Origin of the sequence: Propionicimonas paludicola, assembly GCF_002563675.1 — a bacterium.
Taxonomy (GTDB): Bacteria; Actinomycetota; Actinomycetes; order Propionibacteriales; family Propionibacteriaceae; genus Propionicimonas; species Propionicimonas paludicola.
Genome location: NZ_PDJC01000001.1, coordinates 230,687 through 286,355, shown reverse-complemented (window position 1 = coordinate 286,355; position 55,669 = coordinate 230,687). Strand labels below are relative to the sequence as shown.

The 55,669-nt window shown below is 68.5% G+C and carries 54 protein-coding genes (2 of these 54 cut by a window edge); 22 read left to right on the top strand and 32 right to left on the bottom strand.

The window, feature by feature from the left end; all coding sequences use genetic code 11:
* A protein-coding gene (gene purL / locus ATK74_RS01285; protein ID WP_098459347.1) for a phosphoribosylformylglycinamidine synthase crosses the window boundary here: on the top strand, positions 1 to 2,804 show its 3' portion. The gene continues 1,087 nt to the left of window position 1, outside the view; the window shows 2,804 of its 3,891 coding nt (coding positions 1,088–3,891); its start codon lies off the left edge, out of view; the stop codon is at positions 2,802 to 2,804.
* A 205-nt stretch (positions 2,805 to 3,009) separates the two neighbouring features.
* A complete protein-coding gene (locus tag ATK74_RS01280) occupies positions 3,010 to 3,411 on the top strand; it encodes a hypothetical protein (RefSeq protein ID WP_098459346.1) in 402 nt (133 codons plus the stop codon).
* Between the two features lie 55 nt (positions 3,412 to 3,466).
* On the opposite strand, the gene ATK74_RS01275 is transcribed toward ATK74_RS01280, so the two are convergent.
* From ATK74_RS01275 to ATK74_RS01265, 3 genes are all read right to left on the bottom strand, one after another.
* Positions 3,467 to 3,928 carry a hypothetical protein gene (locus tag ATK74_RS01275; RefSeq protein ID WP_098459345.1) on the bottom strand — a complete coding sequence of 154 codons (462 nt, stop codon included), beginning with the start codon at positions 3,926 to 3,928 and terminating at the stop codon, positions 3,467 to 3,469.
* 33 nt (positions 3,929 to 3,961) lie between these two features.
* Positions 3,962 to 4,405 (bottom strand): GNAT family N-acetyltransferase, encoded by a 444-nt coding sequence (locus ATK74_RS01270; protein WP_098459344.1) that lies wholly within the window; start codon positions 4,403 to 4,405, stop codon positions 3,962 to 3,964.
* 75 nt (positions 4,406 to 4,480) lie between these two features.
* Positions 4,481 to 5,011 carry a dihydrofolate reductase family protein gene (locus ATK74_RS01265; protein ID WP_098459343.1) on the bottom strand — a complete coding sequence of 177 codons (531 nt, stop codon included), beginning with the start codon at positions 5,009 to 5,011 and terminating at the stop codon, positions 4,481 to 4,483.
* A gap of 133 nt (positions 5,012 to 5,144) precedes the next feature.
* On the opposite strand from ATK74_RS01265, the gene ATK74_RS01260 reads away from it, so the two are divergent.
* Positions 5,145 to 5,825, top strand: coding sequence for a HEAT repeat domain-containing protein (locus ATK74_RS01260; protein WP_098461862.1), 681 nt, complete (start codon positions 5,145 to 5,147; stop codon positions 5,823 to 5,825).
* Between the two features lie 18 nt (positions 5,826 to 5,843).
* Here ATK74_RS01260 and ATK74_RS01255 read toward each other — a convergent pair whose 3' ends face one another.
* Complete coding sequence (locus tag ATK74_RS01255) at positions 5,844 to 6,185, bottom strand: cupin domain-containing protein (protein WP_098459342.1); 342 nt, start codon at positions 6,183 to 6,185, stop codon at positions 5,844 to 5,846.
* A gap of 165 nt (positions 6,186 to 6,350) precedes the next feature.
* On the opposite strand from ATK74_RS01255, the gene ATK74_RS01250 reads away from it, so the two are divergent.
* Entirely contained in the window at positions 6,351 to 6,980 is a 630-nt protein-coding gene (locus ATK74_RS01250; protein ID WP_143483521.1) for a hypothetical protein, read from the top strand.
* A gap of 150 nt (positions 6,981 to 7,130) precedes the next feature.
* Positions 7,131 to 8,390, top strand: coding sequence for a winged helix DNA-binding domain-containing protein (locus tag ATK74_RS01245; protein ID WP_098459340.1), 1,260 nt, complete (start codon positions 7,131 to 7,133; stop codon positions 8,388 to 8,390).
* A 123-nt stretch (positions 8,391 to 8,513) separates the two neighbouring features.
* Here the strand turns inward: ATK74_RS01245 and ATK74_RS01240 are convergent, their stop codons facing one another.
* On the bottom strand, positions 8,514 to 11,465 hold the full coding sequence (locus ATK74_RS01240) for a phosphatidylglycerol lysyltransferase domain-containing protein (RefSeq protein ID WP_169923680.1): 2,952 nt from the start codon (positions 11,463 to 11,465) through the stop codon (positions 8,514 to 8,516).
* A 109-nt stretch (positions 11,466 to 11,574) separates the two neighbouring features.
* Here ATK74_RS01240 and ATK74_RS01235 point away from each other — a divergent pair, with 109 nt between their 5' ends.
* The 4 genes from ATK74_RS01235 (at position 11,575) to ATK74_RS01220 (ending at position 14,291) form a co-directional block, all read left to right on the top strand.
* A complete protein-coding gene (locus ATK74_RS01235; RefSeq protein WP_169923679.1) occupies positions 11,575 to 12,645 on the top strand; it encodes an alpha/beta hydrolase in 1,071 nt (356 codons plus the stop codon).
* Between the two features lie 29 nt (positions 12,646 to 12,674).
* Complete coding sequence (locus tag ATK74_RS01230) at positions 12,675 to 13,511, top strand: SGNH/GDSL hydrolase family protein (protein ID WP_169923678.1); 837 nt, start codon at positions 12,675 to 12,677, stop codon at positions 13,509 to 13,511.
* Positions 13,512 to 13,605: 94 nt separating this feature from the next.
* The gene (locus tag ATK74_RS01225) at positions 13,606 to 14,085 is read left to right on the top strand and encodes a DUF2975 domain-containing protein (protein ID WP_098459337.1); all 480 of its coding nucleotides are present in this window, start codon (positions 13,606 to 13,608) and stop codon (positions 14,083 to 14,085) included.
* Positions 14,085 to 14,291, top strand: coding sequence for a helix-turn-helix domain-containing protein (locus ATK74_RS01220; RefSeq protein WP_098459336.1), 207 nt, complete (start codon positions 14,085 to 14,087; stop codon positions 14,289 to 14,291). Before ATK74_RS01225 ends, ATK74_RS01220 begins: the two co-directional genes overlap by 1 nt.
* Before the next feature lie 207 nt (positions 14,292 to 14,498).
* On the opposite strand, the gene ATK74_RS01215 is transcribed toward ATK74_RS01220, so the two are convergent.
* A complete protein-coding gene (locus ATK74_RS01215; protein ID WP_169923677.1) occupies positions 14,499 to 15,185 on the bottom strand; it encodes a GNAT family N-acetyltransferase in 687 nt (228 codons plus the stop codon).
* Between the two features lie 222 nt (positions 15,186 to 15,407).
* On the bottom strand, positions 15,408 to 15,686 hold the full coding sequence (locus ATK74_RS01210) for a hypothetical protein (RefSeq protein ID WP_098459335.1): 279 nt from the start codon (positions 15,684 to 15,686) through the stop codon (positions 15,408 to 15,410).
* Between the two features lie 98 nt (positions 15,687 to 15,784).
* Between ATK74_RS01210 and ATK74_RS01205 the strand changes: the two genes are divergently transcribed.
* Complete coding sequence (locus tag ATK74_RS01205) at positions 15,785 to 16,288, top strand: GNAT family N-acetyltransferase (protein ID WP_098459334.1); 504 nt, start codon at positions 15,785 to 15,787, stop codon at positions 16,286 to 16,288.
* On the opposite strand, the gene ATK74_RS01200 is transcribed toward ATK74_RS01205, so the two are convergent.
* Genes ATK74_RS01200 through ATK74_RS01185 form a run of 4 tightly spaced genes read right to left on the bottom strand, consistent with a single transcriptional unit; the run spans position 16,285 to position 18,531 of the window.
* Positions 16,285 to 17,046 (bottom strand): ABC transporter permease, encoded by a 762-nt coding sequence (locus ATK74_RS01200; RefSeq protein WP_098459333.1) that lies wholly within the window; start codon positions 17,044 to 17,046, stop codon positions 16,285 to 16,287. The genes ATK74_RS01205 and ATK74_RS01200 overlap by 4 nt on opposite strands.
* Positions 17,043 to 17,837: an ABC transporter ATP-binding protein gene (locus tag ATK74_RS01195; protein WP_098459332.1), complete on the bottom strand. Its 795-nt coding sequence runs from the start codon at positions 17,835 to 17,837 to the stop codon at positions 17,043 to 17,045. Before ATK74_RS01195 ends, ATK74_RS01200 begins: the two co-directional genes overlap by 4 nt.
* Complete coding sequence (locus ATK74_RS01190) at positions 17,834 to 18,199, bottom strand: DUF1048 domain-containing protein (RefSeq protein WP_211283245.1); 366 nt, start codon at positions 18,197 to 18,199, stop codon at positions 17,834 to 17,836. Before ATK74_RS01190 ends, ATK74_RS01195 begins: the two co-directional genes overlap by 4 nt.
* Positions 18,196 to 18,531, bottom strand: coding sequence for a PadR family transcriptional regulator (locus ATK74_RS01185; protein ID WP_098459330.1), 336 nt, complete (start codon positions 18,529 to 18,531; stop codon positions 18,196 to 18,198). The genes ATK74_RS01190 and ATK74_RS01185 overlap by 4 nt, the downstream gene beginning before the upstream one ends.
* Positions 18,532 to 18,770: 239 nt before the next feature.
* Between ATK74_RS01185 and ATK74_RS01180 the strand changes: the two genes are divergently transcribed.
* The 3 genes from ATK74_RS01180 to ATK74_RS01170 all read left to right on the top strand — a co-directional run bounded on the left by ATK74_RS01180 (position 18,771) and on the right by ATK74_RS01170 (position 21,070).
* Positions 18,771 to 19,607 carry a pseudouridine synthase gene (locus ATK74_RS01180; protein ID WP_211283407.1) on the top strand — a complete coding sequence of 279 codons (837 nt, stop codon included), beginning with the start codon at positions 18,771 to 18,773 and terminating at the stop codon, positions 19,605 to 19,607.
* 13 nt (positions 19,608 to 19,620) lie between these two features.
* Entirely contained in the window at positions 19,621 to 20,094 is a 474-nt protein-coding gene (locus ATK74_RS01175) for a tRNA (cytidine(34)-2'-O)-methyltransferase (RefSeq protein WP_245840568.1), read from the top strand.
* A gap of 262 nt (positions 20,095 to 20,356) precedes the next feature.
* Positions 20,357 to 21,070: a response regulator transcription factor gene (locus tag ATK74_RS01170; RefSeq protein ID WP_098459328.1), complete on the top strand. Its 714-nt coding sequence runs from the start codon at positions 20,357 to 20,359 to the stop codon at positions 21,068 to 21,070.
* 2 nt (positions 21,071 to 21,072) lie between these two features.
* Here the strand turns inward: ATK74_RS01170 and ATK74_RS01165 are convergent, their stop codons facing one another.
* Positions 21,073 to 22,389 carry a sensor histidine kinase gene (locus ATK74_RS01165; protein WP_098459327.1) on the bottom strand — a complete coding sequence of 439 codons (1,317 nt, stop codon included), beginning with the start codon at positions 22,387 to 22,389 and terminating at the stop codon, positions 21,073 to 21,075.
* Positions 22,390 to 22,557: 168 nt separating this feature from the next.
* Here ATK74_RS01165 and ATK74_RS01160 point away from each other — a divergent pair, with 168 nt between their 5' ends.
* Complete coding sequence (locus tag ATK74_RS01160; RefSeq protein WP_098459326.1) at positions 22,558 to 24,195, top strand: hypothetical protein; 1,638 nt, start codon at positions 22,558 to 22,560, stop codon at positions 24,193 to 24,195.
* Here ATK74_RS01160 and ATK74_RS01155 read toward each other — a convergent pair.
* From ATK74_RS01155 to purD, 4 genes are read right to left on the bottom strand one after another with little or no spacing between them, the layout of a single operon-like run.
* A complete protein-coding gene (locus ATK74_RS01155; protein WP_098459325.1) occupies positions 24,192 to 25,484 on the bottom strand; it encodes an MFS transporter in 1,293 nt (430 codons plus the stop codon). The two genes, ATK74_RS01160 and ATK74_RS01155, sit on opposite strands and share 4 nt — an antisense overlap.
* 16 nt (positions 25,485 to 25,500) lie before the next feature.
* Positions 25,501 to 26,319 carry a sulfite exporter TauE/SafE family protein gene (locus tag ATK74_RS01150; protein ID WP_211283244.1) on the bottom strand — a complete coding sequence of 273 codons (819 nt, stop codon included), beginning with the start codon at positions 26,317 to 26,319 and terminating at the stop codon, positions 25,501 to 25,503.
* Positions 26,316 to 27,740 carry an adenylosuccinate lyase gene (gene purB, locus ATK74_RS01145; RefSeq protein ID WP_098459323.1) on the bottom strand — a complete coding sequence of 475 codons (1,425 nt, stop codon included), beginning with the start codon at positions 27,738 to 27,740 and terminating at the stop codon, positions 26,316 to 26,318. Before purB ends, ATK74_RS01150 begins: the two co-directional genes overlap by 4 nt.
* Positions 27,737 to 29,017 (bottom strand): phosphoribosylamine--glycine ligase, encoded by a 1,281-nt coding sequence (gene purD / locus ATK74_RS01140; RefSeq protein WP_245840565.1) that lies wholly within the window; start codon positions 29,015 to 29,017, stop codon positions 27,737 to 27,739. Before purD ends, purB begins: the two co-directional genes overlap by 4 nt.
* Positions 29,018 to 29,181: 164 nt before the next feature.
* On the opposite strand from purD, the gene ATK74_RS01135 reads away from it, so the two are divergent.
* Positions 29,182 to 29,976, top strand: a complete 795-nt coding sequence (locus ATK74_RS01135) for a DeoR/GlpR family DNA-binding transcription regulator (RefSeq protein ID WP_098459321.1) — start codon at positions 29,182 to 29,184, stop codon at positions 29,974 to 29,976.
* On the top strand, positions 29,973 to 30,920 hold the full coding sequence (gene pfkB, locus ATK74_RS01130) for a 1-phosphofructokinase (protein WP_098459320.1): 948 nt from the start codon (positions 29,973 to 29,975) through the stop codon (positions 30,918 to 30,920). The genes ATK74_RS01135 and pfkB overlap by 4 nt, the downstream gene beginning before the upstream one ends.
* A gap of 64 nt (positions 30,921 to 30,984) precedes the next feature.
* Here the strand turns inward: pfkB and ATK74_RS01125 are convergent, their stop codons facing one another.
* The 4 genes from ATK74_RS01125 to ATK74_RS01110 form a co-directional block, all read right to left on the bottom strand.
* Positions 30,985 to 32,028 (bottom strand): zinc-dependent dehydrogenase, encoded by a 1,044-nt coding sequence (locus ATK74_RS01125; protein ID WP_098459319.1) that lies wholly within the window; start codon positions 32,026 to 32,028, stop codon positions 30,985 to 30,987.
* Between the two features lie 2 nt (positions 32,029 to 32,030).
* Positions 32,031 to 32,474 carry a PTS mannitol transporter subunit IIA gene (locus tag ATK74_RS01120; protein WP_098459318.1) on the bottom strand — a complete coding sequence of 148 codons (444 nt, stop codon included), beginning with the start codon at positions 32,472 to 32,474 and terminating at the stop codon, positions 32,031 to 32,033.
* A 249-nt stretch (positions 32,475 to 32,723) separates the two neighbouring features.
* The gene (locus ATK74_RS01115; RefSeq protein ID WP_098459317.1) at positions 32,724 to 34,265 is read right to left on the bottom strand and encodes a PTS mannitol transporter subunit IIBC; all 1,542 of its coding nucleotides are present in this window, start codon (positions 34,263 to 34,265) and stop codon (positions 32,724 to 32,726) included.
* 361 nt (positions 34,266 to 34,626) lie between these two features.
* Positions 34,627 to 35,907, bottom strand: a complete 1,281-nt coding sequence (locus tag ATK74_RS01110; protein ID WP_098459316.1) for an adenylosuccinate synthase — start codon at positions 35,905 to 35,907, stop codon at positions 34,627 to 34,629.
* A gap of 130 nt (positions 35,908 to 36,037) precedes the next feature.
* Between ATK74_RS01110 and ATK74_RS01105 the strand changes: the two genes are divergently transcribed.
* Complete coding sequence (locus ATK74_RS01105; RefSeq protein WP_098459315.1) at positions 36,038 to 38,899, top strand: aminotransferase; 2,862 nt, start codon at positions 36,038 to 36,040, stop codon at positions 38,897 to 38,899.
* 302 nt (positions 38,900 to 39,201) lie between these two features.
* Entirely contained in the window at positions 39,202 to 40,050 is an 849-nt protein-coding gene (locus tag ATK74_RS01100; RefSeq protein WP_143483520.1) for an endonuclease domain-containing protein, read from the top strand.
* 127 nt (positions 40,051 to 40,177) lie between these two features.
* Here the strand turns inward: ATK74_RS01100 and fbaA are convergent, their stop codons facing one another.
* The 3 genes from fbaA to ATK74_RS01085 form a co-directional block, all read right to left on the bottom strand.
* Positions 40,178 to 41,200, bottom strand: a complete 1,023-nt coding sequence (gene fbaA / locus ATK74_RS01095; protein ID WP_098459313.1) for a class II fructose-bisphosphate aldolase — start codon at positions 41,198 to 41,200, stop codon at positions 40,178 to 40,180.
* A 144-nt stretch (positions 41,201 to 41,344) separates the two neighbouring features.
* Positions 41,345 to 41,857, bottom strand: coding sequence for a hypothetical protein (locus ATK74_RS01090; protein ID WP_098459312.1), 513 nt, complete (start codon positions 41,855 to 41,857; stop codon positions 41,345 to 41,347).
* Positions 41,858 to 41,866: 9 nt separating this feature from the next.
* On the bottom strand, positions 41,867 to 42,520 hold the full coding sequence (locus ATK74_RS01085; RefSeq protein WP_098459311.1) for a TrmH family RNA methyltransferase: 654 nt from the start codon (positions 42,518 to 42,520) through the stop codon (positions 41,867 to 41,869).
* A gap of 38 nt (positions 42,521 to 42,558) precedes the next feature.
* On the opposite strand from ATK74_RS01085, the gene ATK74_RS01080 reads away from it, so the two are divergent.
* Genes ATK74_RS01080 through ATK74_RS01070 form a run of 3 tightly spaced genes read left to right on the top strand, consistent with a single transcriptional unit; the run spans position 42,559 to position 44,780 of the window.
* Positions 42,559 to 43,233 (top strand): DedA family protein, encoded by a 675-nt coding sequence (locus ATK74_RS01080; RefSeq protein WP_098459310.1) that lies wholly within the window; start codon positions 42,559 to 42,561, stop codon positions 43,231 to 43,233.
* Positions 43,233 to 44,129 carry a Sir2 family NAD-dependent protein deacetylase gene (locus ATK74_RS01075; protein ID WP_098459309.1) on the top strand — a complete coding sequence of 299 codons (897 nt, stop codon included), beginning with the start codon at positions 43,233 to 43,235 and terminating at the stop codon, positions 44,127 to 44,129. The genes ATK74_RS01080 and ATK74_RS01075 overlap by 1 nt, the downstream gene beginning before the upstream one ends.
* 30 nt (positions 44,130 to 44,159) lie before the next feature.
* Entirely contained in the window at positions 44,160 to 44,780 is a 621-nt protein-coding gene (locus ATK74_RS01070; RefSeq protein ID WP_098459308.1) for a dihydrofolate reductase family protein, read from the top strand.
* Between the two features lie 22 nt (positions 44,781 to 44,802).
* Here ATK74_RS01070 and ATK74_RS01065 read toward each other — a convergent pair whose 3' ends face one another.
* The 3 genes from ATK74_RS01065 to ATK74_RS01055 form a co-directional block, all read right to left on the bottom strand.
* A complete protein-coding gene (locus ATK74_RS01065; RefSeq protein WP_098459307.1) occupies positions 44,803 to 45,588 on the bottom strand; it encodes a LemA family protein in 786 nt (261 codons plus the stop codon).
* A gap of 151 nt (positions 45,589 to 45,739) precedes the next feature.
* Positions 45,740 to 46,279, bottom strand: a complete 540-nt coding sequence (gene pyrE, locus ATK74_RS01060; protein WP_098459306.1) for an orotate phosphoribosyltransferase — start codon at positions 46,277 to 46,279, stop codon at positions 45,740 to 45,742.
* A gap of 43 nt (positions 46,280 to 46,322) precedes the next feature.
* A complete protein-coding gene (locus ATK74_RS01055) occupies positions 46,323 to 47,126 on the bottom strand; it encodes a spermidine synthase (protein WP_098459305.1) in 804 nt (267 codons plus the stop codon).
* Between the two features lie 128 nt (positions 47,127 to 47,254).
* Here ATK74_RS01055 and ATK74_RS01050 point away from each other — a divergent pair, with 128 nt between their 5' ends.
* Positions 47,255 to 48,130, top strand: coding sequence for a class I SAM-dependent methyltransferase (locus tag ATK74_RS01050; RefSeq protein ID WP_098459304.1), 876 nt, complete (start codon positions 47,255 to 47,257; stop codon positions 48,128 to 48,130).
* A 3-nt stretch (positions 48,131 to 48,133) separates the two neighbouring features.
* Here ATK74_RS01050 and clpB read toward each other — a convergent pair whose 3' ends face one another.
* The 6 genes in view from clpB to ATK74_RS01020 are tightly spaced (at most 55 nt apart) and all read right to left on the bottom strand, a layout consistent with a single transcriptional unit that may run on beyond the window.
* A complete protein-coding gene (gene clpB / locus ATK74_RS01045) occupies positions 48,134 to 50,719 on the bottom strand; it encodes an ATP-dependent chaperone ClpB (protein WP_098459303.1) in 2,586 nt (861 codons plus the stop codon).
* Between the two features lie 55 nt (positions 50,720 to 50,774).
* Entirely contained in the window at positions 50,775 to 51,968 is a 1,194-nt protein-coding gene (locus ATK74_RS01040; RefSeq protein WP_098459302.1) for a glycosyltransferase 87 family protein, read from the bottom strand.
* A 23-nt stretch (positions 51,969 to 51,991) separates the two neighbouring features.
* A complete protein-coding gene (locus tag ATK74_RS01035; protein WP_098459301.1) occupies positions 51,992 to 53,167 on the bottom strand; it encodes a glycosyltransferase 87 family protein in 1,176 nt (391 codons plus the stop codon).
* Complete coding sequence (locus ATK74_RS01030; RefSeq protein ID WP_169923676.1) at positions 53,164 to 54,348, bottom strand: glycosyltransferase 87 family protein; 1,185 nt, start codon at positions 54,346 to 54,348, stop codon at positions 53,164 to 53,166. The genes ATK74_RS01035 and ATK74_RS01030 overlap by 4 nt, the downstream gene beginning before the upstream one ends.
* Positions 54,345 to 55,556 (bottom strand): glycosyltransferase 87 family protein, encoded by a 1,212-nt coding sequence (locus tag ATK74_RS01025; RefSeq protein WP_098459299.1) that lies wholly within the window; start codon positions 55,554 to 55,556, stop codon positions 54,345 to 54,347. The genes ATK74_RS01030 and ATK74_RS01025 overlap by 4 nt, the downstream gene beginning before the upstream one ends.
* 44 nt (positions 55,557 to 55,600) lie before the next feature.
* Positions 55,601 to 55,669, bottom strand: the end of a protein-coding gene (locus ATK74_RS01020; protein WP_098459298.1) for a LysE/ArgO family amino acid transporter. It continues 537 nt past the right edge of the window; only the last 69 of its 606 coding nucleotides appear in the window; the start codon falls outside the window, past its right edge — the gene reads right to left on this strand; the stop codon is at positions 55,601 to 55,603.

Below are 55,669 nucleotides of genomic sequence, written 5' to 3'. Positions count from 1 at the left end.
ACGACTTCGGCGCCCCGGAGCACATCGCCTCGCCGCTGGAGATCATGACCGCCGGCCCGCTGGGCGCGGCGGCGTTCAACAACGAGTTCGGACGTCCGGGCCTGGGCGGCTTCTTCCGGGTCTACGAGCAGACCGTGGCCGGGGTGCGCCGCGGCTACCACAAGCCGATCATGAGCGCTGGCGGCCTGGGCGCCATCAGCGCTAGCCAGACCGAGAAGATCAGCTACCCGGCCGGGTCACTGCTGATCCAGATCGGCGGTCCGGGGATGCGGATCGGCATGGGCGGTGGCGCGGCCTCGTCCATGGCGGCCGGAGCCAATGCCGCCGAACTCGACTTCGACTCGGTGCAGCGCGGCAATCCGGAGATTCAGCGGCGCTGCCAGGAAGTGATCAATCACTGCTGGAGCGCAGGCGAGGACAACCCGATCCTGTCGATCCACGATGTCGGCGCCGGCGGACTGTCGAACGCCTTCCCCGAGCTGGTGGACGGGGCCGGCCTGGGCGCCCGCTTCGACCTGACCGCGGTGCCGCTGGAGGAGTCCGGCCTGGCCCCCAAGGAGATCTGGAGCAACGAGAGCCAGGAGCGCTACGTGCTGGCCATCGCCCCGGAGTCGCTGGAGCGGTTCGCCGCGCTGTGCACCCGGGAGCGCTGCCCGTTCGCCGTGGTCGGGGTGGCTCGCGACGACGGCCAGCTGGTGTTGGCACCGTCGGCTGAGGACGCCGAGGACGATGACCGTCCGATCGACATGCCCATGGAGGTGCTGCTCGGACGTCCGCCGAAGATGACCCGCGACGTGCGCCGGGTCTCCTGGACGTCCCCGGCGCTTGAGCTGGACGGCGTCGATCTGCGGGCGGCCGCCTATGCGGTGCTGCGGCACCCGAGCGTGGCGTCCAAGCGCTTCCTGATCACCATCGGCGACCGCTCGGTGGGCGGGCTGAACCACCGCGACCAGATGGCCGGGCCCTGGCAGGTGCCGGTGTCCGACGTGGCCGTGACGCTGTCGGACTACACCGGCCTGGCCGGTCAGGCCATGGCCTCGGGCGAGCGGATGCCGCTGGCTGCAGTGAACGCCCCGGCTTCGGGACGGATGGCGGTCGGCGAGGCACTGACCAACCTGCTGGCCGCTCCGGTGGAGCTGTCCACGGTGAAGCTGTCGGCCAACTGGATGGCCGCCTGCGGTGAGGACGGCGAGGACGCCGCCCTGTACGACACCGTGGCCGCCGTTGCCCTCGAGTTGTGCCCGGCACTAGGGATTTCGATTCCGGTCGGCAAGGATTCGCTGTCGATGCGGACTCGCTGGACCGACGCCGACGGCACTGCCAAGCAGGTCACCTCGCCGGTGTCGCTGGTGGTCTCGGCGTTCGCCTCGCTGCCTTCGGTCGCCGGCACCTGGACCCCGGTGCTGGGCGAGGATTCCGCGCTGGTGCTGGTCGATCTGGGGGCCGGGGCCAACCGGCTCGGCGGCTCGATGCTGGCCCAGGTCAGCGGCCAGTTCGGCGATGTCGTTCCCGATCTGGACGACCCGTCCCGGCTGGTGGCGCTGGCTGCGGCGCTGACCGAGCTGCGGGCGTCCGGCCTGGTGCAGGCCTACCACGACCGTTCGGACGGCGGCCTGTGGGCCGCGGTCTGCGAAATGGGCTTCGCGAGTGCGTCCGGCTTGCTGGTGGACGTGCCCAGCGTCGAGGCGCTGTTCGCCGAGGAGCTCGGTGTGGTGCTCGGCATCGCGCCCGAGAACGAAGCTGCCGTGCTGGCGATCTTGGCAAAGCATGGCCTGGGCGAGCTCAGCTCGCTGGTCGGCTGCACGCTGCCCGGACGCCGGGTGCGGGTGGACGTGGCCGGCGAGGTGCTGCTGGACGAGGACCTGCGCGACCTGGCCCAGGCTTGGGACGAGGTGTCCTGGCGGATCGCCGCCCTGCGCGACAACCCCGAATGCGCCGACGCCGAACATGCCGCTTTCGGCGCGGACGTCCCCGGCTTGGTGGTGGCGCCGAGCTTCGACCCGACCCACGACATCGCCGCGCCGTACATCTCGACCGGGGCGCGGCCGAAGGTGGCGATCCTGCGTGAGCAGGGCGTGAACAGCCACGTCGAGACCGCGCATGCCTTCGCCGCGGCCGGTTTCGACGCGATCGACGTGCACATGACCGACCTGCAGGCCGGACGTTTCGACCTGGCCGACGTGGTCGGCCTGGTAGCCGGCGGCGGTTTCTCCTACGGCGACACCCTGGGCGCCGGCGAGGGCTGGGCCCGCTCCGTGCTGTTCAACCCGGCCCTGACGGAGGCTTTCGCGACGTTCTTCAACCGTCCGGACACCTTCGGACTGGGCATCTGCAATGGCTGCCAGATGTTCGCCGCGCTGGCCGATCTGATTCCCGGCGCTGCGGCGTGGCCGATGTTCACCCGCAACCGCTCCGAGCAGTTCGAGGGACGGCTGGTCCAGGTCGAGGTGGCAGCGAGCCCGTCCATCTTCTTCGCCGGAATGGCCGGCAGCCGGATTCCGGTGGCGGTGGCCCACGGCGAAGGCTTCGCCGACTTCTCCGTCCGCGGCGATGCGGGCCAGGTGCATCGCGCGCTGGCCTTCGTCGGCCCCGACGGCAAGCCCACCGAGGCCTACCCGTACAACCCGAACGGCTCCCCGGCCGGCCTGACCGGCGTCACGACCCCGGACGGCCGCTTCACGGCCCTGATGCCGCACCCCGAGCGCGTCGCCCGCAACGCCCAGCTCTCCTGGACGTCCGCTCCCGTGGACGAGCCCAGCCCCTGGCTTCGGATGTTCCGCAACGCGCGCGTCTGGATCGGCTGACCGGCTGGCCGCGCCCAGCTCGGATAGCTGAGCCTGTCGAGGCCTGTTAGCTAGCCCGATCAGAATCGATCACGTCACGAGGCGGTGTGATCGGTGGCCCAGATGGTGCGCTCCGCATCGCTGACCATCATCTCGTCGAAGCCCGGCATGGCGAATCCGGCACATCCGACCCGAAGGCAACCTACGGTTGACCCGAGGAGGACGGATGAACCAGAGGACACTCATCGCGCGACTGTCTGCCGTGTGGATCGCGGCCGTGATGGTAGCGATGACCGCCGGCTGCAGTCTCGGACAGGGCTCCTGCGCGGCCCCGCGCGCCGAGATGCCGAGCACAGCAGCGGCAGGCACGACCGTCACCGTCAGGCTGTTCGAGCTGTGGACGTCCTGCGCCGACCAAGGCCAAGGGGCATCGACGCCCATGAGCAAAGTGGAGGTCCGCGGCGTATCGACCAAGGATCCGAAGATTATCTTGACAAGCGCCGTTGCCGATGTGGGCAAGGATGCCTCGGCGGTCGTCACTCTCTCGCTGCCCACGGACGCGTCCGGCACCTTGACTGTTCAGGTCGGAGATCAGACGGTCGGGCAACTCACGATCACGAGAAGCTAGCCCGCCAGCTGAGGCTCGGTCCAGATCGCTGAGCCTGTCGAAGGCAGCGCACGCCTTACGGCTGAGTGCGGACCGCCTCGATGGGCGACGGTGCGTCCGAGCTGGCGTCTGCCGAGCGTCCACGACGAGCCGAAGGAAGTCGTAGCCCAGCCACAATCCCGGTCGCGGCGCACGAGCCGTGGACCGCCAGGCGGTACCAGAACTCTGTTGCGGACTCCGGGACCGCGGCACCGGTCCAGATCATCACCAGCAAGGCGGCGTGCGCGGCCAACGCGAGCCACCCGAGAATCGTCGGCTTCGCCGCTCGAACGATGATCACAACCAGGGCTGCAAGGGCAACGACCGTCGCAACCATCACGCCAAGCATGATGGCGATTGAGACGAACGCCATCCGGCCACTGTCGTACTGGTCGAGCCAGTCCGTCTCCGGCCGATCCAGGAGGCTGCGGGCGGCCCGGTACTCGAGGGCGAGAGCGCCCGCGAGGACCGCGTTCGCGGCAATGAGGACGAACCCCATCGGGCTGGGCAGGTGTCGACGCACGTGCCGACTCTAGTCGGGGCCGAGCGGCTTGCGGAGGTTGAGTTGCCGCTTGCTGATAGTGAAGCCCATCCGTGTGTAAAAGGCATGGGCACCCTCTCGGGTCTCGCCGGTGGCGAGCCGAATGGCGTAGCAGCCCTGCGCACGGCCCCATTCCTCGATGGCCGTCATCAAGGCTGCCCCTACACCTCGTCGTTGGCAGTCGCTCCGTACAGCAACGCCAAGCACATTGAGCATCGGCGGTGAGTAGAGGAGCCGGTAGACCTCTCCGTGGCAGTACCCGACGACCTCACCGGAACTCACTCCGACCACCACGACGTCGCGCGGGCTCTTCAGTGCCCTGGCCAAGGCGTCCGTCGCGTCAGATAGCTCGAACGCATAGCCCAGTTCTCGAGCGTTCAACGCACAGATAGCGGCCGCGTCGTCGATGCTCGCCAGCCGTACAACGGTCGACACACCACAAGGCTATCCACCCCTCGCGGGGACGTCCGCTCATGCCGCACTCGGGCTGTGCCGACCGGCTCACAACGCTCAGGCTGGGACGTACGTCAGCCTCAGGACGCCATCGCCGACCTCGTCGTGGGCGATCAGCCGAAGCGGCGGACGGGGGCCGGCGAAGTACGGTGTGCCGGAGCCGATCACGACCGGGTGCAGGTAGATCTGGTACTCATCGATCAGGCCGAGGTCGGTGAGGCTCCGGGCCAGGGTCGGGCCGGCCACTTCGATCGAGCCGTCGAGGTCGGCCTTCAGCTTCGCGATGGAGTCCGCGAGATCGTCCGCCACCAGCTGGGCGTTGGGGCCGACCGAGGTCAGCGTGTGCGAGACCACCCACTTCGGCATGGCGCGCCAGGCCTCGGCGAAGGCGCGCTCGTCGTCGTCCCAGTCGGGCTGCTCGTCGTCCCAGTAGCGCATGATCTCGTACATGCGGCGCCCGTAGACCGCCCCGGCGCGCTGCTGAGTCTGCTCGACGAAGTGGCGAAACAGCGTCGGGCCCGGCCCGAACCGGTCGTGGTCGACGTAGCCATCCAGGGACTGGTTCATCCCGAACACGATCGTGGCCATCTCCGCCTCCTCGCTGACGACAGTTCGAGCAGACAGCATCGGACACGCGATGTCCAGGGCATGGCAAGGATTGCCACCTGGGTTGACCTTCACGCGACGTGAAGGTTTTCACTGGATCGTGGAGGTGGTCCAGATGGCCCAGAATGAGATCGAGATCGTGGTGAGCCGACTGAAGAGCGCCCTGGAGGCGGAGTCGGCGTCCACCCGACTGCAGACCGCGATGGCGGCTGGGCTGCGTCCGGCCGACCACTACATCGATCCGCTGGTCGAGCGATTCACCATCGAGCCGGACTTCTTCGTCCGCGACATGCTCACCTGGGCGCTCATCCAGCACGACCGGACGCGCACCCTCGGGCGGGTTCTGCCCGAGCTCACCTCGGTGTTCCCGCAGGCCCGCGCCCAGGCGCTGCACACGCTGTCCAAGCTGGGCGACCAGCGCGCATGGCCGGCGATCACCGCTGAACTCCTGCACGACGCCGAGGACGAGGTGGCCCGGACGGCCTGGCGCACGGCAGCCAACCTGGTGCCCGAGGCCGAGGCGTCCGCGCTTGCCAAGGAGCTGTCCAGCGAGTTCGGACGGGGCGACTACACGACCCAGCGCAGCCTGAGCCGCGCTTTGGCCGCACTCGGGGACGCGGCCACGCCGGTGATCGAGCGGGCCAGGCGGGGCCGGCGTGCGGCCGTCCGAGCTCACGCGATCGCCACCGAGCAGCTGATCAGGAACCCCGATCTCGGCTTCGATGTCGCGATCGCCGCCGCCGAGCGGATCGTCGCCCTGCGCGGGGCGCCGCTGGTGGAGGACGTCGAGCAGTAGGACCCTCGCTTGGGGTCGTCAGGAGGCTGATGGCCCCAAGCGAGTCTCGGGAGACTCGGCAGGGCGAGGCTCCTTCAACTCGACGAAGATCGTGTGGGTCGGAGTCTCGCCGATGTTCGTGCCCGAGTGCTCTTGGGCGTCCAGCCAGCGGGCTTCGGACGCCGCCAACTCCACCTCGAGCTCGCTGGCACCCGACCGTAGTCGGCGTCGGAAGCCGCTCAGCGTCACCATCACGCTGTCGGGGTGTGAGTGCGGCCGGGTGGCATCACCCGGGCTGTCGAGATACTCCAGGACCCGCACCCGGTCGTTCTCGAAGAGCAGGTGGTACAGGTCGGGATTGGTGGTGATCGGGTCGGCCATGGCACTCCCCTCGGCGCCGGAGGCACCTTGTTGGGAGCAATGTGTCACTGGTGCGGGCCGCTCGACTAGAGCGCAAAGGTGCTAGCGAACCGGGTGATCGCTAGATCGCACTCCGGTGGCGCGACACTCCTCGTCCGCGACACCGCGGCCTGAGATACTCCGGTGGTGGCTGAAGAGTGGTACCGAACCGCCGACTGGTCGCCGGCAGCACAGGAGGACTTCGAACGTCGCCTCGCCCGCGCACGATCGTGGAGCCGCTCCCAGTACCTCAAGATCAAGGCGTTGGGACTCCCTCCGGAGCACCGAGCCGATGCACAACGCCTGTGGCAGCGCGCAATCGACTGCGCCGAGTTCGAAATCGACAGGTGGCATTCCATCGAGTGCCTGGCGGCATCCCTGAAGGAAGAGGACCCTGCGCGCGCCGAGGCGCTCTTTCGGCAGCTCATTCACGAGGACCCAGACCTCAACGGCACATCCGGCATGGCCCATATCGATCTCGCGGAGTTGCTGCTGGCAACACCCGGCGAGAGTGCCCTGGCCGAAGCCCGCGCGTTACTGAATGCGTGGTGGGCCGAGCAGCGTTCACCCTTCCCGGCAAGCCGTTACCGCTACTTCGTCTGTCGACTGAAGTTGGCGATCGCGAGCGGCGATCATCTGGCCGCCAGAGATTTGGCTGCCCAGGCCCTCGAAGCGGCCGGAGCCCAATCACCCTTCGCTCGTCACCGCAATGTCGGGCTAGCTCATGCTGAGGCCGATGAACTCCAGTGGCTGGAAGGCTGGGTCAACCCGGCGTGAAACGTCGCCCGAGGGTCTCGAAGCCACAGCTCTAGTCGCCGGATTGCGGACTCGCATCGACTTGTCCTCACGCCGTGGCTCGTCAGCCACCAATGGGAAGGTCGACTGACCGACCACGGACTGTCCGCACGACTCGGCATACTCAGTGCCATGACCGCTCGTCCGGAGCTGGGCCTGCTTCGCCTTGTGGCGCAGCGGCTGGTCGGTCCGCGCCTGGACGACGCCGTCGAGGTCGTCCGGCACCTCGGCGCGGTGCAGGCCCAGGATCTCCCTGGTGCACTCACCTCGATAGGTCTGCGGTTCGCGGGCGGGAGCCGAGCGGGGGTGGAGGCTGCGCTGGCTTCGGGGCAGGTTGTGCGGTCGTGGCCGATGCGCGGCACCCTGCACCTAGTGCCCGCCGAGGACCTGGGTTGGATCCTGTCGCTGACCACAGCTCGCATGCTGGCCGGGGCGGACAAGCGGCGCACCGACTTGGGCATCACCGAAGCGGTGATCGGACGCGCCGCCGACATCGCCCTGGCCGAGCTGACCGGCGGGACGCAGCTGACCCGCAAGGAGCTGTTCGCGTGCTGGGCAGCCGAGGGCCTGCTGCTCCAACCTCAGACCGGCATTCACCTGCTCGGACGACTCTGCCAGGAGGCCACCTTGGTGCTGGGGCCGATGCGGGGCAGCGAGCAGCTGGTTGCCAGCTATGCCGACTGGGTGCCTTCCCCCAAAGCCCTGGCCCGGGATGAAGCTCTCGCCGAACTGGCTCGACGCTTCCTGCTCAGCCACGGTCCCGCGACCGTCGCTGACTTGGCTCGATGGGCTTCGCTCACCCTGACCGACTCTCGGGCCGGAGTCGCCTCGATCCGTGAGGAACTCACGTCGGTTCAGCTCGACGGGGTTGAGTACCTCATGGATCCAGCGCTGCCCGATCTGCTCGCCCAGCACCGCCGCGATGCGCTGCGCCTGCGACTACTCCCCGGCTTCGACGAGTACCTGCTCGGCTACGCCGATCGCAGCTTCGCAGTACCTCCGGCGTTCGCCGACCAGATCGTCCCAGGGAACAACGGCATGTTCCGACCCACGATCGTCAAGGCTGGACGGGTGGTCGGCACCTGGAAGCGCGGCGGCACCAAAGCCAAACCGCGAGTCGAGGCCCAGCCCTTCGCCGACCTCGGCAAGGCCGATCAGGCCAGCATCGAGCGTGCCTTCGCCGAGTTGGGCTCACCATGCCGGGCCACGCCAGGCCCGAGAAGACCGGCCACCCCCGCCGCCGAACCGCCACAGTCCGCGAGGCACCCAGCTCCCCCGCCACGAAATCAGCCGGCTGACCGCCAAAGTTGTCGTTATCGAGGCGGTGTAGACGCACCGTCCGCACTCGAACGCCAATGTTGTCGTTGTGAGGCCCTCAAACCGGCCTCATAACGACAACATTGGCGGTCAGGCGGCGGCGCAGCTCCGGCAGTGCCCTGATGACGACAAGATCGGCGGTCGGAGCGTCGAGCCCCGCGAAGCCGGGTCCGGTGGCGCCCTATCGCCGGCCCGAGCTCAGTGGCTGGCCGCCGCTGCTCGTTCGGTCAGGGCCCGAGTCAGTTGATCAAGGTCAACCTCAAGCCGGCCGGTCGGTGGCATGCCCAGTTCCAGGTCGCGCAGATAGCTCTCGTCGATACCCCGCAGCTCCCCGGACGCCCGGAACGCCTCCGCACTGAGTCGCCGCCGGAGCTCAATCGGATCAGTGAGCACCGAAGACGCCGCGGCAACCGTGATCCCGCCGATGGCCAGCTCCCAGTGTTCGGCATGGCCGGGACGGTTGCGATGGGGAGCGGCATCCGGTGCGAGCTCCAGGTCCGGCTCCGTCGAGAACACCAAGGCCAGGGCACCCGCCCCCACACTGCCGGGCAGACCGGCGTCGGCGGCAGCGATCAGCTCCTCGGTCAGCTGCCGCATCGTGAGGTAGTCACCTCCGGGGGCCAGAGCGTGCAGCCTCACCGGCGCCTCCAGGTCCACCGGCTCGCCGGCTGCTGCGCTCTCGTCCGCAACCACCTCGTACACCGGCCCAGCACCAGCGATCACGAGCCGCGTGAGATAGCGCGAAGCGAGTTCCCCGGACGGTGTCGCCACCTCGGCGTAGCCGGCCTCGTCCATCGCGCTCCGCAGTGCCTGCAGCACGCGTCCGCGGTGGCGCAACAGTGCCAGCTGCTCGGGATGCTCGATCAGTTCGAGCGCCCCGGAAGGACCCTCGGCTACCTGTTCGACGCTCCCCTCGCCCGCCAGCGGATACAGCGCCTTGGCCAACACCGCCCACTCGCCGACGATCAGGGACGGGGTGCCCGTGCGCGAGAAGCCGATCTCGGCTCGCACCGAGACGACGTCGCCCTCGTCGACCAAGCGCCGGAAGTCGGCAATCTCATCGACCGCCAGGCTGGACGGCTCCAGGAGCAGCTGGATCTCCGCCCCGTCGCCGGCGAGATCCGCGAAGACGAGTTGTCCGTGGTTCCGGATGGCTCGGACGCGGCCGGCCACCTCCACCGAGCTGCCGACGGACGCCTCGGGAAGACGGGCGATCGAGATCGTCCCCGGACGGGCCTCCGGACGGTAGGGCGGGACGGCCCGGCGAGCCAGTTCGTCCAGATGAGCCTGACGCGCCCGCACCTGTTCGGACTGCCGATCGAGGCCCGCCTCGACCACCTGAGGAGGCTCCGCCGCGAGCTCCCGCACAGCGGCCAGTTCATCAGCACTGAGCTCACGCTCGACGGTCGGCCGGGTGATCCGCAGACGCGGCAGGAAGCCCTCGGCCGAGCCCAGCGCGATCAGGATCTGCGGCAGGCCGACCCGGTCGTCGTAGCACAGGAACCGCGGCTGCCATCGCGGGTTGTACTGCCGGTTCGAGCGGTACAGCCGACCGAGCTGCCAGAAGCGGTCCAGCACGCCCAGGAACGACGAGTTGAGCCGGACGAACGCATTCGCGCCGAACTCGTCCGCATCGCTGTAGACCCGGCGGAACATGCAGAAGTTCAACGAGACCCAGCGGACGCCCAGCGCCGGCGCCGCCGCCATCAGCTCGCTGATCATCAGCTCCGTGACGCCGTGCGGGGCGGACGGGCTGCGCCGCATCATGTCCAGCGAGAGCCCATTGGGACCCCACGGCACGAACGAGAGCAGGCCTTGCAGATTGCCGTCCGCGTCGTACGCCTGGACGAACAGAATCCGCGTGTCGGCCGGATCGGCGAAGCGGTTCAGCGCCATCGAGAAGCCGCGTTCGGTGTCCCCGTGACGCCACTTCTCGCCCACCTCCTGCAGCCGCGCCAGTTCCTCTTGTGACAGATCGGCCTGATAGGCGTACCGGACCTCCAGCCCCGCCCGCCGCGCATGCTGTGCCGCACTGCGCACCGCGGCCATGGCCTTGCCCTCGGTGGTGAACGACTGCGCGTCCAGGACGGCCTCGTCACCCAGGGCGAGCACCCGCAGACCTTGCTGCGCATAACTGCGAGCACCCTCGGTGGATGCCGCCAGGACCGCCGGGATCCAGCCGTAGTGGACGGCGTCGTCCTTCCATGCGCGGATGGCGGCCGGCCAGGACTCCGGACGTCCGATCGGATCGCCGGAGGCGATCGACACTCCGGAGTAGACGCCGTAGGCCACCACGGCCCGCCCGTCCGGAGAGAACACCGAGGACTTGTCCCGGCGGGTGGCGAAGTAGGCCAGCGAGTCGCCGGCACCGAAGTCGCGAATCAGCCGTCGGATGTCGATCTCCCGCTGAGCTGACCATCGGGTCACGTCCCTGGCGTAGCGGAGAAAGGCGGTCACGGTGACGAGCAAAGTGATGGTCAGCAGGGCCGAGGTGACGGTCGGCACCCACGACGGCACTAGGGCGAGCACACCGTGAGTGGGTCGCCCTCGCTCGCCGAGGGCTCGGCTGAGGACCAGGAAGAACAGTCGTGGCGACTCGGCCTCGCGGGCCGGGACGACAGCCGAGATCATCGCCGCGGTCGCGCCCAGGGTGATCCCCAGACCGACCACCGCCGCGGTGATGGCACGCCACCACGAGCCCGGACGCACTCGTCCGACGAAGGCGGGCCGGATCTTCCACAGCAGGACCAGGATGATCGCTCCCAATGGCAGCGAGGCGACGTCCAGCCAAGCGACCAGAAGATGCTCTTGCCGCCAGGCATGCAGCACCGGGTCGACCGGCCAGGACACCAGCACGGCCAGTCCGAGGTACATCCCGAGAACCTGGCAGACGGCAACCGCGATCAGGCCGACCCGCTTGCGCCCGAGCAGTGCCCGCGAGATCAGGGCCAGGAGCGCAACCGAAGCGATCGAGCGGGACAGCGGGATGTTGAACAAGGTGACGACCAGTTCGGGCCAGTTCGGCTGCGGACTGCCCCAATGCCCGAGTAGCCAGGTGACGAGGGCTACAGCCGTCGACAGCGCGTACACAGCGGTGAGAATCCGCGCTCCTCGATCGGCGAACGACCCTGACGTTGTCGGTGCCGACATGACCTGCCCCTCTGGATGGCTCCGACGACCGAGGCTACTAGGACGCCTGAAAGGCCTCGCTAGAATTGGCGAGGTTCCGCCCGTTCCGGCGGGAAAAAGGACCGTGGACATGTTCCAGCTGACTGGAAACTTCATCCTGATCGCCAGCACCATCCTCGCGATCGCCCTGCCGATCCTCGCCGCCGTGCTGTGGTCGCGAAAACCCCCGGCCAGCGGCGGTCGGCCGGTGGCCGTGCTGAAGTTCCTCGGACGGATCGGGCTCATCCTGGTTGCACAGGTGACCGCGATGGCTGCGTTGTTCTTCTACGTGAACGACCAGTACGGCTTCTACGCCTCGTGGTCTGACCTGCTCGGCCTTGGCCACGACACTCCGGCACGCATCGTTCAGGTCAATGAGCTGCATCCCGGCACCGGCAAGCTGGAAGTGCTCAACGTCCATGCAAAGTCGGGAGTCAGTGCCGACACTCTGGTCTGGCTCCCGCCGGGCTATGACGCCAGTGGCAGTACCCGCTACCCCGTCGTCATGTTCTTGCCGGGGCAGCCGTCTCATCCGCAGAACCTGTTCAACGAGTACGACTTCGGCGACGTGGCGAGCCAGGCGATCGCCGCCGGGACCGTCCGGCCGTTCGTCGGGGTGTTCCCGCCGATCATGATCGCCCCACCCCGAGACACCGAGTGCGTCGACGTCCCCCATGGGCCTCAGGCTCAGACGTGGCTGACCTCGGACGTCCCGGCGGCCGTACAGGCGAAGTACCGGGTGGAGCCGCCCGGCAAACACTGGTCACTGATGGGGTGGAGCACCGGCGCACTGTGCGCCGCGAAGCTGACCCTGGGCCATCCGACGGAGTTCGCCGCAGCGGTCAGTCTCGCTGGCGAGTTCGACACCTACCTCGACAACACCACCGGGGACCTGTTCGGCAGCAACACGCAGCTGCGCAATGAGAACTCGGCCACGTGGCTGTATCACCAGTACGGAATGCGCGGGACCAAGCTCCTGATGATCTCGAGCAAGCAGGACGAGTGGGCGTGGATCGCCACCGAGAAGATGGCCCAGGTCACCCGCGGAGATCCCGCGGTCAGCTTGATCACCTTCCCCGCCGGCGGCCACAACTTTCACGTCTACAAGCCCTACATCAGCACGGCTCTGGACTGGCTGGATAGGGCTGGCTCGCTCGGATGAGGCACCGGCCCAGATCGGTCTACCGTGCGATGTTCGCCGCCGCGCTGACGGTTGCGCTGGCTGCGGTGGTGCTCCAGCTCCGCACCGATGCCCTCCGGGCGGAGGTGATCACGCCCGTCCCGAGGCCGGCGCCGGCCCTGGCTCGCGCCGCTGCACCGGTGGCGCCTGAACCGTCGGCTGCGACACCGACGGCTCCCTTGCCCCCGCTGCATGTGGTGGGTCTGGGCGACTCGGTCATGGCCGGCACCGCCTGCAACTGCCGCACGATCCTGTCGCGCTTCGCACAGTCCCTGGCCCAGCGCGAGGGACGCACTGTCACCGACGTCAATCTGGGAGTGGCCGGCTACACGACCCAGGACGTCCTGAGCCAGCTGACCGATGATCCGGGCACCCGCCAGGACGTCCAGAAGGCCGACATCGTGATCATGATCATTGGCGCGAACGACCTGAAGGATGACTTCGACGCCTGGCTCCACGGTGGCTGCAACAGCGCGTGCTATCAGCCCGATGTCACCGCCATGCAGGACCGCCTGGTGTCGATCATCCGACAGACGCAGGCGCTGCGGGCTGGGCAGCCCACCACAATCCTGGTCGACAACTACTGGAACGTCTTCGCCGATGGGGATGTCGCGCGCGCCCAAGGTGGCCAACGGCAACTCGACTGGAGCGTTGCGGTCACCACCGCGGTGAACAGCGCCATCGCGCAGGCCTCAGCGCAAAGCGGGGCTCGCACCGTAGACCTCGTCCACGTCTTCAAAGGCAGCGGCGACGAGGATCCCACCTCCTTGCTGGCCGACGACGGGGACCACCCCAACGCGGCGGGCGTGCAAGCGATCGTCGCCGCGAACCTTGCCGCGCTCGGTTGACCGGCGCCCGGACTCACACCCGTACTTGAAGCGTGCTCCATCGACTTCATATTGACTATCGATATATTCTTATCGCAAAACGATAGGATAGGTCATGAAGAAGGCGTCCATTCTCGCTCTTCGCGTCTTGCTGGCAGTGGTTCTCCTCGGCCTGCTGGGCGCCCAGGGACTCTACTTCCCCACCCTGGCCGACCAGATGGCTCAGGCATACCCGGAGTTGGCGTGGCTGCGATGGCCGATGCTGGCGGTCGTGGTGCTCGGGATCCTGGCGATCCAGATCGCGGTGGTGGCCGTCTGGGTGCTGCTGTCGATGGTGGAGCGCGAGCGCGTCTTCTCCGCCACGGCGTTCGGATGGGTTGACGTGATCATCGCGGCCAGCGCCCTCGACGCGGCCCTCGTGCTGGGGATCGGCGCCTTCTTGACCTTCGGCATCCATGCCTGCCCACCCAGCTTGCTGTTGTTGCTGTCCGGGCTCGCAGTCGGCGGTGCCACCGTTGCCGTCCTGATGGTCGTCATGAAGGGGCTGCTGAGGCAGGCGTCAACGATGCAGAGCGAGCTCAGTGAGGTCATCTGATGGCGATCGTGGTGAACCTGGACGTCCAACTCGCCCGCCGCAAGATGACCCTGACCCAGCTTGCTGAGCGAGTCGGGATCACGCAGGCGAACTTGTCGATCCTGAAGAACAACCGGGCGAAGGCGGTTCGCTTCTCGACGCTGGACGCCATCTGCCGCGAACTCGAATGCACGCCCGCCGAGATCCTGGAGTACACGGCCGACTGACTCCAACACGACAGCAGCCCCTGTCAGCAGCACGCGAACGCCGATGTTGTCGTTATCGAGGCGGTGTAGACGCACTCTCCGCACTCGAACGCCAATGTTGTCGTTATGAGGCCCTCAAACCGGCCCCATAACGACGAAGTCGGAGGTCACGCTGTGAGGAGGCTCGACCAACCCTCTGATAACGACAACATCGGCGGTTGAGCCACGTCATACCTCCCCGAGGCGTCGCACCTGACGTCCGTCGGAGCCAAAGTTGGACGGGTCGAGCCATCGAAGCTGACGCTCGCGGATGGCCGGCCATTCGGAGTCGGTGATCGAGAACCAATCGGTGTCGCGACTGCGTCCCTTGATGACCATGTGTTGGCGGAAGCGGCCTTCATAGCTGAAGCCGAGCCGCAGCGCCGCCCGTCGGGACGGCTCGTTCAGGCTGTCGCACTTCCACTCGACCCGGCGATAGCCGAATTCGTCGAACGCGTAGCCCAGCATCAGATGGATCGCCTCGGTGGCCGCGGTGGTGCGCTGCATCGTCCGAGCCCACAGCACCCCGGAGACTTCGATCACGCCCATCACCGGCACACACGGGTACAGACTGGCCAGCCCAGCTGCCGAGCCACCGGTCGGAACGAAGGCGAACGTCACGCCATCTGAGCGCTCAGCCAGAACCCGGATCACCGTCTGCTCGAACGCCTCGCGGGACTGCGGACGGGCCGCCGGACGATAGGTCCACAGCGACTCATCGTCGCTTCCGCCAACCGCGGCGTATAAGGCGTCGGTGTGCTCCGGCCCGATCGGCTCAGCGGTGACGTAGCGCCCGACCAGCGGCACCCGGCTCGGCATCGAACGGGGCACCCATCCGTCCACCGAGTCGCCGACCTCCTGCCCGTACTCGTTCATGCGTCGACCCTAGTAGAGGGCCCGGGAGTCGGGCGAGGTGGCGGCAGACCCACGGTCGACCTGAACCTGCCGGGCCACGAAGCGCCCCGGCCGGGGACGCCACCACCTGACGGCGCGGCCAGCTGTTCGGTGGATGTGTCTGCGCTCAGGCGCTGTAGAGAGTTCAGCCTGCAGCGGCGGCAGATGACTGAGCCGGACGGCGTACGCAGCGCGCCGAGCGGCTCAGAAGAAGCCGAGACAGATCGCCAGCAAGACCAAGGCAACCAGCACCCAGCGAAGCACGTGAGTGGTGCCGGCACCGATCAGTCCGGCACCTTCGCGGAGGTGAGCGTCACCGAGGACGTTCAGCTCCGGTGGGACTGGCCCGACGATGGTCACCGGATCCCGGCGGCCGGGGTCGATCTCGTCACGCGCCGGATCGGGCAGCGGGCCGCCCGGAGTCAGCCAGCGCGCCGTGATCGGGTCGAAGCGCTCCTGGGGCGGGGGAACGATGCTGGACATGAATCGAGCATCGCACGGCGATCCGGCGCACGGGAGGGTTTGCCGCACACCCGTACTGGACAGTTGCCGGACGATACCGCGCCTGACATGGTGGCCTCATGCTGACCTTCGGTGACCTGAGTGAGGCGGAAGCCCCTGCGGTCCAGGCGCTGCTGGAGTCCAACCCCGGATACACCGAGCGGGTCTCCGGACGTCCGCCGGCTCCCGGTGACGGCCTCGAGGTGCTCCTCGACGGTCCACCCGACCTGACGCCCGGCCAGAAGCACTGCTTCGGGGCCTGGCTGGACGCCACCCTGGTCGGCGTCGTGGACGTCCTGCAGTCCTGGCCGAACCAGCAGACGGCTCACGTTGGGCTGCTGCTCGTCCACGGCGCCCACGAAGGCGAAGGCATCGGACGCGCGCTGCACGACTACACCCTCAGCCAGGTGCGCGGCTGGGAGGGCGTCGACACCCTGCGGCTGGGCATTGTCGAGACGAATGCCGCCGCCGCAGAGCCGTTCTGGTCGAAGCTCGGCTACCGGCCCACCGGCCGAGTCGTCCCGTTCATCGAAGGCCCGGTCAAGACCACGGTCGCGGTCTGGACCCGTCCGCTGGAGGACTAGGCGAGCTTGCGCCGATAGGCGAGCATCGCGAAGCCGTAGCCGATCGCCAGGATGCCGGCACACCAGGCCAGGGCCACCCACAGTTCACCGCCGACGGGCTGTCCGGCGAACAGCGCCCGCACCGAGTTCACAATCGAGGTCACCGGCTGGCTCTCGGCGAACCAGCGGACGGGGCCGGGCATCGACGCCGTCGGCACGAAAGCCGAGCTGATGAACGGCAGGAAGATCAGCGGGTAGGAGAAGGCCGTGGCTCCGTCCATGGACTTGGCCGACAGGCCGGCGATGACGGCCAACCAGGTCAGAGCAAGCGTGAACAGCACCAGGATCCCCAGCACGGCCAGCCAGGACAACACGCCGGCCCCCGATCGGAAGCCCATCAGCAGCGCAATCGCGACCACCACGACCAGCGAGATCAGGTTCGCCACCAGCGAGGTCAGCACATGCGCCCACAGCACTGCCGAGCGCGAGATGGGCATCGAGTGGAACCTCTCGAAGATGCCGCCCTGCAGGTCGAGGAACAGCCGGTAGCCGGTGTAGGAGATGCCGGAGGCGATGGTGATCAGCAGGATGCCGGGCAGCAGGTAACTCACATAGGAGTCGGCGCCGGTGTTGATCGCCCCGCCCAGGACGTACACGAACAGCAGCATCAGCGCGATAGGGGTCACGGCCGTGGTGAGGATCGTGTCCAGGCTCCGGGTGATGTGCTTCAGGGATCGTCCGGTGAGGACGACGGTGTCGCCGAGCGGATGGACGCTCATGACTCCTCCTCGCTGTGGTTCGGGTGGTCGGCGGACGCGCTGCCGCTGACGACGGCCAGGAAGACCTCTTCCAGGGTGGGCTGCTTCTCCACGTACTCGACCGTGGCCGGCGGCAGCAGCGCTGTGAGCTCGGCCAGGGTGCCGTCCACGATGATCCGGCCGTCGTGCAGGATCGCGATCCGGTCGGCGAGCTGCTCGGCCTCGTCCAGGTACTGCGTGGTGAGCAGGACGGTGGTGCCCGCAGCAGCGAGTTCGCGGACGGCCTGCCAGACCTCGAGGCGGGCCTGCGGATCCAACCCGGTGGTCGGTTCGTCCAGGAAGATCACCGGCGGGCTGCCGATCAGGCTCATGGCGATGTCGAGCCGGCGGCGCATCCCGCCGGAGTAGGTGGCCACCGGACGGGCCGCGGCCTCGGCCAGACCGAACCGGCTCAGTAGGTCATCGGCGATGGCGGCCGGCTCGGGCAGATGCCGAAGCCGGGCGATCAGGATCAGGTTCTCCCTCCCGGTGAGCACGTCGTCGACGGCGGCGAACTGGCCGGTCAGGCTGATCGCGCCGCGGACGTCCGCCGCCCGGGAGGCCACGTCGAAACCGTTCACCTCGGCCAGGCCGGCGTCGGCCCGCAGCAGGGTGGCCAGGATCCGCACCACCGTGGTCTTGCCGGCCCCGTTCGAGCCGAGCAGGGCGAAGATGCTGCCCGGCTGCACCGCGAAGCTGACCTCCCGCAGGACGTCCAGCTCGCCGTAGGACTTGCGCAGCCCGTCGACCCGGAGCGCAGCGCCCACGCTCATCGCAGGGTCTCTCGCTCAGCGTCGTCGATCGCCTTCACCAGCCGGGCCCGCTCCTTGTCGATCCATTGAGTGCCGGAGTAGGCCCGAATGAAGGTCTCGGCGAAGTCCACCGGGTCGTCTCCGACGATCTCGCGCAATGGAGTGGCGTCGGTGGCGGCCCGCTCCCAGAGCTCGATGTGATCGGTGAGCAGGCGCACCATGGTGTCGCCGTCGGTGAGCCCGCCGTAGTACATGACGTAGCGGTCGATCGCCTTGGCCGCGGACGCGTAGGGCTCCGGCAATGCCTTCAGCCGCGCCTTGTACTCGCGGTACTGGCGCTTCTGCTCCAGCGATCCGGTGAGGACCTCGATCCAGTTGCTCATGATGACTCCTTGCCCTTGTGAAGCTGGTTGATCCGGTCGGCCAGGAAGCTCCAGGCCGTCCAGAACTCGTCGAGTTGTGCGCGTCCGCGCGCATTGAGGGAGTAGACCTTGCGCGGCGGGCCCTTCTCCGAGGTGACCCGCTCGACATCGACGAAGCCGCGCTGCTCGATGCGCACCAGCACCGCGTAGACGGTGCCCTCGACCAGGTCGGTGAAACCCTGCTCGCGCAGCTGCGCGGTGATCTCATAGCCGTAGGCCGGCCGCTCGGCGAGCAAGCTGAGGACGATGCCCTCGAGGGTGCCCTTGAGCAACTCGGTCATCTGATTGGCCATTGCCACTCCATCTACTCTGTGTTGCTGAGTACCAGTAGACGGTAACACTGAGTACCGGTAGTTAGCAACACCGAATACCGAGGAAGTTCGCGGACGGTCCCGTAGCCTGATCCGGTGACCCCGATCCCGCGGAGCAGCTGATGCCGCCCCGCTCACCGCTCCCCCAGCGCAACGGCCTGGACGCCGCCTGGGTGCGCACCCCCGATCGTGAGCCCGGCGTCACACCACGCTGGGCGACCATGGGTGAGTTCCTGCGCGAACGACTGCCGGACGCGGCGCCGGTGGCGTCCATGCTTGCCACCGGCGAGTTCGTCGATCAGAGTGGGCGTCCGATCGCCGGCGAGGAGCCGTACCGTCCGCACACCTTGGTGTGGTTCCACCGCGAGTCGGCCGCGGAGCCGTCCGTCCCGTTCGAGGTGAGGATCCTGCACGCAGACGAGCGGATCGTGGTCGTCGACAAGCCGCACTTTCTGGCCACGACGCCACGCGGCGTACACGTCCGCGAGACCGTGCTGGTGCGGCTGCGGGAAGCGCTCGGCCTGCCTGAGTTGGCCCCGGCGCATCGCCTGGATCGGCTCACCGCCGGAGTGCTGGTGCTGACCACGCGCCGAGAGTTCCGGGCCGCCTACTCCGGGCTGTTCCAGAGCCAAGGAGTGCGCAAGACCTACCGGGCACTGGCCCGGTTCGACCCGAGCCTGGCGTTTCCCCGACGCGAACTCGGGCGCATCGAGAAGCGCCGCGGCCACCTGCAGGCCGCACTCGTCGATGGCGAATCGAACGCCGAAACTCTGATCGAGCTGGACGAAGTCCGCGGCGACCTGGCCTGCTACCGGCTGATGCCGGCCACCGGAAAGACTCACCAACTGCGGGTGCAGCTGGCCGCGCTCGGGCTGCCCATCCTCGGCGACCCGCTCTACCCGGACGTGCGCGAAGTGGCGGCCGACGACTTCCGCCACCCGCTGCAACTGATCGCGCATCGGCTGGCCTTCACCGACCCGATCGACGGCACCGAGCGTGAGTTCACCAGCCAGTTCGCTCTGGAGTGGCCCGATGCGACCGGCTCTGGGAGCCGGTGACAAGATGGCGGACGTGACTCCTCCGCTGCGCATCCTGTTCTGCGAGCCGCGGATCCCGAACAACACCGGAGCCACCATGCGGCTGGCCGCGGTCACCGGCGCCGAGCTGCACCTGGCCCGTCCGCTCGGCTTCGACATGGACGACGCCAAGCTGCGCCGGGCCGGGGTCGACTATCGCGACCAGGCGGCCACTTTCGTCCATGACTCCTTGTCGGACGCCTACGCCGCGCTGTTGCCGGCCCGGGTCTTCGCCTTCACGTCGCACGCCGAGCTGCCCTACACCGACATCGCCTACGAGCCCGGGGATGTCCTGCTGTTCGGCCCCGAGCCGACCGGGCTGGCTCCGGAAGTGCTGGCCGACCCGCGGATCACCGCCACGGTGCGGATCCCGATGCGGGCCGGAATGCGCTCGTTGAACCTGGCCAATGCCGCCGCGATTGCGGTCTACGAGGCCTGGCGCCAACTGGGACACCCGGGCGCACGCTGAGTCGCACGCACGACACCTGACGCGATTCGCCGTCTCGATGGCCTCAAGGCCCGCGAAAGGCCGCTCAAGCCGGATCGATCCTGCATTTCGGGTCGCCACCCGAAGCACGCTCCGCGAACGACCACCAGAGCACGATCGACACGGCGAATGGCATCGCCGCTGACCACAGGGACGCTGCCGCGGGCGCGATCAGTCGAAGTTCCCCTGGGGAGGGATCGCTCACACCGCCTAGAGTTTCGCCATTCAGTCGATCGGAGGATCGTTGCCGAAGGAAAGCCCCCGGGCTCCAGTGATCCTGGTGGTCGAGGACGAGGAGACTCTGCGTTCGGCAGTGGCCCGCCACCTCACCCACCAGGGTTTCGCCGTGATCGAGGTGGGCACCGTGCAGGGTGCACTGGCTGCAGTCTGGGAGCGCCAGCCCGATGTGGTGCTGCTGGACGTCCTGCTGCCCGACGGCTCCGGCTACGAGTTGTGCGCCAAGCTGCGTCCGATCACGTCGGCAGCCATCATCTACTTGACCGCTCTCGGCCAGGACCGGGCTGTCGTGCGCGGCCTGGAGGCCGGCGGGGACGACTACATCGCAAAGCCCTTCAACTTCGACGTGCTGACCGCCCGGATCCAGGCCCAACTGCGCCGGGCCGTCGCTCCGCGCACCGGACGGATCGACCTGCCGCCGCTGCACCTGGACTTCGTCACCGGACGCGTGATCCTGGAGGGACGCGAGGTGGTCCTGACCCGGATGGAGCTGCAACTGCTCGGCTTCCTGGCCTCCAATGTCGGAGTCGGCGCCACCCAGGACGAGCTGCTCACCGCGGTCTGGCGGGCCAAGGCTCCGATGCCGACCAACACCGTCCGGCAGACCGTCTCGACCCTGCGCCGCAAGCTCGGCCTAGATGAGGCCAGCGCCTTCGAACTCGCCTCCACCCCGGACAAGCGCTACGTGCTACGCCAGGTCCGGTTCGACCCGGCCGGCTAGCGTCACCCCTGGTCAGCAGCCACTTCGGCCAGCGGAAGGGTGAAACAGGCCGTGGTCCCCTGCCCGACCACCGAGCTGAAGGTGAGCTCACCGGAGTGCGCGGTGACGATGTGCCGGGAGATCACCAGCCCGACCCCGAGCCCGGTGTCGCGGGCCGACCTCAGCCCGTCCGGACGATCCCGCACCGGGCCCTCACCGAGGGTGGCCAGTCGTTCCGGCGCCATCCCCGAGCCGGTGTCCGTGACGCAGACCCGGGCCCGGTCGTCCACCCGTCCGACCGAGACCGTGATGGTGCCGTGGTCGGTATGCCGGCTGGCGTTGGAGATCAAGTTGACCAGCACCTGGATCACCCGCTCCCGATCGGCCAGCACGATCGGGGAGTCAGAGTCGCGGGCCACAGCGAGGGTGTTGCCGTGTTGGGTCCACAGCGGACGGTAAGCCTGCAGGGTCTGCTGGATGACCTCGTCCAGGTCGACCGGAGCCCGCTCGAGGATCAGTCGTCCTTCGTTGATCCGGGCCAGGTCCAGCAGTTGGCTGACCAGCCGTCCCAGCCGGTCGGCCTCTGCCTCGATCACGGCGACATCCCGGCCGACCTGCGCCGGATCACGGATCAGGTCACTGCCGGCCTCCTGGGCATGGGCGCGGATTACGGTCAGCGGAGTGTTCAACTCGTGGGCCACCTGCGCCAGGAACTCCGCTCGAGCCCGGTCGACCCGAGCCAGGGCCTCGTTCTGCACCTTCAACTGCCGCTGGTTCTGCTCGTACAGGCCGATCAACAGTCGTAGCGCCACGACCAGGGCGATCCCGGTGCTGATCATTGTGAAGATCACGTCGGACAGGATCGCGGCCTCCGAACCCAGCGGGACGACCAACTGCGGCTGCAGATAGGCCACCGCCAGACTCGTGGTGAAGACGGCGGCCTCCAGCGGCACCAGAATCCACAAGGCCCTGCCCTGCAGGATGATCGCCGAGAATGCGATGGCAAACATGAAGAAGATCGGCATTCCGCTGTGGTAACCACCGCCGGCGAAGAACAGCGCCGGAAACAGCACAACGAAGAGGCCGACCACCGCAATCAGATAGGCCAGTTGGAATCGTCCGGTGCGGCGGGCGAAGAGCATCAGGGCGACGATCACGAAGCCGGCGATGACGTTCAGCAGCACCGTCCACGTCGGGCTGCCCAGCGCCAGGTTGAACAGCGCGGAGCCCCAGCTGACCGGAATGCCGACCAGAGCCACAGCGGCGATCAGCCGACCCCGGAAGCTGCGATCGCCGCCACTGAGCCAGCCACTGAGTCGGCTGTTGTCGAACCTGACCATGGCTGGACGATATTGCGCGGCGCGGCCAATCGGGCCAGAACTCGCCCCTACGCAGTTGTTGCCGAGGTGTGCGCGTAAAAGTCCTTTGACAGGCGCCCCGGCGGACCGTGCGGCCCACCGACGATGGGCCTCGGGCGTGGCCGCGCCCCCTGACTCGTGAGGTGGACCATGCGGAAGCTGATCTCCTGGATCGCAGCAAGTGTTGTCACGGTGGCCATGCTGGGCTGGGCGCCCACAGCCGCGAAGGCCGCGGCCGCGTGGTACGACGGCGGTATCCAGTACTCGCAGATCTACAACTGCGTCTCGATCATCCAGGGTTCCCCGTACCTGGAGTATGGCGTCGGCACCTACGTCGGCTACCGCTCCGATCCGTCCACCAGCAGCCCGGCACCCGGGGACGTCTACTGGATCCACGCGGTCGTCTACGGGCTCGGCAACGCCTGCAGCGGCCAGTATGTGAGCCCGGAGTTCATCCTCCCGGCAAACACCTCGCTGGCCATCGACGCCAGCCACAAGGTGCAGTGCTACGCCACCGGAGCCGCTGATCCGGGCGACTGCCCGACCAGCCTGAGTGTCGGATCTCACGGCGGCTACGTGGTGCTTTCGCCCGACACCGCCCACGCCCGGATGTGGCCGATGCCGATCGGCAAGAACTGGGAATGGCAGATCCCGGTGGTGTCTGATCGACCGCTGACCAATGCGACCTTCGGCGCCTACTTCGTGGTTGCCGATGGCAACAGCAACCCGACCTTGGCCGCAACCCAGGGCGCCTACGTCTTCGCCAAGACACCACAGGTGAGCTACCCGTCGCCGGCCACCACCGGGATCGGCAGCACCGCAGCAGTCTCGAATGCGAACGTCTACACCGGGGGCGCGGCCGGCACCGGCTACTTCGACATCGGTACCAGCACGGGGTACGGGCTGTTCTCCGACGCGGTCAGCCTCCCGGCCGGCGGTCCGAACTGGCAGGTGAACACCGACTGGAAGCGGACGGACGGGAGCTCGGTGCTGAGTGCGAACACCACCTACCACTGGCGATTCAGGTTCAACGCCGGCGGCACCTGGTACTACGGCGCCGACCAGACCTTCAAGACGTCGGCCAGCGGTACTCCGACGCCCACTCCGACTCCGACGCCAACTCCGACACCCACGCCCACCCCCACTCCGCCGAGCGTGACCCTCACGTCTGTTCCTGCCTGGCGCACCGGCGTCTCAGTCCCGCTCTCCTGGAGCGGCTCCGCCGGATCGTCCGCAGTAGCCAACTACGACGTGAGGGTCCGCAAGGCCTCCTGGGACAAGAAGTTCGGCGGCTGGTCCACCTGGAAGTCGAAGACCACGGCCACCTCGGCGACCTTCGGTGGCAGCAAGGGCTACTCCTACTGCTTCTCGGTTCGGGCACGGGACACCAGCGGCCGAGTGTCGGGCTGGACGCCGCAGACCTGCACCACGCTGCCCCTGGACGAGCGGAAGCTGACCGCCTCGGGTAAGTGGACCAAGTCAACGTCGGCCGGAAGCTTCGCCTCGACGGTGATGACCACCACTAAGCTCGGCGCCAAGCTGACCTCCAAGAAGGCTGTGACCAAGCAGGTGGCGCTTCTGGTGACGACCGGGGCCGGCTACGGATCGGTGACGGTCAAGATCGGTTCGAAGCTCCTCGGCACGCTCAGTCTGGCCAGCGGAAGCCCCCAGAAGCTGGTGCTGCTGACGCTGCCTGCCCTTGCTGCCAACACGACCGGCAAGATCGTGATCACCACCACCTCGACCAGCCCGGTCGTGATCGACGCTCTCCTGGTGAGGAAGGCCTAGGCCGGGCTGCCTGCCTCGCCGACCTCTTCGTGGGTGGTGACCCAGCGTCGGGCGGCGAGGATCAGCCCCAGCACCAACAGGGCACTGGTCAGCAGGAACGGCCAGCTCCGGTCCATCCCGGACAGCCAGCCGGAGATCCAGCCGAACGGGGCGGTGGCCAGCATGACCACGGTCCGCTGGATGGCCATCACCCGCGACCGCTCATCCCGGTCGACGTGCAGGGCCACCAGCGACTCGGCCAACATGGCCAAGATGGCCGCGCCGAAAGCATCGGCCAGCAGGCAGAGCGCCAACAGCCAGTAGGTCGTTGCCGTGGCCGCGCCACCCGGCACCGGAATCGCCACCAGCACCAGTTGCCCGACCAGGTAGCTGCCGAAGCCGATCAGAGTCGGACGGCGCAGGTTCGGCCCGGCGGTCAGCCGTGGGATCAGGGTGAAAAAGAAGATCACCGATAGAATCGAGCGGACCATCGGGAAGAACGGCAACAGCGGGTCCGGCACACCGAGCCGTTGGTTGATCACGATCTGCCAGAACGTGCCGTTGACCAGGACCACCGCTCCGACCACGGCAGTGATGGCCAGCGAGAAGATCGTCCCCTTCGAGTGGATGATCAGGCCCAGCACGCCGCGGTACTCACGCAGCGATCGCCACAGGCTGACCCCACGGGTCTGCTCCTGCCGGGTCCGGCCGACCTCGGTCTCGGTCGACCAGTAGTAGAGGATGAACACCTTGGCGGTCATCACCACAAAGGCGTTCAGGTAGAGAACCCGGACGGCCGGAACCAGCCCGAACTGGGCCACCAGGATCGCCGCAATCGGGGCGAACAGCGCCGAGAACTCCCCGGCCGCCTTCACCAGCGAGTAGACCTTGGTCAGCTCGCTGCGCGGGACGTCCTCGACCAGCAGGCAGTCCCAGGAGTTCTGAGTGACCTGCCAGGCCCCGTTGATCAGGCTGGCGATCAGGAAGGCCCAGAAGTTCTGGGCGAATGCCCAGATCAGGCACGGCACCGACCAGGCCAGCAGGTCGAAGGCGGCCGTGGTGAAGCGGCGTCCGAGCTTGTCGGTGATGACGCCGCCGAGCAGCCCGAAGACCACCTGGGAGAGCATCGAGATAGTGGCCAGCAGGCCGATCTCCTGGTCCTTGATCCCCAGCGCCAGCATGTAGACCCCGGCGTACGGCAGGACCAGCATCATCGACAGGCCCCACATGGGCTCGGTGTAGACGCAGGCGCGACCGTTGCCGCGCAGGTCTAGCAGCGAGCGGAGCAGCGGGTTGCGGACGCGGGACACCGGATCAGTAAAGCAGCTAGACGGTGGGCGAGGGACGCAGCGCCTCCCGCAGCATGCTGACCCCGATGAAGGCCAGGAAGGCGGCAAACAGCCAAGCCCCGGCCTGGGCCGGAATCAGGTGCGCCACCCAGGCGCCCAACGGGCTGCTGACCAGGGACGATGCGCCGACCACCAGGCCGGCCCGGACGGCCACGTTCTTCAGCCTCCAGTTGGCGACCAGGCCCGAGATCACCCCCGGCAGCATCATCACCAGCGAGGCACCCTTGGCGGCCAGGTCACCCAGGCCGAACCACACCATCAGCACCGGGACCACCACGCCGCCGCCACCAATGCCGAGGATCGCCGAGAGCAGTCCGGCCACCAGCCCGAGGACGATCAAGCCGACCCCACGAGCCACATCGATGCCCGGGTCGGCACCCCGATCCGGAATCACGAACATCAGCTGGACGATCATTACCGTCACGAAGCCGACGAAGATCCACTGCAGCGCCCGGCGCGGGATCCTCTGCAGCAGCCGTGCACCGACCTGGGCACCGACGATCGCGCCGATGGCCAGCAGCCCGGCGACCGGCCAGTCGATGCTGCCTTCCAGCGCATAGGACGCCGCCGCAATGCTGGCCGCCGGCAGGATGGCCAGCAGGGACGTGCCCGCGGCCAGCTTCTGCTCGATCCGCAGCAGCACGACCAGGGCCGGGACGATCACCAGCCCGCCGCCGATCCCGAACAGCCCGGCGAAGAAGCCCGAGACCAGTCCGACTCCGAGCAGTGGCAGCACCTGAGCACGGCCGAGCCCGAGCACGCGCGGCTCAGCCGGCGGCCCGGGCGGGTGGCTCACAGCACGGCGCCCGGAACGTACTTCGCAGCGGCCGGATACGCCCTGGCCAACTCGTCCACTCGGGCGGCCAGCTGATCCACCTGGTCACCGGCTGAGCCGGTCAGGCTCAGCGGATCGGCCAGCGCGGCGTCCAGCAGGTCGCGGCTGAGCCCCAGCCGCGAGTCGGCAGCCAGCCGGTCGATCAGATCATTGCCGCCGCCGGCCCGCATCCCCAGGGCCACTGCCACGGCGTGCTCCTTGATCACCTCGTGGGCAACCTCACGTCCGACGCCGTTGCGGACGGCGGCCATCAGCACCTTGGTGGTGGTCAGGAACGGCAGGAAGCGCTGCAGCTCGGCCTCGATCACCGCCGGGAAAGCCCCGAACTCGGCCAGCACCGTGAGGAAGGTCTCGAACAGCCCGTCCAGGGCGTAGCAGGCATCCGGGAGCGCGATTCGGCGGACCACCGAGCAGGAGACGTCACCCTCGTTCCACTGATTGCCGGCCAGTTCGCCGGCCATGGACGCGTACCCGCGCAGCAGCACGGCCAGTCCGTTCACTCGTTCGCAGGAGCGGGTGTTCATCTTGTGCGGCATGGCGGACGAGCCGACCTGGCCCTCCTTGAAACCTTCGGTGACCAGCTCCTGGCCGGCCATCAGCCGAATCGTGGTGGCCAGACTGGACGGTCCGGCCGCCACCTGGACCAACGCCGACAGCACGTCGTAGTCGAGCGAGCGCGGGTAGACCTGGCCGGTCGCGGTGAGCACCGTGGCGAAGCCGAGGTGCTCGGCCACCCGGGCCTCCAACTCGGAGAGCTTGAGGGTGTCGCCGTCGAGCAGGTCGAGCATGTCCTGGGCGGTGCCCATCGGACCCTTGATGCCGCGGGCCGGGTAGCGTCCGATCAGTTCGTCGACCCGTCGGTAGGCGACCAGCAGCTCGTCGAGAGCGCTAGCGAACCGCTTGCCCAGCGTGGTGGTCTGGGCAGCGACGTTGTGCGAGCGGCCGACCATGGCCAGGTCGCGGTACTGAACGGCCAGCCGGGACAGGGCCACCGCCACGGTGACGATCCGCTCCCGGATCAGCTCCAGCGAGCTGAGCAGCTGGCGCTGCTCGATGTTCTCGGTGAGGTCGCGGCTGGTCATCCCCTTGTGGATGTGCTCGCGTCCGGCCAGCGCGTTGAACTCCTCGATTCGCGCCTTCACGTCGTGCCGAGTGACTCGCTCCCGGTCGGCGATGCTGGCCAGATCAACGATGCCCAGCACCCGCTGGTAGTCGGCGATCACCTCGGACGGATCGTCCCCGCCGAAGTCGACGCCGAGCTCGGCCTGTGCCTTCAAGACGGCCAGCCAGAGCTTGCGCTCCGCCTTGATCTTCGCTTCCGGCGACCAGATCTCGCGCATCGCCTCGGACGCATAACGGGTAGCCAGGACGTTGGGAATCATGCCTGCTCCTCCTTGCCGGGGACGGCTCGAAGGCCGTCCAGCTGCTGCGCGGCCGCGTTGGCGGCGATGTCGGTGCGATGGAAGCCGCCCGGGAGAGTGATCGTGGACACCTTCGCGTAGGCGGCGTCCCGGGCCTCAGCCAGGGTGTCGCCGGTGCCGACCACGGTCAGCACTCGGCCGCCGGCGCTGACCAGCTGCCCGGATGCGTCCAGCGCCGTCCCGGCGTGGAAGACGCCCTCGATCTCGGCACCGGTGATCGGATCGCCCTTGCGCGGCGACTCGGGGTAGCCCTGGGCGGCGATGACAACGCCGACCGCTGCCCCACTGCCCCACTCCAGCGGCGGGTGCTCGGCCAGTGCGCCGGTGGCGGCCGCGTACAGGGCACCGCCCAGCGGGGTCTTCAGTCTGGTCAGCAGCGGCTGAGTCTCCGGATCGCCGAAGCGGGCATTGAACTCGACAACCCGCACTCCGCGGCTGGTCAGCGCCAGGCCGGCATAGAGCAGCCCTACGAAGGGGGTGCCGCGGCGGCGCAGCTCGTCGATGGTCGGCTGGATCACCGTGGCCACCACCTGCTCGGTGAGCCCGGCCGGGGCCCACGGCAGCGGGGTGTAGGCGCCCATTCCGCCGGTGTTCGGACCGGCGTCGCCGTCGCCGACCCGCTTGAAGTCCTGAGCCGGCTCGAAGGGCAGCACGTGGGTGCCGTCGCTGAGTGCGAACAGGCTCACCTCGGGGCCGTCCAGGTACTCCTCGATGATCACCTTGCGGCAGCCGGCGGCGTGCCGGATGGCTGCGTCCCGATCGTCGGTGACGATGACGCCCTTGCCGGCGGCCAGTCCGTCGTCCTTGACCACGTAGGGTGCGCCGAACTCGTCCAGAGCGGCGACGACCTCGTCCATGCTCACGCACAGCCGCGCCTCAGCGGTGGGGACGCCGGCCGCCTCCATGATCTCCTTGGCGAAGGCCTTGCTACCCTCCAGCTGCGCAGCTGCTCCGGACGGGCCGAAGACCGGAATCCCCCGGGCTCGGACGGCGTCGGCCACCCCGGCCACCAGCGGCGCCTCGGGTCCGACCACCACCAGATCGACGGCCAGCTCGACGGCCAGGGCCGCCACAGCCTCGGGGTTCATCGGGTCGACCGGATGATTGGTGCCCACTGCGGCCGTCCCCGGGTTGCCGGGCGCGATGTGCACGCCAGCGACTCCCGGGTCCTTGCTGAGCGCCCAGGCCAGGGCATGCTCGCGTCCGCCAGTTCCAACTACCAGTACCGTCTGCGCCACGTCGTCGATCCTATCGGCGGGGGTTGGTGCGGCTCCGTCCGCTCCGCGCACCGGGCGCGCTGCCGCGGGATGGCCGAACATTTGCCCAGTAGCCACTCAGGGATCAGCCAAATGACCATGTGGCAATTGCTGCGTTCGTGTGGATTTCTGCGTAGATTGGTCCCATGGTTGCGACAGAGGACAGCGCTGAGGGTCGTCTACTACCGCACGAGCGGCACCTTCGGATCCTAGAGCAGGCACGGGCGCGTTCTCGAGTGGAGGTCTCGGCACTGGCCGAGGAACTCGAGGTGACCACCGAGACGATCCGCCGCGACCTGAGCATTCTGGAACGGCAGGGACAGTTGCGCCGCGTGCACGGCGGGGCCGTCCACGTGCAGCGGCTCGGCTACGAGCCGACGGTGAACGCCCGGCGCGAGCACCAGACCAGCCAGAAGTCGCGGATCGGCCGGATCGCCCGCGACTACCTGCCCGACGGCGGGTCGATCCTGGTCGACTCCGGCACCACCACCTTGGAGCTGGTCCGGCAACTACCGGCCGATCTTGCCGTGTCGGTGGTGACCAACTCCCTTCAGGCCGCTTCGCTGCTGGTGGATCTGCCTCGGGTCGAGTTGATGCTGCTCGGCGGACGGATCCGCAACGTCACCGGTGCCGCGGTGGGCTCCTGGACGGCGTCCGCCCTGGCCAGCCTGCGGGTCGACGTGGCCTTCATCGGCGCGAACGGGATCACCCCGGAGGCCGGACTGACCACCCCCGACCAGGCCGAGGCCGAGATCAAGCGAGCGATGGTCGATGCGGCCGCGCAGGTGGTCTGCCTGGCCGACTACACCAAGGTCGGCCGGACTCAGCTGTGCCGCTTCGCCGGACTGAGCGAGGTGGACGTCCTGATCACCGACACCGGGCTGGACGCCGGCCTGGCCGCTGAGCTGTCCGCGGCCGGCCCAGAAGTGATTCGGGCATGATCGTCACCCTCACGCCGAACCCGAGCGTGGACCGGACGGTCACGCTCCCCAGGCTGGAACGCGGTGCCGTCCTGCGAGCCACCGAGTCCCGGGAAGATCCCGGCGGTAAGGGGCTGAACGTCAGCCGAGCGCTGGCCGCGAGCGGCACCGCCAGCACCGCCGTGTTCCCGGTTGGTGGAATCTACGGACGACTGATGCTGAACCTGCTCGAGGGCGAGCCGGTGACACTGGCTGCCGTGCCGATCAGTGAGCCGATCCGGGCCAACATCACCATCGCCGAGACCGACGGAACCACCACCAAGGTGAACGAACCTGGCCCGGTTCTCTCCGTTGCCGAGGCGGACGCGCTGAGGAGCGCCGCTCTCGATGCCAGCCGTGGCGCCAGCTGGGTGGTCTGCTGTGGGTCGCTGCCGCCCGGGCTCGACGACGACTTCTATGCCCCACTGATCCGGCACTGCCAAGCCAGTGGCGTCCGGGTGGCCGTGGACACCTCCGGGGAGCCGATGGCCGCCGCACTGGCCGCCAAGCCGGCCCTGATCAAGCCCAACCGGATCGAGCTGGCCGAGGCCGTCGGACGGGAGCTCGTCACCGTGGGCGAGGTCATCGATGCGGCGTCCGCCCTTGTCGACGGAGGAATCGAGACCGTGGTGATCAGCCTGGGCCGCGATGGCGCCCTGCTGGTGGACGCCGCCGGCGCGGTTCACGCGGCCTCGGAGATCGGCTGCCCGGTCTCCACCGTCGGTGCCGGCGATGCGCTGCTGGCCGGCTACCTGCACGCCGTCGACTCCGGCGCAGACCGGGAGACCGCCCTGCGCACCGCCGTGGCCTTCGGCTCGGCTGCAGTCTTGCTGCCGGGCAGCTCGATGCCCGGCCCATCCGACATCGCCGCGATCACAGTCAGCTCGACGATGTCCCCGGATCGAGCCCGGTCGCTCAGCGACTGAGCTCAGAAACCACGCAGCGACGAAGCGGCCGCCCGATCGGACGGCCGCTCGTGGGGGAACCGGCTCAGGGCTCGACGGTGACCTTGATGGCCTGCCCCTTGGCCACGATGTCGAAGGCCTCCAGCGCGCGCTCCAGCGGCAGGTGGACGGTGATCAGATCCTTCACCGGCACCTGGCCCGAGGCGATGTAGACCAGCGCCTTGCGGTTGTGCTCGGGCGCCGAGCCGTTGGCGCCGTGAATGTGCAGCTGCCGGTAGTGGACCAGGTTGGAGTCGCAGGTGATCGTCGGGTTGGTCTTGGGCAGGCCCCCGAAGAAGGAGATCCGGCCGTTGCGAGCAGCCATGGCGATGGCCTGCTCCTGGGTGATGTTGGCCGCGGTGGCGGTGATCACCACATCGGCGCCACGACCCTCGGTGAGCCGCATCACCTCAGCCACCACGTCCACCTGGGAAGCGTCGATGACGGCGTCCGGCTGTACGGCGGCAGCCGACATGGCCAGCCGCTCGGCGTTGACGTCCACCAGGAAGACGCGGGCTGCGCCATGGACGCCACGGGCGATCCGAGTGTGGATGCAGCCGATCGGGCCAGCCCCGAACACCACCACGGTGTCGCCGGCCTCGATGCCCAGCAACTCCTGGGCGTTGATCGCGCACGCGAACGGTTCGGCAGCGGACGCCTCGTCGAAGCCGACCCCGTCCGGGATCCGGTTCAGCCCGTCCACCTTCAGCACGGCCTGCGGCACCACCATGTACTCGGCGAAGCCACCGTCGTACTGGTAACCGATCGAGGTCTGGTTGGCGCATACGGCCATCCAGCCCTTGCGGCACTCGTAGCACTCACCACACGGCACGGCGGCGATCACCTGGGCCCGGTCGCCGACCGCCCAGCCGGAGACGTTGGCGCCGACTTCGGCGACCTCGCCGGCCACCTCGTGGCCGATCACCCGCGGCGGAGTGAGGTTCTGATGACCATTGTGGAAGATCTTCACGTCCGTGCCGCAGGTGGAGCAGTTCCGCACGCGCAGCAGGATCTCGTCCGCCGTGATCTGCGGGATCGGGGCGTCCTCGATCCGCACATCGCCGGGGGCGTAGAAACGCAGGACCTTCATGTTCAGTTCTCCTCAGCAGGGGTCAGTAGGTCAATCACTTCGGCCACCGAGTCGGTGACCCGCAGCCGCTCGGCTGCCTCGGGCTCCATCAGCGCCTCGGCGAGGCTGGCCAGGATGCCCAGGTGCTCATCGGAGGCCGAGGCGATCGGAATGCACACCTTCACCTCATTGCCGTCCCAGTCGATGCCGTCGGGGAACTGCAGGAAGCCCAGCGCGGCCGACCTGATGTGGGCGCGGGCTTCGTTGGTGCCGTGGGGAATCGCGACACCCTCACCGAGGTAGGTCGAGATCTGCTGCTCGCGGGCCAGCATTCCGGCGAAGTAGTCCTCGGTAGCTGCGCCGCAGTCGACCAGCACCTGGGCACACATCCGAATCGCCTCCTGTTTGGACACCGAGGCCAAGCCGAGCCGGACCGAGGATGGCTGCAGGATCGAGTTCTCGGGCATCGGCTTTCCGCCTCCTCGCCGGCCAGCGCTGGCCGATGTCGACTGTGACCGTCCGGTGGGCTGGACGCGCACCGCACGTCATCGACCCGACCGAACTCTCCCATAACACCACAGATACACACACAAGTCAATGCAAAACAACATCACTTCACAAGGGGACGGGACGGCCCGCGGGAGGTGATCCCGCGGGCCGCCAGCTATCGACCGTCCGCCTCGGAAGGCGTCCGCCCGTCACAGACCGAGACGAGCTCAGTGAGCGACGCTCGCCTCCTTCACCATCTCCACGACCTGGTCGTACTCGGGGGCGCCAATGAAGTTGGCCACCGAGACATGTACGGCGGACGGGGTCTTCGCCGCCGCACGTTCGGCCAGATCGCGATGGGTCACCACCAGATCGAAGTTGTCCTCAAGGCTGGCGATGGCCTTGTTGACCACGGTGACGTCGGCGAAACCGGCGTCCTTGATCTTCTTGCGCAGCACCGAGGCACCCATGGCCGAGGAGCCCATTCCGGCGTCACAGGCGAAGACGATGGCCTTGATCTCGCCGGTGCGACCCGCCGCCCGCAGTCCAGCCAGCGCCTCGGACGACTTGCCCTTGTTGGCTTCGGTCTGGCTGATCGCCGCACCGAAGGTATCCGCACCGGCCGCCTCGGCCTCCAGATCACGCTTGCGGGTGGACCGCAGGATGAGCCAGGAGAGCACGAAGGTGACCGCAGCGGACAGCACCACCGACAGCAGCACCGCGAAGTAGGCCCCCGGGGCGATCTGTGCGATGACCGCAAGGATGCTGCCCGGAGCTGCCGGGGCTCGCAGCGCGCCACCTAGCAGCATGTTGGTGGTCACACCGGTCATGCCGCCGCCGATCAGCGCCAGGATCAGAGCGGGCTTCATCAGCGCGTAGGGGAAGTACACCTCGTGGATGCCGCCGACGAACTGGATGAAGGCCGCCCCGGGAGCCGACGCCCGGGCCGCACCGATCCCGAAGAAGGTGAACGCCAGCAGCAGTCCGACGCCCGGGCCGGGGTTGGCCTCGAGCAGGAACAGGATCGAGTGGCCCGACTCCGCCGTCTGCTGGAGACCGAGCGGGGTGAGCACGCCATGGTTGATGGCGTTGTTCAGGAAGAAGACCTTGGCCGGCTCGATGATGATGCTGGTCAGCGGTAGCAGGTTGTTGGCGACCAGCCAGTTCACCGCGCTGCCAAGCCCGCTCATGATGCCGTTGACCAGCCACGCGATCGGGTAGAAGCCGAACAGCATCAGGACGAAGCCCCAGATGCCCGCCGAGAACATGTTGACCAGCATCTCCAGTCCGGGCTTGATCTTGTCCTCCCACAGCCCGTCCAGCCACTTCATCGAGTAGGCCGCGATCGGGGCCATGATCATGGCGCCGATGAACATGTGGATCTGGCCGAGCTCCTTGAAGTCAGCGGCAGCCTTGCCGGCGTCCAGCCACTCCTTCAGTGCTGCGGCGTTCACGTTGGCGATCAGGAGGTCCGAACCGGCGATCGCGCCGAAGGTGCCGATCGTGGCCACCACTGCGCCGCGGACGCCATAGACCATGTGGCCGCCGGTATAGGCGATCAGGATCGGCAGCAAGTAGTGAATGAACGGCCCGACGATGGTCGAGATGTCGGCATTGGGGGTGAAGCCCACACCGATGAAGAACATCGTGACGATGCCCCAAGCGATGAGAGCGGGGATGTTGGGCATGATCATGCCGGAGAGGAAAGTGCCGAACCGCTGGACGGCAACGCGTGCCGATCCCTGCTTCGCCGTTACCTCGGTAGTCATCTGACTCCCTAACTGTGACGTGTTTGGCAGTGGAGTCCTCCTCAGTGAGGACCCGCCGCAAGGTAGTAATGTCAATAAACCACACGCTCGGTCACGCGTCAAGGAAAAACAACATGCATATCAAGGTGATCGGGCACACTTTCGGGCTGCATCGTGTTGATACCCAACCAGAGCCAGCGCGAACCGCCTCGTAGCGGCGTTCGCTGAGGGCTCAGGTCGTCCGGACCCGCAGAGATCCGACTCGTCCACACCGCACCTCAACGCAAACGCCCCGAAACTGCCTCGAGCCGGCGAGGGTTCGCGGGCGTGAGGGAGTTTCGGGGGCGCGATGCGGTCGAGACAGCGGGCCGGACCGGCGACCTCAGAGCAGGTCGTGCAGCATGACCACTTGCTCGCGGGACGGGCCGACGCCGATCCCGGAGATCCGGCAGCCGACCAGTTCCTCGAGCCGACGCACGTAGGCCTGGGTGTTGGCCGGCAGCTCATCGAAGCTGCGGCAACCGGAGATGTCCTCGGTCCAACCGTCCAGGTACTCGTAGACCGGGACGGCGTGGTGGAAGTCGGTCTGGGTCAGCGGCAGGGTGTCGGTGCGGACGCCGTTGACGTCGTAGGCCACGCAGACCGGGATCTTCTCCCAGCCGGTGAGGATGTCCAGCTTGGTCAGGAAGATGTCGGTGCAGGCGTTCGCCGTGGCCGAGGCCTCGACCACCAGCGCATCGAACCAGCCACAGCGGCGGTTGCGTCCGGTGGTGGTGCCGAACTCGGCGCCGTCGGCGCGCAGCTTGTCGCCGTCGGCGTTCAGCAGCTCGGTCGGGAACGGACCCTCACCGACCCGGGTGGTGTAGGCCTTGGCGATCCCGATCACCCGGTCGATCCGGGTCGGGCCGACGCCGGAGCCGGTGCAGGCGCCGCCGGCGATCGGGTTCGAGCTGGTCACGTACGGGTAGGTGCCGTGGTCGACGTCCAGGTGGTGCGCCTGAGCACCCTCGAACAGAACGACCTGGCCGGCGTCGAGCGCGGTGTTCAGCACCCGGGTGACGTCGGCCACCATCGGACGCAGCCGCTCGGCATGGGCGAGCAGCTCATCGGCCACCTGGCCGGCGTCGATGGCCCGACGGTTGTAGACCTTCACCAGCAGGTGGTTCTTCTGCTCCAGGGCCGCCTCGACCTTCTGGCGCAGGATCTTCTCGTCGAACAGGTCCTGGACCCGAATGCCGAGCCGGTTGATCTTGTCGGAGTAGGCCGGGCCGATGCCGCGTCCGGTGGTGCCGATCCGGCGGTTGCCCAGGAAGCGCTCGGTGACCTTGTCCATCACCTTGTGGTACGGCGCGATGATGTGCGCGTTGGCGCTGACGATCAGCTTCGAGGTGTCCACGCCGCGGGCATTCAGGCCGTCGATTTCCTCGAACAGCACCTCCAGGTCGATCACCACACCGTTGGCGATCACCGGAACCGAGTCGTTGAGGATGCCGGACGGGAGCAGGTGCAGCGCGTACTTCTCACCGTTCACGACCAGAGTGTGGCCGGCGTTGTTCCCGCCGGAGTAGCGGACGGTGTAGTCGACCCGATCTCCGAGCTGGTCGGTCGCCTTGCCCTTACCCTCGTCGCCCCACTGTGCGCCGATCACCACGATTCCCGGCATATGACTGCCCCTTTGCGTGAGGAAAGCCCGCGGCAATGCCGGCGGGCTCTTGCGCACATACTTTAGCGGAGGCGGACCCCAAGGCCTGGGCGTTCACCTGGCTGTGACCCGAATCCGGCAAGCTGTGCGCATGATTCGCCGCTCGCTGCCCACCGAGCCGTTCGACTTTCTGGCTGCCGGTGAACTGCCGGCCCCCTCGCTCGGGCCGGACGAGGCCGCGTCCATCCTGGCCGCCCTGGGCGGCTCCGGAGAACTGACCGCGCTGGGCAGCCAGCAGGACCAGAACTTCCTGGTGTCCGGCCCGGACGGACCCTCGGCCGTGCTGAAGCTGGCCAACCCGTCCTTCCCGGAGCGGGACACGCTGGCCCAGGACGCCGCCGCCGAGCAGGTGGCCCGAGACTGCCCCGAACTGCGGGTGTCCACCGTGCTCGAGGCCGAGGGCCATCCGGCGCGCGCGGTGCTGGCCACCAGCCAGGGGCCGGTGCTGGCGCGGCTGCTGCGCTACCTGCCCGGGGGCACCTTCGTCGAGCGGGGCTGGCTGGCCCCGTCCGTGGCGGCGCGGATGGGAGCGATCACCGGGAAGGTGAGCCGCAGCCTGGCTTCCTTCGATCACCCGGGGCTGGAGCGGCGCCTGCAGTGGGACCTGCGGGAGAGCCATGGCGTGGTGGAGCTGTTGGCCGACTGGCTAGGCCCCGAGCGCGAGCGGGTGCAGCGGGCCAGCCTTGCGGCCTGGTCAGCCGTTCAGGCTGCCGGAGAGCTGCCCGTCCAGCCCGGCCACTTCGACCTGACCGACGACAACCTGGTCTGCGCCGTGGACGCACGGCTGCCCGACGGGATCATCGACTTCGGCGACGTCTCCCGCTCCTGGCGGGTGGCCGAGCTCGCCATCACCGTGTCCGGACTGCTGCATCACAGCGGCGGCTGGGCCGAGCCGGTGCAGGCCGCCGTCCGGGCCTTCCATGCCGAGCAGCCGCTCACCCGGGCCGAGGTGGATGCTCTGTGGCCGCTGGTGGTGCTGCGCGGCGCCGTCCTGGTGGCCAGCGGACGGCAGCAGGCCGCCATGGACTCCGACAATGACTACGCCCGCGATGCGCTGGATCGGGAATGGCGGATCTTCGCTGCCGCGGACGCGGTGCCGTCGGCCGTGGTCGGCGGCTGGCTGCGAGCAGCACTCGGCATCGCGGAACCGCCGCTGATGGTCTCGGGCGCGCGGCTGCTTGCCGACCCGCCCGCAACTCTCAACCTGAGTGTCATGTCACCGGTCATGGATCACGGCGCCTGGCAGGAACCCGGCCTGGCCGACCGGCTCGCAGCGGAGGCTGGAGCGGTCGCCGCCGCCTGGGCGGTCCCCCGGCTCAGCGAAGCGTCCGAGTGTCAGCCCGGAGCCGCCCAGCGAGCGGCCACGGTACCCACCTCGATCACCGTGTGGAACCACGACGAGCTGCGCGCACCGTGGGACGGCATCGCGCGATTCGACGGCGACCGGCTCACTCTGCCCGGCTCGCCGTGCGACCTGATCCTGCACGGCATCGCCGGACGCTCCGGCCCGGTCCGGGCCGGTGAGGTGCTGGCCCAGGCCGGGGCTCGCGTGGACGTCCAGCTGGTCCGTAGCGGGAGCGAGGTGCCGCTGCTGGTGGCACCGGACCTGGCCGCCGGCTGGCTGGCGCTGACCGCGGATCCGTCCGGACTGCTCGGCGTGACGCCGACCGAACCGCTCTCGTCCGCGGCCGTGCTGGCCCGCCGCGCCCAGCACGTCGCCGAGGTGCAGGAGCACTACTACGTCGACCCGCCGCGGATCGAGCGGGGTTGGCGCAGCCTGCTGATCGACACCGATGCCCGTCCCTATCTGGACCTGGTGAACAACGTGGCCAGCGTCGGCCACGCCCACCCGCGGCTGGCCGCGGTGGCGAACCGCCGGCTGCGGCTGCTGAACACCAACTCTCGCTTTGTGTACGACGCCCTGCCGGCCTTCGCCGAAGCCCTCGCCTCGCGCCTGCCGGATGGCCTGGACCAGGTCTTCTTCGTGAACTCCGGCTCGGAGGCCACCGACTTGGCGATTCGGCTGGCCATGGCGGCCACCGGGCGCCGCGACATCGTCGCGCTGGCCGAGGCCTATCACGGCTGGACCTACGCCTCCGACGCGGTCTCCACCTCGCTGGCCGACAACCCGAACGCGCTGGCCACCCGTCCGGACTGGGTGCACACCGTCCCCGCGCCCAACTCCTACCGCGGTCGCTGGCGGGATGCCGACGCCTGGCGTTACGGCCCCGAGGCCGCCGACAGGATCCGCGCACTGGCCGCGTCCGGGCGTCCGGCGGCCGGGTTCATCGCCGAGGCGATCCAGGGCAATGCCGGCGGCATCTTGCTCCCGGAGGGCTACCTGCGAGAGGTCTACGCGGCCGTCCGCGAGGGCGGCGGGGTGACCATCGCCGATGAGGTCCAGGTCGGGCTCGGCCGGCTCGGCGAGTGGTTCTGGGGCTTCGAACAGCAAGGCGTGGTGCCCGACATCGTCGCGGTGGCCAAGGGGCTGGGCAACGGCCACCCGGTCGGTGCGGTGATCACCACCGCCGAGATCGCCGAGAGCTACCGGGTGGGCGGCTACTTCTTCTCCTCCGCCGGTGGCAGCCCGCTGTCGTGTGCGATCGGCTCGGAGGTGCTGGCCATCATCGCCGACGAGGGCCTGCAGGCCAACGCTCGCCAGGTCGGTGCTCGGCTGCGGGCCGGGCTGGAGGCACTGGACAGCCCGTGGGTCGGCACCGTTCACGGCGCTGGGCTCTATCTCGGCCTCGAACTCGTCCGCGACAACCAGCGCACGCCGGCACCCGAGCTCACCACCGAACTGTGTGAGCGGCTGCGCCAACTCGGGGTGATCATGCAGGCCACCGGCGACCACGGCAACGTGCTGAAGATCAAGCCGCCGCTGGTGCTGACCGCCCAGCAGGCCGACCAGTTCGTCACCGCTCTGGCTCGGGCCCTGGCCGACCTCGGCTGACGGGATTCGCGGTCTCGATGGCCGCGATCAGCGCTTAAGCCGCCCCTATGCGCATCCATCCGGCAAATCGTGTCGGCGGCTTCTGCTGAACTCCGATGCCCACGGGCTCACTGTGGATGGCGTTCCCCCACCTGCCCCCGCGGGTGGGGGAACGCCAACGGCGGCCGATCCTGACCGGATTTGCGGTATCGATGGCCGGGGCCGGCCCGTGAGGCGGTCTCTCGCTCATCGACACGGCACATCGCAGCACTGCCCCTGTGGAAAGTGAACTGCGGCGCCCAATCGTCCCCACTGTGAAGGGCGTGCATCCACAAGTAGCGGCGATCCTGGCCGAGCGGGGCGCCATCTCGACCGCGGAGTTTCCCCGGCTGTCCTCGACATTGGCCCGGCTCAGCCGGGCCGGGTTGCTGGCCAACCCACTGCCCGGAGTCTTCGTCCCTGCCGACGATAGCTCGCCGCTGTGCCGGCTCCGGGCGGCAACCGCCTGGTCGGCGCCATCCGGGGTCATCCATGGACGATCGGCCGCGGCACTGTGGCTGGGCGAGCCGCTCCCACCGATCCTCGAGGTGGCGCACCCGAGTCTGCGGTCCCGGGCCGGTGTGGTCGTACGCCAGCAGCGGATCACCTCGCCGTTCGTGGAGGTTCGCTCCGGCATCCGGTCGGTCACGCCCGCCTATGCGGCAGTCGAACTGGCCGCCACCGATGATGGCCAGGCCTGCTGTGAGGTCCTCCGCCGAGGCCTAGCCACGCCCGCCGACCTCGAGGCGGCGCTGGCCGACCTGCGTGGCAGCCGTGGGCAGGTGGTCCGACGTCGGGTGGTGACGGCAGCCGCGGCCAACCCTTGGTCCTTCGCCGAGCTCCGGCTGCATCGAATGCTGCAGTCGGCCGGCATTACCGACTGGGTGGCGAACAGCCCGATCCGCGTCGGCGGGCAGCTACTCGTCCCCGACATCCGGTTCCGTCGGACGCGGCTGGTCCTCGAATTCGACGGACGCAGCTCCCACCTGGGGAGCACCCAGTTCCTGGCCGACCGGGAGCGGCAGAACCTCCTGGAGGCAGCCGGCTACCGGGTCCTGCGCTTCGGCTGGGAGCACCTGGATCACCCCGAGTACGTCGTGCCCCTAGTCCGGCAGGCGCTGCGTGCGACGTGAAGCGCCGGCTCGATCATCCAGAACGGGCAATCCGGGCCCGATCGCCCCATCGAGGCGGCGATTCGCCTCACCCCGGACGCAGAACGGCCCGGAGCTTTCGCTCCGGGCCGCACGCTGGCTGGATTGATCAGCCGATGGTCTTGCCGACGCTACGCAGGTAGGTGCAGGCCTCGACGACACGGGCGGACAGCCCGGCCTCGGCGTTCTTGCCCCACGCGCGGGGGTCGTACTGCTTCTTGTTGCCGACCTCGCCGTCGATCTTCAGCACGCCGTCGTAGTTCTTCAGCATGTAGTCGACGACCGGACGGGTGAAGGCGTACTGGGTGTCGGTGTCGATGTTCATCTTCACGACGCCGTAGTCCACCGCGTCCGAGATCTCCTGCGGGGTGGAGCCGGAGCCACCGTGGAAGACCAGGTCGAACGGCTTCTCCTTGCCGTACTTGGCGCCGACGGCGTCCTGGATCTCCTTGAGCACCTCGGGACGCAGCTTGACCGCACCCGGCTTGTACACGCCGTGCACGTTGCCGAAGGTCAGAGCGGTCATGTAGCGACCCTTCTCACCCAGGCCGAGCACCTCGATGGCGCGCAGGCCATCGGCGACGGTGGTGTACAGCTTCTCGTTGATCTCGGCCTTGACGCCGTCCTCTTCGCCGCCGACAACGCCGACCTCGATCTCGAGGATCTGGTGGGCCTTGCTGGTCAGCGCGAGCAGCTCGTCGGCCACGGCCAGGTTCTGCTCCATGGGAACCGCGGAGCCGTCCCACATGTGCGACTGGAACAGCGGCTCAAGGCCCTTGTTCACCCGCTCCTGGGAGATGGCGATCAGCGGCTTGACCCAGGTCTCGACCTTGTCGATCTGGGCGTGGTCGGTGTGCACGACGACGTTGATCGGGTAGTTCTTGGCGACCACGTGGGCGTACTCGGCCAAGGCGACGGCGCCGGCGATACGGTCCTTGATGGTCGGGCCGGACGCGTACTCGGCGCCACCGGTGCTGACCTGGATGATGCCGTCGGAACCAGCCTCGGCAAAGCCGGCCAGTGCGGCGTTCAGGGTCTGCGAAGAGGTGATGTTGATCGCCGGGTAGGCGTACTTGCCGGCCTTGGCGGCGTCCAGCATCTCGGCGTACTTATCAGGGCTAGCAATTGGCATTCGGGTATCAGCCTTCCTCAGGGTTACTGCGTCTGCGACGAAGCGGGCGCCAAGCGGTACTGCTCCAGTCTCTCAAACTCGGGGACGAAATGAGCAATGATCCCCATCGCTGGAACCGCCATCCTGCCCACTGAGACGTCTGTGCTAGTCAAGTCGGGAGAGATCGACCCACACCCGTCCGGCCGACAGGATTCGCATGGCCGAGTCCACGCTGGCCGGCATGGCGTCGGTGAAGTCGAGCGGCACCCTGAACGATCGCTGGTCGCGGGCCGTGGCCACCAGCCTGGCCGACGTCCGCAGCCGCCCGGGCAACATCCGCACCGAGCCGACCTCGGCCCAGGGCAGCCACTCGCGGTTGATCATCACCCCGTCCCGGTTCAGCCCGATGGCCAGTCCCTGGGCAGCGGCCCGGGCGTCAGCCAGCGCGAACCGCCAGCGGAACACGTCGATCACCAGCAGCACCAGCGCCCAACCGCCGGTCAGGCCGACGTACCACCAGACCCAGCCGTCGGTGGCGGCCGGCCAGATCCGCCAGGCGATCAGGACGGCGGCGATGGTGAGCACGGCCCAGCCGAGCCGGATCAGCGCCAGCCGCCGGACCCGGCGCACCTGCTCGCCGGCCAGCTCAGGCTGGTAATAGATGCCGAACTCGTCCACCAGGCAATCCTAGGTGGCCGGAACCGGCCCGGGGCCGGCCCACTGCAGCGCCCAGTGGTACATGGCGATGGCGGCCGCCGCACCGGCGTTCAGTGAGCGGGTCGAGCCGTACTGAGTGATCGCCACCAGCTGGACGCAGCCGTCCACCAGCTCCTCGGTCAGCCCGGGTCCCTCGGAGCCGAAGATCAGGCAGCAGCGCTCGGGCAGTCGGGACGTCTCCAGTGGCACCGAACCGGGCAGGTTGTCCACGCCGATGGGGGTCAGGTCGTGGTCGGCCAGCCAGGTCAGGAACTCGGCCACGCTGGGGTGGTGATGGACGTGCAGATACCGGTCGGTGACCATGGCCCCACGTCGGTTCCACCGGCGCCGTCCGATGATGTGCACCCCGGCTACGTTGAACGCATTCGCCGTGCGGACCATGGAGCCGATGTTGAAGTCGTGCTCCCAGTTCTGGATGGCCACGTGCAGCGGCAGTCGTCGGGTGTCCAGTTCGGCCACGATGGCCTCGACACTCCAGTAGCGATACTCGTCGGGAACGTTGCGGTGATCACCGTCGGCCAACAGCTGCGGATCGAGCCGCGGATCGTCCGGCCAGGGCAGCGGATGCGGGCCCACGCCCGGCCCGGCCAGGGCCGCAATGGCGTCATCGTCCAGGGTGGCCATGGCGACCAAGGTATCTTGGCCACGTGATTCCTGCACTCATGCCGCTGGCCGGCAACTTCATGGACCCGGTCTGGCTGTTCCAGACCCTCGGCCCCTGGTTCTTGCTCGTGTCGGCGCTGATCATTTTCACCGAATGCGCGATCTTCCCGATCCTGCCCGGTGACTCGCTGCTGTTCGCGGTCGGGATGTTCATTGCACAGGCTGCCGGAATCCGGCTGTTCGGCCTAGACCAGGTCGGCACCTTGCTGCTGGCCCTGCTCATCCTGCTGGTCGCCGCCGTGCTCGGCAACATCGTCGGCTACTGGGTCGGGCTACGGCTCTCGCCGTGGCTGTTCAAGCCGAGGACCGGCTTCATCGGCAAGATCTTCAGCCAGAAGCACCTCGCCGAGACTCATCTCTTCTTCGAGCGTTACGGCTCCCGGGCGCTCGTGTTGGGCCGGTTCGTCCCGTTCGTGCGGACCTTCGTCACCATGGTGGCCGGCGCGGCCGGGATGACCTTCCGCTCCTTCATCACCTGGACCGGTTTCGGAGCGGTGATCTGGGCGGTCGGGGTCACCCTGCTCGGCTACTTCCTGGGCGACCTGCCGATCGTGCGGGACAACCTGGAGATCGCGCTGATTCTGATCGTGGTGGTCTCGGTGATCCCGATGATCGTCGAGATCCTGGTGCAGCGCGCCCGGCGCCGAGCCGAAGCGGACGCCCCGCAGGCCTGATGTCCGGGATCGGCTGGTTGCCGGGCGAGCCGGACACCCGTCCACCGGCCGGCCAGGACGACCTGGACGCCGCTGTGGCCGCCCTGTCCGGACGCCGGATCGTGGCGCTCACCGGCGCCGGCTTCTCCACCGACTCCGGGCTGCCGGACTATCGCGGTCCGGAGGCCAAGCCGCGCAACCCGATCACCTACTCCCAGTTCGTCTCCAGTGCCGACTTCCGGCGCCACTACTGGGCTCGCAACCACCTGGGCTGGCACCAGCTGCACGTCACCGAGCCCAACGAGGGCCACTACGCGCTGGCCCGGCTGGAGGCCGCCGGGATCGTCTCCGGAGTGATCACCCAGAACGTTGACCGGCTGCATCAGCGGGCCGGATCGCGCGCTGTCATCGATCTGCACGGCCACTACCAGCTGGTCCGCTGCCTGAACTGCGACTTCCGCTGCACCCGCGAGGAGCTGGACGTCCGGCTGCTCCAACTGAACCCGGGCTTCCTGGAGCGGGTCACCGAGCTCGGCGACGTCGAGATCGCCCCGGACGCCGACGCCGTGCTGGCCGAGACCGGGGACTTCGTGGTGGCCGACTGCCCGGTCTGTGGCGGCATCCTCAAACCCGACATCGTCTTCTTCGGTGAGTCGGTGCCCACCGAGAAGGTCGAGGCCGCCTTCGCCATGGTCGAGGCCGGCGGCGCTCTGCTGGTGGCCGGCACCTCGCTGGCGGTGATGTCCGGGCTCCGGTTCGTCCGGCACGCAGCCCGGCTCGGACTGCCGATCGTGATGGTGAACCGCGGCCTGACCAGGGGTGATGAGCTGGCCACCGTCCGCCTGAATGCGGGCACCAGCCAAGTCGTGAGCTACCTGGAACAGCAATTGCCCACCTTGGCCGCCGGGTCTGGCTAGGCCGGGACCTCGCGGAGAAGACTGGACGCCATGGCCACCATCATCTCCACCCTGTTCATCTCACTGGACGGCATCGCCGAGGCCGATCCGGACTGGCACTTCCCCTACTTCGACGAGAACATGGCCGCCGCGGTCACCGACGACTACGCCGGCACCGAGCTGCTGCTACTCGGCCGGGTCACCTACGACAGCTTCGCCGGCGCCTGGCCCGATCGGGAGACGGCTGGAGACGTCGACGCCGACTTCGCCGCCCAGCTCGGCGATACCCCCAAGCTGGTCGCCACCCGCACCCGGACCGACCTGGGCTGGCGCAATGCCGAGCCGACCGACGATCTGCTGTCCGCGGTTCGCGGGCTGCGGGAGCGACCTGGGCTGGGCAAGGTGCTGATCCCCGGGTCGCTCTCGGTGGTCCAGCAGTTGCTCGATGCCGGCGAACTCGACGAACTCCACCTGCTGGTGCACCCGGTGGCCGCTCAGCACGGGCGGCGGCTGTTCGCCGAGGGGCCGGGCATCCGTCCGCTGAAACTGCTCAGCTCGGAGGTCTTCCCCAGCGGAGTGATCCGGCTCGCCTATGCCCCGGCCGAGTTACCGGGGAAGGCCGGCTACGCACAGGCGGCCGAGAAGCTGGCCGAGGCCGGCTCGTCCGAGTGACCTCGACCGCGCGGAGTGGTGCTTACTGGGCCGGCGGCGGATTCAGCGTCGGCGGCTGCGACGGCGGCTGGGTGAAGATCGGCTGCTCGGCCGGCTGAGCCGGGGTGCCGAACTGGCCGGGCTGGCCGAACTGCGACTGGTCGTAGGCCTGCGGGTTGGGCAGGGCGGCGTCCGAGGCAGCCGTGAGCTGGGCGGTGGTCGGCTCGGAGGTGGCCTCGGGCCGGTCACTGATCTCGCCGAAGGTGACCTTCGGGGCCTGCCGGACGGCCTGGTCGTTCACCTCGAAGTAGGTGGCCTTCTCGAAGTGGAAGGTGTTGGCGATCAGCACCGAGGGGAACGACTCGACCTGGGTGTTGTAGTTGCGGACGTTGGCGTTGTAGAACCGCCGCCCGGCCGCGATCCGGTCCTCGGTGGCGGTCAGTTCCTTCTGCAGCTCGAGGAAGTTGATGTTGCTCTTCAGATCGGGGTAGGCCTCGACGCTGACCATCAACTGACGCACCGCGCCGCTCAGCTGCTCCTCCACCTCGGCCCGCTCGGCCGATGCCCCACCCTGGCTGGTCTGCGCCAGCGAGGCGGCCTGGTTGCGCAGCTTGGTGATGTTCTCCAGCGTGTTGCGCTCGTGGGCGGCATAGGCGCGGACGGTCTCGACCAAGTTCGGGATCAGGTCATAACGCCGGTTCAGCTCGACGTCGATCTGACGCCAGGACTCCTGGATCAGGTTCCGCGAGCGAATGAAGCCGTTGTACAGGGAGACCGCCCACAGGGCGAGCCCGACCACGACCACCAGCAGGATCACGAAGAACCACATCGAAGGCTCCTATCAGCCGTACCGCCGCCGGGCGGATCGCCCGAACGAGCACAGCCTAACCGGAGCCACCAGGCCGGCACAGGGCTAAGGCCCGATCACCGGCCGGGTCCGGGGGCGAACCCGGAGTCCCCCTGATCGGCCCGCGGGGCGACTACAGGCCCAGGTCGTCCAGGCCGACCGCGTAGCGGTACTCGACGCCGGCTGCCTCGATCAGCTCCTTGGCCCCGGTGTTGCGATCGACGATCACGGCCACCCCGATCACCTCGCCGCCGGCTTCCCGGACGGCCTCGACCGCGGTCAGCACCGAACCACCGGTGGTGGAGGTGTCCTCGACGACCAGCACCCGGCGTCCGGCCACCTCGGTGCCCTCGATCCGGCGCTGCAGTCCGTGCGCCTTGGCCTCCTTGCGGACCACGAAGGCGTCCAGACGTCCGCCGTTGTGAGCGGTGTGGTGCAGCATGGCCACCGCCACCGGGTCGGCGCCGAGGGTGAGTCCACCGACGGCCTCGAACTCCCAGTCGGCGACCAGGTCGGTCATCACTTCGCCGACCAGCGGGGCGGCGACCCCGTCCAGGGTGACCCGGCGCAGGTCGACGTAGTAGTCGGCCTCGCGGCCCGAGGCCAGCGTGACCCGGCCCCGGATCACGGCCAGGTCGGAAATCTGTTGGATGAGCTGCTCGCGGGCTGTCATGGGCGCCAACCTAGCCTCCCCGGACGCCGATGGCCGGGCATTCTCAGCTGAACCAGGCCCGTCCCTCGGGAGCAGGCGACGGCAGCGAGTCCTCGCCGATGAAGGGAGTGGCCCCGCCCAGCCAGCCGCGCAGATGCTCCTGCGTGCTCAGCCGATAGGGGAACATGGCCCGGGCCACCCGCCTGGTGAGGTCCTCGATCGGCAGCTCCACCCCGGCGACAGCGATCAGGTTTCCGAAGCGTCGTCCCTTCCAGATCGGCACTTCGCCGATCACGGCGAGCTCGGGGAAGACCTCGGCCAGACCGGCCACGCAGCGCCGTCCCCAGGCGAAAGGGGCTTGGTCGGTGAGGTTCATCACGGCCAGGCCGTCGGCGCGCAACACCCGGCGCACCTGGACGAAGAAGTCGACGGTGGCCAGCTCGGCCGGCACCGACGGGCCGTCGAAAGCGTCGATGATCACCACGTCCGCGCACCCGGACGGCAGGTCGCCGACGCCGGTCTTGCCGTCCACCGGACGCACCTTCACGCTGGCCCGGGGCACCGGCAGATGCTTGCGGACCTCGTCGATCAGGGCCACGTCGGGTTCCAGGACGATCTGGGCCGTGCCGCGCCGCCGCGCCTCGACGTAGCGGGCCAGGGTCATCCCCCCACCGCCGACGTGCACCACTCGGAGCCGCTCGGTGTAGGGCCGCTGAAAGATCGAGGCCTCCAGGACGTCCGCGATCCGCTGGACGTACTCGAACTCCAGGTGCAGTGGATCGTCCAACGCCACCCAGGACTGCTCGGTCTTGCCGTGCACGACCATGAAGGCGTTGTTGTCGTCTGGCGCCGGGACCACCCGGTTCATCTGCTTCCTCCGTCGGCGGTAGCACCACGGGACGCACCGGGACGAACTCCCGGCCCGAACGGCGCTACGGATCGCCTCAGCCTACCGGTCGGCCCACCGCAGGGTTGAGCGAACACTAGGGTGAACGGGTGAGCGACAGCTACCTGGAGATCAACCGGGCCAACTGGGATTCCCGGGCCCCGATCCACGCCCGCAACTACGGCATCGACCAGCTGCTGGCCGACCCGGAGGCCCTGTCCGACGTGGTCCGCTTCGACCTGCCCCGGTTGGGCCGGCTGGACGGCCTGGACGTCGTGCACCTGCAGTGCCACATCGGCACCGACACCCTGAGCCTGGCCCGGCTGGGCGCGGCCAGCGTCACCGGAGTCGACCTGTCGCCGGTCTCGCTGGCCGAAGCCCGGCAGCTGGCCACCCGGGCCGGTACCCCGATCGATTACATCGAATCGGACGTGTACTCGGCCCCGAAGGCGCTGGGTCGTCAGTTCGATCTGGTCTACACCGGGATCGGCGCGATCTGCTGGCTGCCGAGCATCGGCCAGTGGGCGGCCACCGTGGCCGCGCTGCTGCGTCCGGGCGGACGGCTGTTCATCCGCGACGGGCACCCGGTGCTGAATGCGCTGATCCAGGTCGAGCTCGGTCCGGACCCGGTCGACCGCGCCCAGCAGCCGACGATCAGCGCCGGCGGCACCCAGACGCTGGCCCTGGAACTGCCCTACTACGAGCAGGAACAGTGGCTGGCTTGGCACGAGGAGCACACCTACGCCGGGGACGATCTGGTGCCGTCCCCGGTCTCGGTGGAGTGGAACCACAGCCTGTCCGAGATCGTCACCGCTGTGCTCGAGGCCGGACTCCGGCTGACCTCACTGGCCGAACATGACTCCGTCCCGTGGGAGCCGTTCCCCGGCCTGATGTCGCTCGACACCCAGACCGGGGAGTACCGGCTCACCGATCGTCCGCAGCGGCTGCCGGCCAGCTTCACCCTGACTGCGACCAAGCCGGCCTAGCGGTCAGGACCGGCTGGTCACTTCCAGGCCGGAGCTGTCCGCGTTCAGGTCGAAGTGGACGACGTCGCCGTCGGTCACCTCACCGGATAGCACCCGCCGGGCCAGCGCGTCCTCGATTGTCGACTGGACCAGCCGCTTCAGCGGACGGGCCCCGTAGACCGCATCGAAACCGGCCAGGGCCAGCCAATCCTTGCCGGCCTGGCTCACCTCGACACTGATCCGGCGATCGGCCAGCCGGGCGTTCAGCCGGCGCAGCTGGATGTCGACGATCTGGGACAGGTCCTCAGTGCTCAGCGGGTCGAACAGGACGATCTCGTCCAGCCGGTTCAGAAACTCTGGCTTGAAGGCCTGCCGGACCACGCCCATCACCGCCTGGCTCTTGGTGTCGGGGTTCAGGGCCGGGTCGGCCAAGAACTGCGAGCCCAGGTTCGAGGTCATGATCAGGATCACGTTGCGGAAGTCGACAGTGCGTCCCTGGCCGTCGGTGAGCCGGCCGTCGTCCAACACCTGCAGCAGGATGTTGAAGACGTCGGCGTGGGCCTTCTCGACCTCGTCCAGCAGCACCACCGAGTACGGACGGCGCCGCACGGCTTCGGTCAGCTGGCCACCCTCCTCGTAGCCGATGTAGCCCGGAGGGGCTCCGACCAGCCGGGAGACGGTGTGCTTCTCGCCGTACTCGCTCATGTCGATGCGGACCATGGCGTGCTCGTCGTCGAAGAGGAACTCGGCCAGGGCCTTGGCCAGCTCGGTCTTGCCGACGCCGGTCGGGCCCAGGAACAGGAAGGAGCCGGTCGGCCGGTTCGGGTCGGAGATCCCGGCCCGGGAACGACGGACGGCATCAGCCACGGCCACCACGGCCTTGCGCTGGCCGATCAGCCGCTGGCCGAGCAGTTGCTCCATGCTGAGCAGCTTCTCGCTCTCGCCCTGCAGCATCTTGCCGACCGGGATCCCGGTCCAGGCCGACACCACTTCGGCGATGTCGGCGGCCGAGACCTCTTCGCTGACCATGGGCTTGGTGTTCGCCTCGGCTTCGGTGGCCCGCTCCAGCTCGGCCTCCAGGCCGGGGATCTCCCCGTAGAGGATCTGGGACGCCTTGGTCAGGTCGCCTTCGCGCTGGGCGCGCTCGGCTTCGATCCGCAGCTTGTCGATGTGCTCCTTGACCTCGCCGACCCGGTTCAGCCCGGACTTCTCGGCCTCCCACCGGGTCTCCAGGCCGCGCAGTTCCTCCTTGGCGTCGGCCAGCTCGGCGGTCAGCCGGGCGTAGCGCTCCCGGGAGGCCGTGTCGGTCTCCTTCTCCAGGGCGAAGGCCTGCATGGTCATTCGGTCGATGTCGCGGCGCAGCATGTCGATCTCCTCGGGAGAGGAGTCGATTTCCATCCGCAGCCGGGACGCGGACTCGTCGATCAGGTCGATGGCCTTGTCCGGAAGCTGCCGGCTGGTGATGTAGCGGTTGGACAAGGTGGCCGCGGCGACCAAGGCGCCGTCGGTGATCCGGACCTTGTGGTGCGCCTCGTAGCGCTGACGCAGGCCGCGCAGGATGGCGATGGTGTCCTCGACACTGGGCTCGCCCACGAAGACCTGCTGGAAGCGCCGCTCCAGGGCGGGATCCTTCTCGATCCGCTCCCGGTACTCGTCCAGGGTGGTGGCGCCGATCATCCGCAGCTCGCCGCGGGCCAGCATCGGCTTGAGCATGTTGCCGGCGTCCATGCTGGAATCGCCGGACGCCCCGGCACCGACCACGGTGTGCAGCTCGTCGATGAAGGTGATCACCTTGCCCTCGGCGTCCCGGATCTCGTTCAGGACGGCCTTCAGCCGCTCCTCGAACTCGCCGCGGTACTTGGCGCCGGCCACCATGGAGGCCAGGTCGAGGGAGACCACCCGGCGTCCCTTGAGCGAGTCGGGGACGTCGCCGGCCACCACCCGCTGGGCCAGCCCTTCGACCACGGCGGTCTTGCCGACGCCGGGTTCGCCGATCAGCACCGGGTTGTTCTTGGTGCGCCGGGCCAGCACCTGGACCACTCGGCGGATCTCGGCGTCCCGCCCGATCACCGGATCGAGCTTGCCATCACGGGCCTTCTCGGTCAGGTCGACGGAGTACTTGTCCAGCGAGGACTCACTGCCCTCGTCGGAGGCGGAGGTGACCCGCTTGTCGCCACGACTGGCCGCGAAAGCCTCGCTGAGCTTCTCGGTGGTGGCGCCCAGATCGATCAGGATCTGGCGGGCGTCCGAGGCCACCGCAGACAAGCCGAGCAGCAGGTGCTCGGTGGCCACGAAAGCATCGCCGAGCTGTTCGGCGCGGGTCTGGGCGTCGGCCAGCACGCGGGCCAGCCCGCCGGACATGGCCGGCTGGGTGACCGAGGATCCCTGTGCACTGGGCAGCTTCTTGATCGCCCCCTGGGCGGCCGCGTCGACCACCTTCGGCTCGACACCGATCGTGCTCAACAGGGGCGCGATGGTGTTGTCGGGGACCAGCAAGAGGGCGTGCAGCAGGTGTACGGGTTCCGCATTCGGATTGCCGTTGGTGAGGGCATTGCGGACGGCAGCCGACACCGCATCCCGGCTACGGGTGGTCAGCTTTTCGGTGTCCATTCAGATCTCCTGAGCAAAGTTGAGTTCACCAGACTCAACTAGCTTAGCGCGTGGCCTATTCCGCCACCGGGGAGATCGCCTCCGGGGTCGACCTGAGCGCACCCTGATTCCCACTACGGGCCACGAAAATGGCCAGGACCAGGAGAATCACCCCGACCACGATCCCGAGGTTGTCCACCAGCTGCTCCCAGGGTTGGTAAGCGAACTCGACGTCGTCGCCGCGGCGCAGCCACATGAACGGGGCCACCATCCCCCACAGGCTGTAGCCCAGCCCGGTCCAGCGGAACCAGCCGGGCAGTTCGCGATGCTGCCACAGCACGATGGCCAGCGGCACCAGCCAGACGTAGTGGTGTGACCAGGAGATCGGCGAGGCCAGCAGGCTGGTCAGGCCGGCAAGACACAGAGCGACCGCGGCCTGCCCGGAGCGATGCAGCAGCACCGAGGCGACCAGCCCGAGCACCAGGACCAGGCCGGCCAGAGCCAATCCTCCCCCGCTGGTGTGCCCGGCCAGTCGCGTCCACATCCCCAGGACCGACTGGTTGGTGGCGTAGACGATGCCGGAGTTGAGTCCGGAGTCGCCGGTGGCCAGCTTCGTCCAGTACGCCAGCGAGTCCTGCGGCAGCAGGGCGAAGCCGAGACCGGTGGCCACCAAGAAGGCGCCGAAGGCGATCAGGCCGGCCTTGCGGCGTCCGGCGAAGAAGTTGTGGGCCGCGATCACGGCCGGGGTCAGCTTGATGGCGGTGACCGTGCCGACCAGCCAGCCTTCGGGCAGCAGCCGGCGCCGGAAGACCCGAGGGCCGGGCATCGAGTCCAGCACCGCGGCGGCCACCAGGAAGATCCCCAGCTGGCCGAACCACAAGGTGTCCCGGACCGGCTGGACGAACAGCACCACGACCGTGGCCAGCAGGCTCAACCGCCAGCCGGTCAGCCCCAACCGATGGAGCACCGCCGCCAGCGCAGCAACGCTGAGCAGCAGCCACACTGCAGCGGCCAGCTCGAACGGCACCCAGGCGAACGGGACGGTGAGCAGCGCAGCGAAGGCCGGATAGATCCAGGGCAGCTGGCCCTGGGCGTCGAAGATGTCATGCCCGGCCAGGACGTTCTGGCCGGTACGGGTGTACACGGCCAGATCGATCATCCCCGGGTGCCACCAGGTTGGGACACCCTCCACGGTCGTGCCCGCAATGTAGAAAGCGGCCAGCACCGGTGGCAGAGCCAGGGCGGCCATCCGCAGCCATTTGTTCGTCATCTCTCGGCCAAGCCTAGAGCCACTCAGGCCGGAGCCTCAGCCCGAAGGTCGTCCGGCGATCGGCGCGGCAGCCCCAGACAGATCACCACCACACAGATCACCAACGGCAGGCTCGCGGCCACCCGCAGCCACATCGCCGGGCTGAGGTCGGGAGCCCACAGCGGCGAAACCATCGAGCAGGCGAGGACCAGCCCCACCCCCAGCACGCGCGCCCAGACCGGTCGAGCGAGCGCCAAGTACAGACCGGCAAGCACCAGCCAGACCAGGTGATGTCCCCAGGTGATCGGGCTGATCACGCCGGCGATCAGGCCGAACACCACCACGGCTGCGAACTCGTCGCCGCGGCGGAACAGCCGCCACGCCTGATGGGAACCCACCGCCACGATCACCACGCAGCCGATCAACCACAACGCCCGCTGCCAGTCGCCGCCGATCCCCCAGTGCGCCAAGAAGCCCAGCAGCGACTTGTTGCGCAGCCAGCTGAGCGTCCCGATCCGGTCGGACTGGAAGATGATCTGCGTCCAGTACTGCCACGACTGTGCCGGCAGGATCAGCCAACTGATCGCCCCCGCGGCCACAAAGGCCAGCACCGCTCGCAGCGCGGCCCGCCACTGCCGGGTGACCAGCAGGTAGAGCACGAAAGCCGCCGGGGTCAGCTTCACCGCGGCGGCCAGCCCGACCAGAATGCCCCGCCAGCGGGCCGGCACCACGACCAGGTCAAGAGCGATCACCGCAACCAGAAGCAGGCTGACCTGCCCCAGGCCGATGCCGAAGGACACGCTGTGGCTGAGCACCAGCCCCAGCCACACCAGCAGTGAGCGGCTGGCCAGTCCGATCGAGGACCACTGCCGATCGGCCGGATGAGCCCTCATCACCAGCCAGGCCAAGACGATGGTCGCCGGCAGCTGAACCAGCGTCCACAATGCCGTGGCGCGCTCCACGTCGATCAGTGCGGCCGGCACCATCAGGATCGCCGCGAAGGGCGGGTAGACGAAGGGCATCACTTGGCCGTCGCTCACGATCGAGTACTCGTAGAGCCCATGCCCACCGAGCATCGAGTTGACCGCACCCCAGTAGACGCTGAAGTCCAGCCGCTCCACCTGCAGCCGACCCGGCGGGAGGAACCAGAGCAGGACCGCGGCCAGCAGGAATGCCCCGGCTCCCAGCCAGAGCAGCGCCCGGCGCGTCCGTGCCGTCACGAGCCGACCTCTCCAGCCGGACGGCCTGGGACGCCCACCAATGCGCCGATCAGCAGCACCACCGTCACCACATCACCGGCAACCGCCCAACCGATCGGAAGGCCGCTGTCATAGGACAGCAGCGGGGTTCCGGCCAGGAACCCCAGCACAAGCACCATCCCCAGCCGGCGCCGCCAGCCCGGGCAGAAGGCCAGGTAGAGGCCGGCCAGCGGCAACCAGACCAGGTGGTGCGGCCAGGAGACCGGGCTGATCACCGTCGAGAGCAGGCCCACGGTGAGCACCGCGGCCAGCGGCGTTCCGCGTCCGTAGCTGCGCCGCGCCTGCCACAGGCCGATCGCCACCACGATCACGGCCAGCCCGATCCAGACCGCGGTTCGAGCCGGCCCGGTCATCCCCAGATGGGAGAGCAGGCCGAGCAGCGACTTGTTCCGGGTGACGTCCGGTTCGCCGACTCGGGAAGTGTCGAAGAGAAGCGAGGTCCAGTACCGCCAGGATGGGCCAGGCAGGACGGCGAAGCCGATCGCGGTGGCCACCAGGCCGCCCACTGCGGCGTTCACCGCGGCCCGCCACTGCCGGGTGAGCAGGAAGTAGACCAGGAAGATGCCCGGGGTGAGCTTGATGGCCGCAGCCAGCCCGGTGAGCAGGCCGCGCCAGCGTGGCGGCACGACCACCGCATCGAGCAGCACCACCACGATCAGCATCAGGCTGACTTGCCCCAGCGCAATGCCGTGCAAAGAAGGCTCGGACACGGTCAGGGCCAGCCACCCGGCACCGATGATCGCGGTCGCCTCCGGCCGACCGAGCCCGGCCAGCACACCGGTACGCCGGGCCAACAGGATCGTCGCGATGAGCAGAAGGGCCAGTTGCGCGGCCACCGAGAGCAGCCACCCGACCGGAAGCGGGAGCCAGCTGGTCGGCAGCATCAGGATCGCCGCGAACGGCGGATAGGTGAACGGCATCTGGCGTCCGTCCGGGAGCACCATCAGGTACTGGTACAGGTCGCCGCCACCCAGCCAGAAGCCGACCGCCTCCCGGTAGACCTGGAAGTCGGTGACCTCGAGCGGACTGGCCAGCCGGACCAGGTAGCCCGCCACCAGCATCCAACCCAGGGCGACCGCGGTCAGCGCGAGGCCCAGCACCGGCAGCGGCCAGTGTCGGACGGGCGACGGCCGGTCGGTCATCGACGGACTCTGGCCAGACGCGGACGAGAGCCGAAGCCGATCACCAGCAAGACCGCCAGCGCAGGCAACTCCACGCCGATGGCCAGCGCGGGGCTCATCGTCACATAGTCGTCGTACCAGGGGTAGCCGACCAGGATCACCGCCAGCACCGCCGTCAGCAACGACGGCAGCCATCCGCGCTGCATCAGCCACCAGCAGGCGACCAGAGCCAGCCACAGCTCGTGATGTGGCCAGGAGATCGGCGAGACCGCCACCGAGAGCGACCCGACCAGCAGCACCGCACCCAGCTCGTCCCCGGCTGCGAGCGCTTTGCTCGCCCTCCAGTAGGCGAACAGGGCGACCGCCGCGGCCAGGACCAGCCAGGGGATCGTGGTGGCCGCGCCGTCGGGCAGCAGTCGGCTCAGGAAGCCCAGCAGCGACTTGTTCACCGTGGAGTCGGTGCGGCCCACCCGTCCGGTCTGCCACAACTTGTCGAACCAGTAGCTGGCCGAGGCCGCCGGAAAGAGAACCCAGGTCAGCCCAGTGGCGGCCAGGAAGACCCCGGCACTGGTGGCCGCCTGCCGCCACTGCCTGGTGATCAGGTAGTAGGGGATGAAGATCAGCGGGGTCAGCTTGATCGCTGCCGCCAAGCCCACCAAGACCCCTTGCCAACGTCGGGGCAGGCGATGGTCGAACAGCGCCAGGCCGATCACGAAGAGGCTGGCCTGGCCCACTGCGAGGTTGTGCAGAAAGGGGTAGCCGAAGATGAACAGCAGCGCGGCCAGTGCCGTCCACAGCAGCCGGCTCTCCGGAGTCGGGGCCGGCCGGGTCCCGGGCAGGTGGGACGCCTGGCTGGCCAGCAGCCAGCAACACGCGGCCGCCAGCGCGAAGGTGAGCACGGTCCAGATCACCTTGGCCGTGAACATCGGGACGAGGACCAACCAGGACATCGCCACGGCGGCGAACGGCGGGTAGGTGAAGCCAAGGCCATGAACTGTCGGGTGCTGATAGACCCACTCGTACAGGTCGCCGCCGCCGACCGCATAGCTGATTGCGCCGCGATAGATCTCCAGATCGCCGAGCAGTCCGGGGCCGGCCGCTGCCGACATCGACAACACCAAAATGACGGCTGCGGCAAGCGCGATCACCGTGGCGGCGGCAGCGAGAATCCGCACGCGCTGGCTGGGCGTGACATCCACCGGCAGTACTCCCTCGTCGTCCCTGGTCACCCTAACCTGACCGACTCACGGGATCCGGGAACTGCGAGCGCGGGTCAGCGTCCGATGATCAGCGAGATGCCCAGCAGGACCATCACCACCGCGACGAACCCGTCCAGCAGTCG

Coding starts and splice junctions, on each gene's coding strand:
- ATK74_RS01030 (WP_169923676.1), bottom strand. CDS start 54,348: ATGACCGACCGGCCGTCGCCCGTCCGACACTGGCCGCTGCCGGTGCTG.
- ATK74_RS01080 (WP_098459310.1), top strand. CDS start 42,559: ATGCCGCTGGCCGGCAACTTCATGGACCCGGTCTGGCTGTTCCAGACC.
- ATK74_RS01160 (WP_098459326.1), top strand. CDS start 22,558: ATGCGGAAGCTGATCTCCTGGATCGCAGCAAGTGTTGTCACGGTGGCC.
- purB (WP_098459323.1), bottom strand. CDS start 27,740: ATGATTCCCAACGTCCTGGCTACCCGTTATGCGTCCGAGGCGATGCGC.
- ATK74_RS01185 (WP_098459330.1), bottom strand. CDS start 18,531: ATGGCCAATCAGATGACCGAGTTGCTCAAGGGCACCCTCGAGGGCATC.
- ATK74_RS01265 (WP_098459343.1), bottom strand. CDS start 5,011: ATGGCCACGATCGTGTTCGGGATGAACCAGTCCCTGGATGGCTACGTC.
- ATK74_RS01275 (WP_098459345.1), bottom strand. CDS start 3,928: ATGGGGTTCGTCCTCATTGCCGCGAACGCGGTCCTCGCGGGCGCTCTC.
- ATK74_RS01165 (WP_098459327.1), bottom strand. CDS start 22,389: ATGGTCAGGTTCGACAACAGCCGACTCAGTGGCTGGCTCAGTGGCGGC.
- ATK74_RS01115 (WP_098459317.1), bottom strand. CDS start 34,265: ATGACTACCGAGGTAACGGCGAAGCAGGGATCGGCACGCGTTGCCGTC.
- ATK74_RS01135 (WP_098459321.1), top strand. CDS start 29,182: ATGGTTGCGACAGAGGACAGCGCTGAGGGTCGTCTACTACCGCACGAG.
- ATK74_RS01195 (WP_098459332.1), bottom strand. CDS start 17,837: ATGAGCGTGGGCGCTGCGCTCCGGGTCGACGGGCTGCGCAAGTCCTAC.
- ATK74_RS01245 (WP_098459340.1), top strand. CDS start 7,131: ATGACCGCTCGTCCGGAGCTGGGCCTGCTTCGCCTTGTGGCGCAGCGG.
- ATK74_RS01240 (WP_169923680.1), bottom strand. CDS start 11,465: ATGTCGGCACCGACAACGTCAGGGTCGTTCGCCGATCGAGGAGCGCGG.
- ATK74_RS01280 (WP_098459346.1), top strand. CDS start 3,010: ATGAACCAGAGGACACTCATCGCGCGACTGTCTGCCGTGTGGATCGCG.
- ATK74_RS01205 (WP_098459334.1), top strand. CDS start 15,785: ATGCTGACCTTCGGTGACCTGAGTGAGGCGGAAGCCCCTGCGGTCCAG.
- pfkB (WP_098459320.1), top strand. CDS start 29,973: ATGATCGTCACCCTCACGCCGAACCCGAGCGTGGACCGGACGGTCACG.
- ATK74_RS01085 (WP_098459311.1), bottom strand. CDS start 42,520: ATGGCCACCCTGGACGATGACGCCATTGCGGCCCTGGCCGGGCCGGGC.
- ATK74_RS01225 (WP_098459337.1), top strand. CDS start 13,606: ATGAAGAAGGCGTCCATTCTCGCTCTTCGCGTCTTGCTGGCAGTGGTT.
- pyrE (WP_098459306.1), bottom strand. CDS start 46,279: ATGACAGCCCGCGAGCAGCTCATCCAACAGATTTCCGACCTGGCCGTG.
- ATK74_RS01055 (WP_098459305.1), bottom strand. CDS start 47,126: ATGAACCGGGTGGTCCCGGCGCCAGACGACAACAACGCCTTCATGGTC.
- ATK74_RS01230 (WP_169923678.1), top strand. CDS start 12,675: ATGTTCGCCGCCGCGCTGACGGTTGCGCTGGCTGCGGTGGTGCTCCAG.
- ATK74_RS01215 (WP_169923677.1), bottom strand. CDS start 15,185: ATGAACGAGTACGGGCAGGAGGTCGGCGACTCGGTGGACGGATGGGTG.
- ATK74_RS01105 (WP_098459315.1), top strand. CDS start 36,038: ATGATTCGCCGCTCGCTGCCCACCGAGCCGTTCGACTTTCTGGCTGCC.
- fbaA (WP_098459313.1), bottom strand. CDS start 41,200: ATGCCAATTGCTAGCCCTGATAAGTACGCCGAGATGCTGGACGCCGCC.
- ATK74_RS01260 (WP_098461862.1), top strand. CDS start 5,145: ATGGCCCAGAATGAGATCGAGATCGTGGTGAGCCGACTGAAGAGCGCC.
- ATK74_RS01220 (WP_098459336.1), top strand. CDS start 14,085: ATGGCGATCGTGGTGAACCTGGACGTCCAACTCGCCCGCCGCAAGATG.
- ATK74_RS01190 (WP_211283245.1), bottom strand. CDS start 18,199: ATGAGCAACTGGATCGAGGTCCTCACCGGATCGCTGGAGCAGAAGCGC.
- clpB (WP_098459303.1), bottom strand. CDS start 50,719: ATGGACACCGAAAAGCTGACCACCCGTAGCCGGGATGCGGTGTCGGCT.
- ATK74_RS01065 (WP_098459307.1), bottom strand. CDS start 45,588: ATGTGGTTCTTCGTGATCCTGCTGGTGGTCGTGGTCGGGCTCGCCCTG.
- ATK74_RS01200 (WP_098459333.1), bottom strand. CDS start 17,046: ATGAGCGTCCATCCGCTCGGCGACACCGTCGTCCTCACCGGACGATCC.
- ATK74_RS01075 (WP_098459309.1), top strand. CDS start 43,233: ATGTCCGGGATCGGCTGGTTGCCGGGCGAGCCGGACACCCGTCCACCG.
- ATK74_RS01210 (WP_098459335.1), bottom strand. CDS start 15,686: ATGTCCAGCATCGTTCCCCCGCCCCAGGAGCGCTTCGACCCGATCACG.
- ATK74_RS01255 (WP_098459342.1), bottom strand. CDS start 6,185: ATGGCCGACCCGATCACCACCAATCCCGACCTGTACCACCTGCTCTTC.
- ATK74_RS01235 (WP_169923679.1), top strand. CDS start 11,575: ATGTTCCAGCTGACTGGAAACTTCATCCTGATCGCCAGCACCATCCTC.
- ATK74_RS01040 (WP_098459302.1), bottom strand. CDS start 51,968: ATGACGAACAAATGGCTGCGGATGGCCGCCCTGGCTCTGCCACCGGTG.
- ATK74_RS01180 (WP_211283407.1), top strand. CDS start 18,771: ATGGGTGAGTTCCTGCGCGAACGACTGCCGGACGCGGCGCCGGTGGCG.
- ATK74_RS01070 (WP_098459308.1), top strand. CDS start 44,160: ATGGCCACCATCATCTCCACCCTGTTCATCTCACTGGACGGCATCGCC.
- ATK74_RS01110 (WP_098459316.1), bottom strand. CDS start 35,907: ATGCCGGGAATCGTGGTGATCGGCGCACAGTGGGGCGACGAGGGTAAG.
- ATK74_RS01125 (WP_098459319.1), bottom strand. CDS start 32,028: ATGAAGGTCCTGCGTTTCTACGCCCCCGGCGATGTGCGGATCGAGGAC.
- ATK74_RS01120 (WP_098459318.1), bottom strand. CDS start 32,474: ATGCCCGAGAACTCGATCCTGCAGCCATCCTCGGTCCGGCTCGGCTTG.